The sequence below is a fragment of the Helicobacter hepaticus ATCC 51449 genome (assembly GCF_000007905.1).
GTDB lineage: Bacteria > Campylobacterota > Campylobacteria > Campylobacterales > Helicobacteraceae > Helicobacter_C > Helicobacter_C hepaticus.
Genome location: NC_004917.1, coordinates 1,614,802 through 1,672,472, shown reverse-complemented (window position 1 = coordinate 1,672,472; position 57,671 = coordinate 1,614,802). Strand labels below are relative to the sequence as shown.

Genomic DNA, 57,671 nt, shown 5'->3' with positions numbered 1-57,671 from the left:
ACATTGAGTGAATCAAAATGGTGCTCCATTTTTATGGAGAGGATTGTATCAAGTTTGTGCTTCAATCGCGCTGATAAACCTTCAGATTCACTCCCTAAAAATAAAGCCCATTTCTTTTTTACGTTACAGCTCTCCTGCCCTTGCATATCTGCACCTATGAGCATAAAATCTGCATTTTTTAATTCATTTATTATATCAAAGATATGCGGAAAAACACCATAAGGCATATGTAAAAAAGCACCGCTTGAAAGACGAGCTATACTTTCTATGGCTTTTTGGCTAAGGTTTGATAAACAAATAACCACCCCTCCCACGCCTAAAGCATAAGCAGTGCGAAAAATTGAACCGATATTCCCTACATCAGTAACATTATAAAGCACAAGTAAAGAATCTTTGCTTTTGAGATCATTCAAGCTAAGCGGACTTGGTGGTATAATAGAAGCCAAAATGCCTTGATGATTCCCTCCGTGAGCAAGAGCTTGTGCTTTTTTCATATCTACACGTTTTATAGGCTTATCTAATTGCGCAAGTTGTTTAAATATGTCCTTTGGTAACTCTTTAGCAAGATATATTTCTTCAATGCACGAAGCATTTGTGTGTAAAATATACAAAATGGGTTGTTTTCCATAAACTATCACTGATTCACCTTAGTATTTCTTCATAACATTGCTTAATGCTATGTCCGCTTATTTTGCTTAAGATTTTAGCTTTAATCTTTGGTGGAATATCAAGTATAAAAATATCCTCATAACTTAAAGTTTTCTCTTGTTTTATGTGAGAAGAGCTAAAATCAAATATAATCACCCATTCGCCCCGAATCGTAACATCTTTGAGTATGGCAATCACTTCTTGTGCACTACCATAATATCTCTGCTGATGGAGCTTAGTGAGTTCTTTTTGCACAATAATTCGTATATGAGGAAGAAGTAAAGCAATATCGTGTAAAGTTTCTAAGATTCTATGAGGGCTTTCATAACAAATAACACTATAAGAATCTCCCATATCTAAATGGGAGAGCTGTATCAGTTTAGAATGCCTATGAGTCTTTTTATGTGGTAAAAATCCTGCAAATACAAAAGGTGTAGATTCTATACCGCTACCACAAAATGCCACATTAAGCGCACAAGCTCCGGGCAACACATCAAAGTCAATATCGTGTGTTATTGCATAAGAGATAAGTTTCGCGCCCGGGTCGCTAATACAAGGTGTGCCAGCATCACTCAAATAAAGCACACAAGATGCAAACATTTCCTTATGTAAAGAATCTATAAATTCCTCTTGATTATGAGAATGAAAAGATTTAAATTGTTTAGATTCTATAAAAGACTGACAATCCATATCAGTAGGTATCTGAAGTAAAGAACGAGAGATAAGAAGTTCTAAGAGTTTTTTTGCAACTCTTGTATCTTCGCATAAAATAATATCGGCTTGTTTAAATGCCTCTAACGCCCGCAGAGTAATATCTTCAAGATTCCCTATGGGAGTTGACACAAGTATTAGCACAGGATTATTTCATATTATATTTTTGTCGGAATTTCTCAACACGTCCTGTAATATCTGTGATTTTATCACTTCCTGTATAAAAAGGATGACAAAAGCTTGAAATATCAATACGAAGCTCGCTTTTAGTGCTCAAAACCTCAAGTTGTTTGCCACTTGTTACGCAAGTTACTTTGCAGGGTATATATTCTGGGTGAATACCTTTTTTCATCAAATGTCCTTCTTAGTTTAAGATTCAATTTTGCAAATAAAAGGTGTGATTTTATCAAACTCTGCTTTAATTCCTGCTTTAATGAGTGAATTTTATAGAAGAATAAATCCATAAAGAGCAAAAGCCCCCTATGGATTCTCAATAGGACTCTAAAATATTTAGAATCCAAATTTTACAAATGCAAGGGCTGAATGCTGCCATTTGTTACCATTAGTACCATTAATAATTAAATTACCAAGTGTGCCATTTGCACTTGCTTTACCTGTCCCAACATAGCCAGCTCCAAGCTTAAGATACATTTTATCGTTTCCTTGCCAAATTTTAATTGAGCCAACTGCAGAAATTTCCTCATAATCACCACCAGCATAAAGCAAATCAATAGCTGCGCGTCGGGATTCTACTCCACCAAATACATAATAAGTATCACCATAGCCAAGGAAATTTCCTACACCTGCACCACTCATACCACCACGATAGCCATAAAATCTTGCTCTATCACCGTAGTTAAGAAGATTATTATTTTTACCTTGATTAATGTAACCAAGACCAACTTTGAAAATATCATTAATTCTCAATTCTTCATCAATCCATAATGTAAGTCCACTTGTGCTTGAAGCACTGCCTACAATATTATCCATACCCCATACTGCACGCAATGTAGTAAATGACCTTAAAGCACCACTGCCAACATCAAGCACTGCTTTTCCACCAGCATTTAAGACATCGTGTGTCCCGGTAGTTGTATTTTTATCTGTCAGATATGAAACAAAAGGAGAAACTTTAAGCGCACCAAAATCAAAATCCAATCCTGCACTCACAAGCTCACCAATTTTTGAGGCATTCTTATAATTTTGATAGGTATCAAAGCTTGAAAGTTCATAACCCATTCTATTATAGGCTTGTCCTGCACCCAGTTGAGAATTTCTCCAATATGCCCACAGGCTCACCGCACCGCCATCAACATTGAGTGCAGCACCTTGCACATTACCATAAATCCAATCTACACCTGTATAATTTTTGCCATCTTTACCAAGATAAAATTCACCCATATCAAAACGTCCAAGGGCAAAACTTAATCGTCCACCATCATAACGCACATACGCATCGGATATATCACCATTTCTAGGGAATGCAATATCACCCACTGCACCATCAATTCCTGTGCTATAAGCTGGATAACCACCCCAAGCACCAATTCCAACACTCAAACTTGAGCCAAGCCCAATATCAAGTCCTGCTCTTGCACTCACATTAGCATAAGCTCTTTGCACTTCATTTCCATTTTTATTTTGTATGCCTAAACCACCAAATCCTTGATGATAAAAAGCGCCTAAATGACCAAAGGGGTTAACTTCTACTGCGTTTGCACTCATTGCTATAGCTGATACTACAGCAAGCGATATATAATATTTTTTCATTATTTTCTCCTTGATAGATTAAAAACTAACTCGTCCAAAAACACGGGTTAGCAGATAATTCTTGCCATCAGCGGCAAAAATTGAATTATCCAGCGTAAAATCGGCATTATTTATCATACCTATAATTTTAGCTCCTATTTTAATATTATTTTGAGGCTCGGAAGTGATGCCTACTTCCCAATTAAAGATATTTTTAGAACCAATAGTTGTATGGCGAATAGCTCCATCAAGCTGCACATACTGCTTTAAATCATACTCTAAAAAGCCATACAAAGTTGTTGCATTATTATAAAATAATCCTTCTCTTCGTTCAAAATAACTGCTCTGCCCAAAAGAATCTATACCTCTTGCACCATTTTGAGATACTGAAATTACACCTCCACCTGTGTTTAAACCAAGCCATTTTGCTCCACCCTCTAGCCACACAAAACCACCATCACCACCTGCAGTTTGGGTATCAATCACTCTATCTTTATTTGCACTCACAAAAGATAAAAAGTGCATTTTCCCATAAAGTATAGCATTACCAGCAGGCACCGCAACAAGCACTTTTAATGCAAATGAAGTAAAATCACCCGGTGCGGCATATACATAAGGAGTAATTTGTAATGGAGATTCTGGTAAAGTAATTGTTGCCCCAAGATACATTGCCCCCATACCACCAAAAGGATTCCTAAACCTGTCCATACGATAGTCTGTAACATAGGCATTTTTCCAAGCCCAAATAAAATCTACTTTAAGATTCTCTACATCTTCATAAGTTACCGCTGCACCTTGTGTATAATGTTTAATCCATTCACTATCAGTTTTAAATCGTCCTGCATACATACTTATACGATTTGGATTGACAAAGCTTGCATACGCTTCTGTAAGAATATAATTCTCTTTCACTTTTGAGAAATCCCCATTATGCACTTGAAAAAGCTTTGTTGCAGCCCACATAGAACCACCAAATGCCAATCCCCGAAGTCTTTGTGTTTGATAAGCAAGCGAAACATTTGCATCAAGAAAACCAGGAGCCGCACTTGTCATATATTGGTAATATATACCCATATGTCCACTTGGGTGTCCTGCAAGAAGATAACGCGCTAAATTATTTGCATTTGCAATTTCGCTTAAGCTAAGCACACACACAACAATCACAATTAGTTTTCTCATAAAATCCCTTTAGTGACTCTTCTAATTCCTTTTAGAATCTAGCTTTCAAGGACTTCTAGCAAAAATAATTCCATTTTCAATTATAATTATTGCAAAATTAATCTATATCCACATTTTTGGCACAATTCGCAAGGTATATTGCCTTGTCTCAAATTTAGACTAAATGCTATAAATGCTTTAGAATCTAGTATATCTGCCAAATTCTGCTCTTTTAAATTTCCAAAACTTGCCTGTGCATTATAATCTATGCAACAAGGCACAAGTTCTCCATTACTCAAAATCCCAATTTGCTTTTGTGCGCCATAACATAATGGCTTTATAGATGATTTATTATTGATATTATATGGCTGTGCAAATGTATCTTTTTGAATCTCCCAATCAAAAGAATGTGTGGGATTAAGAAATACTTTTTTTCCAAGCTTTAAACGCTCTTGCTTCAAATCAATATTAGAAAAACCAAAATATGCTCCAATTTCATTAAGCATTCGCACAAAATAGTTTTCTCGGCGCAAAATATCATTACTATGAAATCGTAAATTCACAAAAATAGGTGATTGAGAATGTATATTAAAGGCACAAAAATCTAAAATACGCTTTAAATGTGCCTTTTTGAATTGATGAGGATTTGCTAAAAATGCACTTAGAGAAAATGAAACTTGCACAAATGGTTCATTTAAAAGTAATTCAAAATGCTTTTTGCGTAAAAATAATCCTGTAGTTACCAAATCTACTTTTAAATGATACTTTCTAAGTATTTTTACATACATTTCAAAATGTTGCACGCTTAAAGGATCGCCTAACAAATGCAAATGCACTCTTCGTGTTTTGCCTTGAATCTGCGCGCATATAGATTCAAAAAGTTTTAAATCCATTGTGCCACGCCTTTTAGAGAGCGTATGGCTTGGGCAGAATCCACAAGAGAGAGCGCAATAATCACTTAGCTCTATATAAACTTTTTCAAATAACTTCATTAATAATATGCCTTTATAGCAAAATAACATTAATATTATTTTCTTAAACTCATTTTATAAAATAATACTATATTAAACTATATAAGCAGAATATTACAGATAAAATCATAATTTTTTTTATATATATACACTCATTAAAGTTTATTCTACTTATATCAACTTTATAAATTTTTAATCTTTTTTTGTTATGATTGCTTTTTTAATTTATATGTTAGGAGACATTATGGCAACAAAACATCAATTTCAAACCGAAATCACGCAGCTTTTAGATTTAATGATACATTCTTTGTATTCTCATAAAGAAATTTTTTTACGAGAGCTTATCAGTAACGCATCTGACGCACTTGATAAGCTCTCATATCTCACGCTCACACAAGAGAATCTTAAAACTCTTTCTTTTGAGCCACGCATTGATATTTCTTTTGATGAAGAGAAAAAAACCATTACCATAGAAGACAATGGTATAGGTATGAATGAAAATGATATGAAAGAACATCTGGGTATTATTGCCAAATCTGGCACAAAAAGCTTTCTTTCACAATTAAGCGGAGATAAAAAGAAAGATTCTGCACTTATTGGGCAATTTGGTGTGGGTTTTTATTCAGCCTTTATGGTCGCTCATCGTGTTGTAGTGCAAAGCAAAAAAGCAGGAGAGGAAAAAGCCTATGCTTGGGTGAGTGAAGGCAAAGGTGAGTATGAGATTGGCGAATGTGTTAAAGAATCTCAAGGGACACAAATCACGCTTTATCTACGAGAAGAAGATGCTCATTTTGCTTCACGATGGGAAATTGAAGGCATTATTCATAAATATTCTGAACACATTGCTTTTCCTATTTATCTTGCATTTGTGGAATCAAAATTTGAAGGTGAAGGTGAAAATAAAAAGGAAATAAAAGAAAATAAGCAATCTCAAATCAATACTGCTAAAGCTCTGTGGAAAATCCCTAAAGCAGAGCTAAAGGACACAGATTATAAGGAATTTTACGCCACACTCTCTCACGATAATAATGAGCCTATGCGGTGGATTCATACCAAAGTTGAGGGTAATTTAGAATACACTACGCTTTTTTATATCCCACAAAAAGCCCCATTTGACCTTTTCCGCGTGGATTATCAATCAGGTGTGAAACTCTATGTAAAACGTGTATTTATTACCGATGATGATAAAGAGCTTTTGCCTCCATATTTGCGATTTGTGCGAGGTGTCATTGATAGTGAAGATTTACCACTTAATGTCAGCCGTGAAATCCTCCAACAAAATAAAATTCTCGCCAATATCAAATCTGCTTCAACAAAGAAAATCTTAAGTGAAATTACCAATATTGCAAAAAATGAGGCAGATTATAAGACCTTTTATGAACAATTTGGCAAAGTGCTTAAAGAGGGATTGTATGGAGATTATGAAAATAAAGAAAAGATTCTAGAATTATTGAGATTTGATAGCTTTAAATCAGAATATATTTCGCTCAAAGCGTATAAAGAGTCTATGGGAAATGAGCAAAAAAGTATTTATTATATGCTTGGTGAAAATAAAGACGCACTTAAAAATGCTCCTTTACTTGAAAAATTTGCACAAAAAGGCTTTGATGTGCTACTTTTAAGTGATGAAATTGATGCAATAGTAATGCCAATGGTAGGTGAATATGATAAAGTGCCGCTTAAGAGTATTAATTCCAAAGAAGCTCTTGCAGAATTAGGAGAAGAATCTATTGATGAAGCAACACAAAATGCTTATGAGCCTCTTATCAAAGGCTTTAAAGACGCACTAGGAGAGCAAATTGCTGAAGTGAAGCTTTCAAGTCTTGGTGATGCACCACTTACACTTATTAAAGAAGATAATAATCCTATGATGGCAAATCTTATGGCACAAATGGGGCAAAAAGTGCCAGAAACTAAACCTATACTTCAACTTAATATCACACACCCTCTTTTTGAAAAACTTAAAACCGCACAAGAGGATAAAATCAAACAAAGTGCTTTGTTACTTTTTGGGGCTGCCCTCATTCTTGAAGGTAGCACATTAAAAAATGCTAAAGACTTTAATACAGAACTTAATAGCCTTTTACTCCAAAGCCTGTAGGCTTTGGGTTTATAGCCATTCTTTTATATGCACTACTTGAGAAGTAGGGAAAGCCAAAAAAAGGCTTAACTTATAGAATCTAAAATGAGCCTCTTAATATTTTCACACAAGTCTTAATTGCATCAATGAGATATTCTATATCCTTTATCGTGTGGGTATAATGGATACTTACTCGTAGCCACATTGGCTTTTTCTCATAGCTACCATCAGGTATAAGATAATGTCCATAAGGACCCGCACAACTACACCCTGCACGAGTTTGTATGCCAAATTTTTTACTCAAAAGCGCACATAAATCAAGTGGTGAAATTGAACCAATATTAAAGCTCACTATACCTAATCTTTCTTTTGATAAATCTCCATAAATACTTACAGCTGGGATTTTTTGTAATTCATATAAAAAGGCTTGAGTGAGAATATTCTCTCTTCGTTTAATCCATTCTAACCCTATTTCATTGCGTAATTGATAGGCTAATGCTGCATAGAGTAAGCCTAAAATAGGTGGAGTACCCGCTTCTTCACGCAAAGCTATATCATCAATGAAGCAATGTGTCGTATCATTGGCATATTTAATCACACCTCCACCAGCAAAACTTGGAGGAATCTGTGCATCAAGTAAAGATTTTCTTATTGCCAAGATTCCACACGCGCCTACACCACCCAAAAGCTTATGCGGTGCAAGAAATGCCACATCAAAATCAGCACAATCTACTTGCATATAAGCCGATGAGCTTGCCATATCAAGCGCAATAATAGCTCCATAGCGTCTAAGTAATGCTATACAAGATTCTAATGGTGTGAGAATCCCTGTAACATTAGACGCTGCGCTTAAAGAAGCAATAATCGTGCTGTGCTTATTTTCTTTTTTTATCTTTTGCAAAATCTCTTCTAAATGCTTTATATCAGGTAATCCTTCTATATCAAAAGCAATTTTATGAATATGACAAAGCCCTTGTCGGTAACTTATTTCATTAGAATGATGTTCAAACCCACTTATAATAATTTGAGGGAAATTTAATGTATGCGTGTGTGCATCATAATCTTTAAGTTGTTGAAGCAAAGTAAGTTTTGGCGTGGAAGAAAGATTTTTATTTAAATGTTGTAAATGTGATAAACTGCGTGGAGGCGCATAAATCCCCATAATCTCTTGAAATTTTTTAATACTAAAACTCGCTCCACTACCCCCAGCGATGAGTATAAAATCTTTATTAAGCCCGATTGAATAGGAAATACTCTCCTTTGCCTCTGCATAAAGTCCGCTCATTAGAGCAGCATTAGAGGCTATATAAGAATGTGTATTAGCATAATAGGGTAAAATAGATTCTATACGTTTGTTGATTATCTTATAAGCAAGACCGGAAGCTGTGAAGTCAAAATAATAATGTTTAGAATCCAAAATAGTATTTGAACGAAGTTGCGAAAGCTTATCATAGCGACTATCAAGTAAAGGTGTAAAAAAATGACGAATGAGTTTAACAACCTTTGAATGCGTATGCAAAAGAGCCATTACTTTCCTTCTAAAGAAATTGTATGAAATTTTATTTTTGCCTTTTTATGCAATCTTCTACAAGCTGTTACTTTATGTATCTTTTTGCACATATGTGTATAATGATATATACAATCTCTTACCTGTGCTTGCAAAAACATTGTTATAAAACTATTGTAGGTATAAATATAAAGAATTTTAAAAATAAAAAATATATAAATGGGAAGTTTTGAGGTAATCTTTTGGATAACTTTCACTTTACTTTCCTTCTTATTTAGGATTTTTATTATACAATATTTAAGAGCAAACCATTATACAGGGTTTTGGTTTCTATAACAAAATTTTAAGTAGCAAGGAGAACACAATGAGGGAAGAGTTTGAACAATTCATTAAAGACTACAAAGCACACGTAAGTGAGCGTGATGCACAGGGTATCCCACCCCTACCTCTTAACACAACACAAACACAAAGTGCAATTGATATGTGCAAGGATACAAGCATAAGCTCTGAGCAAAAAACATTTGCCAAAGAATTACTTATACATAGAGTAAGTCCGGGCGTAGATGCTTCTGCTAAATTAAAGGCAGCATTTTTAGGAGAAATACTCTTAAAAAACAAACAGGATTGGGGATTTACTCCCAACGAGGCTGTAACTTATCTAGGCACGATGCTTGGAGGCTATAATGTAGCACCACTTATTGAGGGACTTTCTCTTAATGACAATGCGCTTGCAAAAGCTTGTGCTAATGCTCTCAAACATACACTTTTAATCTATGATAATTTTGAAAAAATCGCTGCACTTAATACACCTCTTGCTCAAGAAATTATCCATTCTTGGGCTGAAGCAGAATGGTTTAAAAATAAAGAAGGCTTAAAAGAAAAAATTAAAGTATGCGTATTTAAAGTAGATGGCGAAACAAATACGGACGATTTAAGCCCAGCTGGTGATGCTTTCACACGAAGTGATATTCCTCTGCACGCTAAGGCTATGCTTAAGAGCCGAATTGAAAATTTTGAGCAACGTATAGAATCTGCAAAACAAAAAGCAGCTCAAAATAATGCTGTTGTAGCGTATGTAGGTGATGTCGTTGGCACAGGAAGTAGCCGTAAATCTGCTTGTAACTCTATTATGTGGCATTTTGGAAAAGAGATACCATTTATACCTAATAAAAAAAGTGGTGGTATCGTTATTGGAAGCGTCATTGCTCCTATATTCTTTAATACTTGTGAAGATAGTGGTGCGCTTCCCATTGTTGCTGATGTGAGCGAGCTTAAAGATGGCGATATTATTGAGATTGACACACTCAAAGGGGAAATTATTAAAGAAGGAAAAATTGTAGCAACTTTCAAGTTAAATCCTATAACTTTGGCTGATGAGATTCGCTCCGGGGGTAGAATTCCCCTTATTATTGGTAGAGGATTAAGTGCTAGAGCAAGAGAATATCTTAAACTCGGTAAAAGTGATGTCTTCAAGGAAGCCAAACAGCCTGCTCAAAGCACAAAAGGCTATACTCTAGCACAAAAAATGGTAGGACGCGCTTGTGGAGTAGAAGGTGTGCGTCCGGGAAGCTATTGTGAGCCAAAAACGACAACTGTTGGTAGCCAAGATACTACAGGTGCAATGACACGTGATGAAATTAAAGAACTCGCCGCACTAAGTTTTGGCGCAGATTTTGTGCTTCAAAGTTTCTGTCATACCGCAGCTTATCCAAAATCAGCGGATGTAAGTTTGCACGCGACTTTACCAAACTTTATCTCTGAACGCGGCGGTGTAGCATTACGACCAAAAGATGGCGTTATTCATTCGTGGCTTAATCGTATGTGTTTGCCTGATACAGTTGGTACAGGTGGGGATTCTCATACAAGATTCCCTATTGGTATTAGCTTTCCTGCAGGAAGTGGCTTAATTGCTTTTGCGGCAGTTACAGGTTCTATGCCTCTTGATATGCCAGAATCTGTACTTGTGAGATTTAAAGGTAAGCTTAATCCGGGTATAACCTTGCGGGATTTAGTTAATGCAATTCCTTATTATGCAATTAAACAAGGGCTTTTAACCGTTGAAAAAAAGGGTAAAAAAAATATCTTTAGTGGGCGGATTCTTGAAATTGAAGGTTTGGGAGACTTAAAAGTAGAGCAAGCCTTTGAGCTTAGTGATGCAAGTGCCGAAAGAAGCGCAGCTGCGTGTAGTGTGCGTCTTAATAAAGAACCCATTATCGAATACTTAAGCTCAAATATCAAGCTTATAGAATCTATGATTGTTCAAGGTTATCAAGATGCAAAAACATTGCAACGCAGAGCTGATAAGATGAAAGAATGGATTGCAAACCCTGTGCTTTTAGAGCCAGATAGCGATGCTGAATATGCTGCTATTATTGAGATTGACCTTGCTGAGATTAAAGAGCCAATTTTGGCTTGTCCTAACGACCCCGATGATGTAGCAACTTTGAGTGAGATTCACGCTGATTCTAAACGTCCAAAAAACATTGACGAAGTATTTATTGGAAGCTGTATGACAAATATTGGACACTTTAGAGCATTTGGAGAAATTGTTAAAAATGAAGGACAGAGCAAGACGCAAATTTGGATAGCACCTCCCACAAAAATGGACGAAAAACAGCTTACCAAAGAAGGATATTTCTCGCTTTTTGGTGCAGCAGGAGCAAGATTAGAAGCACCAGGTTGTAGCTTGTGTATGGGTAATCAAGCTCGTGTCCGTGATAATGCGGTAGTATTCTCCACCTCAACTCGTAATTTTGATAATCGTATGGGTAAAGGAGCACAAGTTTATCTAGGAAGTGCTGAACTTGGCGGTGTATGTGCAATGCTTGGAAGACTTCCAAGCGCACAAGAGTATCTTGAAATTGCTCCTAAAAAGATTGATGATAAGAAAAACAATATCTATACTTATCTCAACTTCCACCTTATGCAAGACTTCGCCCTCTAGGCAGGGCTTGCTACATTTATTTTCAAAAAACAAGGCATCAATAAGTGAATCTAAAGCTTTTAAAGGGACTTTAATTCGTAAAAATATATTATTTCATTTTTTAGGGATTTGTAAAATCCAATTTGATAGAATCTTTGATTAATGATGATTCTATAATAAAGGCTTACTTTAAGGATTCACGAATGAACAACACTATACAAATTGATGTGCGAGATTTACCCTGTCCAGAGCCAGTTTTAAAAGCAAAAAAAGCACTTTTGGGCATTAATGAACATACTCTAAAGCTTCATAACTATGAAATAATTGGCAATTCACCCTCTTCTAAAGAAAATCTTATGCGTTTTTTAAATACTGAAGGTTTTGAGTTTGAAGTAGGTTTTGGACGCGATGAGCAATTTATGATTATCCTCAAAGGTAAAGCAAGTAAGCAAAATGCACATAAGGACAAAATAATCCCTAAAATGATGCTTATTAAAAATGATCGCGTAGGTGAAGGGGAACTTGGAGGTATGCTTATTAATGGCTTTATTAAATCTCTTCTTCAAACCGATATACTCCCACAAAAGATTTTTTTTGTTAATCGTGGGGTTTTACTCACTACTGATAACAAAGAAGTGGATAATACTGAAATTGTGGAAGTGCTCAAAGAGCTTGAAAAACAAGGAGTTGAAGTTTATTCGTGTGGTTCGTGTTTAAGTTATTTTTCGCTTACAGAACGACTCAAGGTTGGTATGATAGGCAATGCTATTCAAGGTGTGCAAAATATGCTTCTTGCCGATAGCCTCATTTCACTTTAGGATAATTATATGGCAGATTACCAGCTTACAAAGCATATTCAATGCGCAGGTTGAGCAGCTAAAGTAGGTCTGTCAGACCTCGCACAAATCTCTAGCCAGCTTACCCAAAAACCAAACTCTTTGCTCATTGCAGGATTTGAAAGCAATGAAGATTGCGGTGCAATGCTCTATGCACCAAATGATGAATACGCTATGCTTTCAAGTGTGGATTTTATCACACCTGTGGTTGATGACCCATATCTTTATGGACAAATCGCTGCAGCTAATGCTCTAAGTGATATTTTTGCAATGGGAGGTGAGGTCAAGAGTGCGCTTAACTTGCTTATGTGGGATAATACACATTTTGATAGTGCGGTAGCAAATGCTATTTTAAAAGGTGGGTTAAACAAAATTACAGAATCTAACGCATTACTTCTTGGCGGACATACTATTAAAGATAAAGAACAAAAATATGGCTTAGCTGTCAATGGCATAGCACACAAGAATCGTTTGTGGCGCAATCACACTGGATACATCGGCGATATGCTTGTATTAACAAAGCCTCTTGGTAGCGGGATTCTTACCACTGCTATAAAAGCTCAAATGTTCTCCCAAACAACTGAAGTAACTCAATCAATGGCTATGCTCAATCTCTATGCTGCGCGTATCGCACAAAACTACGAGATTCACGCTTGCACAGATATTACAGGATTTGGGCTTATTGGACACGCTTTTGAAATGTGTGGAGGTATAAAAAATCAAAATGAAAAAAGCATACTTTTTTATACCAAACAAATCCCACTTTTTGACAAGACAGAATCATTTTCTCAAATGGGTATCGTGCCCGGTGGCTCTTATGAAAATAAAAAAGCTTTACAATCTCAAGTGCAGATACAATGCACACTTGAAGATGATATTTTTTATTATGATGCACAAACTTCTGGTGGTCTCCTCTTTGCACTTCCTTTTAATCAAGCAAAATTATTTGTTGATGAATTACACAAAGCAGGTATCATACACGCAAATGTTATCGGTGAAATCATACCTAAAACAGAAACATCTATTGTTTTAGGATAAGATTCTTTGATTTGAAAAAAATATGTTTCCACCGATTTTAGAATCTAAGATTCTCAAACACTTTGGGAGGGCATTATGCAGTTTAATACCATAGATACTCTAGTGCGTAAGTTTTATGTGTTAAAAGAAAAGGGATTTGTAGCAAACCCAAACTACAAAGAAGATTTACAGCATATGCTCCCTCAAGAAGAATTTGCAATGTTTAATATAATGTTTGAGCAAGAAGCATTGAATAAAGCTATTGATAATATTAAACGCTCCTACACAGCTGGATTTGCTAAAAAACAATGTGTTATTAATATTTTATCAGAACCCAAAATTACCCAAATTGCTTCAGTTTTGCTCAAAGGTTCTCAAGCAAACACTCTTGAAAAAGCCATTCGCTTAAGAGAGCAAACTGATAAAGCAAGCATAATATTTTTAGAACTTATGCGCAGCATTGAAGACAAGCTTTTAACTTTCCTTACCTCACGCATAAATAATTTTCCTAGCAATACTTCACCTGATAACTTTACACAAACCCTTGCCCGAAAAGAAATTAGTCTTAGCAATGCAGCACGATATTTTGGTGGAGATTTTGAAAAAGCATATCTTGATGATAAAGGTGCAGGCAAAACATATTTTGATTTTCTTACCTGCCAAGTGCTCGCTAAACATAAATTTATGCACACTGAAGATGTTCAACGTCTTTTGCTTGTTTTTATTTGGAACTCAATTCCAGCCTTTTTAAGCAAAACGCGTTTTACTTCAGTAGGAAGTGTGCATTAATAAAAGTTTTAATTCATTGCAAACGCTTTGCTAAAATAGAATGTGTCATATCACTTAAATAAAATTCTTCATTTATATCAATATCACTTAATCTACAAGGTTTCCCTTCTTTACTTATTTGTGCATACCCACGAGTGGAAAGTGAGTGTGGATTCAAAGCATTAAACACCTCCAACATACGCTCATATTCATATTGACATTGCTGCAGTTTCTCCTCACACCGAGCATTAAGAGATAAAAATATATGTTCATATTTTAGCATTTTATCCTCAAGTACTGCATTCATAGAATCTCGCATCATTTGTTGAAAAATATTGATTTGCTCAACCTTAGCGCAATAGCGCTGCTCAAAATTATAAAGCTTAAAATATTCTCGCATTCGCTCTAATGCTTGACTTTTAAGCACAAATTGCTGCTTAAGGGCATAAAAATAACTATTCATTATTTCATCAAGCACACGCAAATATTCGTTTTTGTCAGGCAAAAGTATTTCCATAGCCGCTGAAGGCGTAGGAGCTCGCACATCAGCGACAAAATCACTTATAAATACATCAACCTCGTGTCCTACAGCAGAAATAATAGGTGTGCGTGCAGAATAAATGGCATCTGCTACGCATTCTTCATTAAATGCCCACATATCCTCCATACTTCCTCCACCTCTCCCTAAGACAATAACATCAAAGCTTTCAGATGTGCCAAAAAAACTATCAGCTCGTTTTAGATTCTCTACTATAGAATCTTTTGCTCCTTCACCTTGCACAAGTGTATTAAAAAGCGTAATATGCACAAGATTCCAACGCTTATGAGCTACTTTGAGCATATCCTCTTTTGCCGCACCTGTGGCAGAAGTGAGCAAAGCAATACGTTTGGGGAAGCGTGGTAAAGGCTTTTTATGAGCAGATTCAAAATAACCCTTTGCGCCAAGCTTTGTCTTAAGGGCTTCATACGCTTGAGAGAGTTCGCCTAAACCTGCAAGTGTGATACTTTTACAAAGAATCTGATATTCTCCTTTGGGCACATAGACACTAAGTGAGCCCATTATAAGCACACTTTGTCCTACTTCAAGCTTTATTTTCAAGTTACGCGCATTGCCTTTAAACATCACACAACGCACGCTTGAGCTTTCATCTTTAAGAGTGAGATAAATATGTCCACTTGTATGAATTGTTACATTACTTATTTCGCCACGCACACAAATATCCATAAAAGTAGATTCTAAAATACTTTTAATTTGTGCGTTAATCTCACTTACTTCTAAAGCTCTCACTCCATCTCCTCAAAACAATTAAATCATTCTATCACATTAGAACTTTTAAAGACTTTTTGCTACAATAGCATTATCCCAACACAATAAGGTAAGTTATGCAAAAAATAAGTAATGAAATATTCCTATGCAGTATTTGCAATGTTAGCTCTGGAGATTGTCCAGAAGATTGCAAATACTGCACCCAAAGTGCGCATTATGGCACACAGATTCAAAGATACAAAAACAAAAGCATTGATAAAATTGTGCAAGAAGCAAAAACATTGCGCGAATATGGTGCATTAGGATTTTGCCTTGTAACCGCAGGACGCAGTTTAGAATCCCAAAAATGTGAATATATTGCTAAAGCTGCAAGTGCAATTAAAAAAGCGGATTTAGGCTTACATATTATCGCGTGCTGTGGTAGTGCAGATGTAGATTCTCTTAAATACCTTAAAACCAATGGCGTGGATAGTTATAATCACAATTTGGAAACTTCTAAAGAGTTTTTTCCACACATTTGCACTACACACACTTGGAAAGAGCGATTTGAAACCTGCGAAAATACTCTTAAAGCAGAGCTAGGACTATTATCTGGAGGCATTTTCGGCTTAGGTGAAAGTTGGGGAGATAGAATAGAACTGCTTAAGCATTTACAGATCCTCTCCCCTCATACATCTCCCCTTAATTTTTATATCGCTAATGAATCTCTACCTTTACCTATGCAAACTCTTAGCCCACAAGAAGCACTAGAATGCGTAACTCTTGCGCGTGAATATCTCCCAAATACACGCTTAATGATTGCGGGAGGGCGAGAGGCAGTCTTTGGTGATAACCAAAAGCCACTTTTTGAAGCAGGAATTAATGGCGTGGTGCTAGGCGATTACCTCACCACTGATGGCAAAGCACCTAAAGATGATGTAGCAATGATAGAATCTTATGGCTATGTCGCTGCGACAAACTGCCACTAAGGAGATTCTCTATGCCATCTATCCAAAAAGAACAGCTTGTTGCCAATCTTTGGTGCAAATCACGTAGCCTTTTTGATATATTATGGAATAAGATAAAAAGTATTTGGGATTTTGTCGCCGACAAAGAATTAAGCTTTTATGCAGCTTCGCTTAGTTTTTACACAGTTTTTGCAATTATTCCACTTTTAATGATTGTTTTTTCTATTGTAATGAATCTACCTAATTTTCAATCTCAAATTGAGCAAATCCGCACACTCATACTTTCTAATATTCTACCCACGCATACTGATGTGATTTCTAGCTATCTTGATACTTTTATGAAAAATAGCTCGGCACTAGGTATGATGGGGCTTGGATATACGCTTGTAGCATCTATAATGTTTTTTCGCAATTATGAATACATCGCAGCAAAAATGTTTAATTCAACACCTCGCAAGTTTTTTGATTCTCTTCTAATGTATTGGACGATGATTACGCTTTTCCCAATAGTGCTTGCTTTTTCAATTTATTTTAGCGGCGAAGTGCAAAAAACACTCAAAGGCACAGCAGATTTAAGCCTTTTATTTGACTTGATACCTTATTTGCTTACGTGGGCTATGTTTTTCTTGCTCTTTAAGCTCTCTGCAAACAAACCTCTTAAGCTTCTTGCACTCTTTAGTTCAAGCCTATTAACCACAAGTGTATGGCTACTCACAAAATGGGCTTTTGTATATTATGTATTTTACAATCAAACCTATAAAAGCGTATATGGGCCTATTGCTATTTTTCTTTTTATGATGTTATGGATTTATGTATCGTGGTTTGTATTACTCTATGGAATGCGCTTTTGCGAAGGCTTTGGCACAAATTTTGGCAAAAAGCTTGAAGAAAAATATGGTATCAGCACCACAGAAGTATAACTCTATTAAAAGGGTGGAGGCATTTGCCCCCATTAAAGAATCTAAGCAACTCTTAGAAGCTTAAAATATAACGCGCACCAACATTATAAATATGTGAGCCTGTTTGTTTAGCGCCTGTTATTCTATCATTTTCTAATGTCGTATCTATAAAAGGCACACGAGCTACAACTTCTATGCCGTGATGTTTGCCAAATTGACTTCTTAAACCAGCATTAAGTGCGACATTAAAACCTGTTTTTGCCTTAAAATCTTCATTATTTTTTGCAGCCCAAGTATTTGCACCAACGCCTACACCCACAAATGCACCTAGATTCACACTTTCACTCGCCACTACATTATAAAGCATATCTGCATTTAGTCCATAATTCATTATAATTTTTGGTTTTAAGTCATTCTTTTGTTCTGCATTTGAATAAGCAAAGTTTATATAATAACGCATACCAAAAGCAGGAGTAAGAAATGATTTATACCCAACGATAGTCTCAAAGCTCAAGCCATCAAGCTTTGTTTTCGTGTTATTAGATTTGATTTCGCTTTGCCCATAACCTGTGCCAACACCAATGAATAATCCACTTTCTTCTGCTATTCCATTAGAAGCTATAAAAGTCAAAGATAAAGCTAAACTTGCTGCGCATTTTTTCATCTATTGTACCACCTTTTATTGATATTTTGCATTAAATGCATACCTGATTTTACCCCCCTGCCCACCGATTTTTGCTTAAAAGCAAAAAATTTTGAACAGAAAAGCTAAGTTATATTTAAAATTGTAACATTACACTATTTTTGGGATTTTGGTTTTAATTTTTATGCAAATGCTATTTTTGCTGCTCGCTCAAGAAGTTCTTTTGCACCTTTATCAATAAATTTTTGTGCAAATGCTATACCTAGATTCTCGCTTGCATTTATATCATCTATATTTATAGAATCCTCGACACTATCTTGTAATACTTCACTTCCATCAGGCAATCCTACTATAGCTTGAAGTGTGAGTTTATTATTGCTAAATTGTGCATACACGCCTATTGGCACTTGACACCCACCCTCTAATGTCCTCACAAAAGCCCTTTCTGCACTCACACAAAGCGCACTCTGCTTATCATTAAGCACAGCAATTCTATCAAAAAATATAGAATCCTTACGCATTTCTATTCCAAGCGCACCCTGCCCCATCGCAGGTATCATAAAATCTAAGGGCACGATATAACGCACATCTTGTGTATTGATTTTAAGCCTATTCACTCCTGCTTGAGCGAGGATAATTGCATCAAATGCACCATTATGGAGTTTCTCTAGTCGTGTTTGCACATTGCCACGCAAACTTAATGTATCTAAATCAGAGCGATATTTTTTAATCTGCATTGAGCGGCGTAGGGAAGTTGTCCCTACTTTTGCTCCTTGTGGTAAAGCATTAAGATTGGGATAATTTACACTCAAAAAACAATCATTTGCACTCTCACGTTGAGTAATAGCTGCTAAATCGAGTTCAGGCACAAATTCTACAGGCACATCTTTGAGGCTATGCACAGCCAAATCAATATCTTTGCTTAAAAGCATTTCTTCTAACTCTTTAGTAAAAAGCCCCTTTCCACCTATTTTTGCCAAAGGCACATCAAGAATTTTATCACCACGAGTTTTAATAATTTGTATGCGAGATTGCAAACCACATTGAGCTTTAAGGCAAGACTTGATATATTCAGCTTGCCATAAAGCCAATATACTTCCACGTGAGCCAATAACTAGCTCTCTATCTGCTCCGCTCTGCTTTGCCATATCCACTCCTTATGCTATGATTTTGAGAATCTCTTCAAGCAATATTTCTTTATCAGTGGCACAAAGCTCATATTTTTTTAAGCCTTCGCGTTTAATCAACTCTACTTTGCCCTCATTTAAACCCTTACCTACAATCAAAGCAGAATGAAAACCAAGCAATTCAAAATCTTTCATCTTCACACCAAATCGCTCATCTCGCTCATCTAACAAAACATCAATGCCACACGCACTCAATATCTCATATAAAGCACTACCAAAATCATTTTGCACAGAATCTTTAGTGTTTGAAATAATAATGGCTATATCAAAAACACTCACTTCTTTGCTCCATATACAGCCTAAATCATCGCTTTTTTGCTCTAATATCGCAGGCAAAATACGCGAGATTCCAAAGCCATAGCAGCCCATAATAAGCGGTTGTGTCTTGCCATCGTTATCCAAAAATTGCGCATTCATTGCACGCGAATATTTATCACCTAATTTAAAAATATGTCCAACTTCTATACCTTTAGTATAATAAAGCTCTTGGGCACACTTAGGACATAAATCTCCCTCTTTACTTTGAGCTATATCGGCATATTCTAAGCCTTCAAATGTGCTTAAATCTACACCCACGAAATGATAATCCTTCTCATTTGCTCCGCAGATGAGATTTGAGGCGTCCCTTAAACTCTCATCAAAATAGATATGTGTAGCTTGAGTAATATGACGCAACCCATAAGCCCCAATAAATCCTACTTCCAATCCAGCTGCTTGAATCTCCTCTACACTCGCATCTTCTAAGGCAAGATAACAATTTGTATGTTTATTTATGGCATTGAGCATTTTTGTTTCTTCACCCTCATCATCACCACGCACAAAAAAATACACCAATTCACTTTCATTATTTGCTTTGATTGCTTTTTTTACTATTGCTTTGATTGTCCAAAACTTATCAACCTTAAAAAATGCGCTTAAAGATTCTATATTCTTTATATCAGGAGTAAAAAATCGTGCAAAAGCTGCCTGGGGTGCATTGCTATCATATTTTATTTCATTTGGACGCGGAGCAGTGCGTGGCGCTCTTTTACTTGCTTCAATATTTGCACCATATTCACAACCCTTACATACGACAATAGTATCCTCTCCGCAAGGCGCTAATACCATAAATTCTTTACTTCCGCTTCCACCAATTGCTCCAGAATCTGCCTCTACAACTTTAAACTCTAAGCCCATTCTTTGCAAAATCCTTTTATATGTCGCCTCCATAACATCAAACTCTCTATTCAAATCTGCATAATTACTATGAAAACTATATCCATCTTTCATAATAAACTCACGCCCACGCATAAGTCCAAATCGCGGACGCAGTTCATCACGAAATTTACTATGAATCTGATAAAGATGAAGCGGGAGTTGCTTATAGCTTTTAATCGTATTTTTTGCAATATGCGTTATGACTTCCTCGTGCGTAGGTCCAAGCACAAATTCATTCTCTTTTCTATCTACAAAACGCAAAAGCTCCCTGCCATATTGTTCATAACGCCCAGATTCTCTCCATAGCTCTGCAGGAGTAACAAATCCCATAAGAATCTCTTGTGCACCACTCTTGTCCATTTCTTCTTTAACAATAAAGCGCACTTTATCAAGGAGTTTTTTGCCAAGGGGTAAAAAATTATAAATACCACTGCCGATTTGCTGTATAAAGCCCCCACGAATAAGATATTGATGACTTTTAAGCACTGCATCTTTAGGAGATTCTTTAAGAGTATTTACAAAAAGTTGTGAAAACCTCATAGTATTCCTTTAAAAAATGGTGTCTTTCTCACATTTATAGCCATTAAGCATAACAACATCATCACTAATATCAAACACATTTTTCATTGCTTCAATAATAGGGTCGCCTTGAGGATTCTCACTTGCTTGCTTGAGCCGTATTGTTGGTTGATGCAAAAAGGTATTAAAAGCTCCGTGCAAAATCTTCTCTACATTTTGTTGATACGAAGCAGGTAAAAATCCTTTTTTTACCGCTCTATCAAGCTCTTTGAGGGCAGATTGTTTGGCAAGATAACGAATATGTTTAATGATAGGGTCAATCCCCAAAGTTTGAAGCCATTTAAAAAATTCTACACTATAACGTTCAAGAATCTTTTGTGCTTTTTTTGCACTATCTTCACGCGCATTTTTATGCTCTTGCACAATTTCTTCCAAATCATCAACACAAAAAATATGTAAATTTTCCATTTGTATATTTTCTATATCACGCGGCAAAGCCAAATCAAACCACCATCTTTGCTTTTGGCTCACTTGCACCATCTTTGATTGAATAATACAATTTGGAGCACTCGTAGCGCTAAAAAGCACTTCATATTGCCCTAAAAGTTGCTCTAAATGCTCCCAAGATTCTATATTTATACTAGAGTCAAGTTCTAAGGCAAGTTTGCGTGCATTTTCTTTTGTGCGACTAACAAGTGTAATTTGAGCGTTAGCATTTTGGAGATGCTTACACGCAAGACGCCCCATTTCGCCACTGCCGATAACTAAAACAGGCAGATTCTCTAAAGTTTTATCACACAAAGCAAGTTTTTGTTCTGCCATACGCACTGCCGTAGAAGCTACCGATACACTATGAGCTGAAATATCTGTCTCTTTTCGCACGCTTGCAGCACACTTAAAGGCAAAGTGCATAAGACGAGTCATATCTTTGGCACAAAGCGCATTCTCAAAGGCAAGTTTATAAGCAAGCTTAAGTTGTCCTGTAATCTGTGTCTCACCTATAACCAAACTATCAAGGCTTGAAGCCACACTAAAAATATGATAAATCGCATATTGGTTTAAACGCATAAGTGCAATATTTTTTATATCCTCTAATGCTATATTCTTATGTGTGCAAAAACATTCATAGATATGTTCTCTTGCTCTTTTTTTATCAATCATACTTACATAAAGCTCCACACGATTACAAGTGCAAAGTAAAATACTCTCCCTAATACTATCGCATACATTAATCTCTTGCAAAAATGGCACAATCTCTTCTTGGCTAAAACTCAGTTTCTCACGCGTAGCAATATCTACATTTTTGTGTGAAAAACTTACCACCATATATTGCACTTCCATTTTTTCTTGCATTCTATCCTCCCTAAAATGTCCTCTCAATCATTTGTGTAACAATATCTTTAAGCTTCTCATTGCCCTCATTTACAATAGATTGAATGGCTTTATTAGCATAATATTGAGCATCTGCGACACTTTGAGCGATGATATTATATTTTTGCAATTGCATTCTTATCCACGCTTGTTTTTCCTCATTAAGATGCACACCATAGCACTCAAGCAATTTTGAACGCTCATCTGCATTTAAATGTTCATATAAATACATATAAGGAAGAGTCGTTTTACCTTCTTTAAAATCACTCATTGAAGGCTTACCAAGTGTTTGGGAATCTTGAGTGATATCTAAAATATCATCAATTATTTGAAAAGCAATGCCTAAATTTTCACCATAGATTCTATAAATATTTTTATTTAAACCCTTTAAAATCGCACCACATTCCGCAGCAGCCACAATAAGTGCGGCTGTTTTATCTGCACACATACGAATATATCGCTCCTTATCTGTATGAAAAGAAAGTGAAAGTTTTACATCTTCAATTTCACCCACAGAAAGCCGAACAACAGCTGAAGAAACACTTTGAGCTAATCTGACATCAAGACAGCTTAGCTCATAAAATGCCTTAGAATAAAGCACATCGCCCAGCATTATGGCATTTTTATTACCAAAAGTAGCATTAATAGATGGAATACCGCGTCTTGTAAGAGATTCATCAATCACATCATCGTGCAAAAGTGAGGCACTTTGTATCATTTCAATTAAGGCACACACTCTTAAAGCATCTTCGTTCATATCACTAATAGAAAGCAAAAGTTTGCTACGAAGCATTTTCCCATAACTTAAATGTCCATATAAAGCATTTACTTCTTCATTTTTACACTCTTGGACGTAAGTATGAATATATGCCTTAATGCGTTCAAGTGCAAATTGTATATTCACGATGCTTGTCCTTGAGTAGTATCTTCTTCTGCCTCTTCGTCTTCTTTTTTATCTTTACTTGGCGAAATGCTCTCATCAAGCACTGCTGCACCTTGCCCCTCAATATAGAGCTTTAAATGTGCTTTTTTATCCTTATCAGCAAATTCCTTAAAATACATAATTAAATGTGGGTCATCTTTTTGTGAGCTATTGCCTCTTCCAAGTGATATTTTATAAGCATTGCGTTGATAATCTGTATAGAGAAGCACTTGATGATTAAATTTATCATAACGAATATGAAGTATAAGCCCATAATTTTTATAAAGTGTCCAACGAAACTCAAGTTCTTTTTGCACTGCACCTACACTAAAGTTAGCCTTATAAACTTGCTCTTTTTCAAGTGATAAGTCTTTTTCCCACGCCCAAATAGGAGCTAGGGCATACGCCGCACAAGAAAGCAAAAAAGGAGTAAAAAATAAAAAGATTTTATTCATAATTGCCCAATATTTTTGCCATTGATTCTATGGCAAGATTATCTTTTGCCACACGCAATGCTTCCTTATGAGTCTCATCAAAACGATAATTGACAAATGCAGATTCTATATCTATACCTTGATGTTCTAAAAGTGCTTCATATACAGCTATACGTTCTAACAAAGCCTCAAGCTCCAATCCTACTAAAGTAGGCGAAGCATTAAGGATAATCTCTTGCCACTTTTGCAATGGCGTGCCCTCAAAAAATGCGTCCATAAACTACTCCCTCTTTGATTTAATAGAATCTAATCTTGTTAAAACCGCTTGAGCGTGAGCAGATAAAGATTCACTTTGAGCCAAAAGTGCGCAAGATTCCCCAACTTCTTCTAATGCAGTAGCTGAAAAAGCAATAATTGAACTTTTTTTCATAAAATGCTCCACTCCAAGCGGTGAAAAGAAACGCGCACTTCCGCCTGTGGGAAGCGTATGATTAGGACCCGCAAGATAGTCTCCAATGGGCTCACTTGAATGCTCTCCTAAGAAAATGGCTCCTGCGTGTTTAATATAAGGAAGCGTATCAAATGGAGTGGTTGTAAGAACTTCTAAATGTTCGGGAGCAATGGCATTAGCAATCTCTATACTTTCTTGTAAATTGCGCGTATATATCATAACTGCACGATTTTTAATACTCGCTCCTGCAATCTCTGCTCTAGGCATTGAGGGTAAAATCTGTTCAATATGTTTTTGCACAGATTCTATAAGTGGGGCACTATCGCTTATGAGTATGGAACTTGCCATTTCATCGTGTTCAGCTTGGGAAAGCAAATCATAGGCAATGTAAAGCGGATTAGCTTGAGAATCTGCAATAATTGCTATCTCGCTTGGACCTGCAACCATATCAATATTTACCTCGCCAAAAACAAGTTTTTTGGCACAAGCAACAAAAATATTGCCCGGACCAGTAATAACATCAACTTTAGGAATCTCTTTGCACCCATAAGCCATAAGCCCTATGGCACTCGCACCACCAACCTTATATACTTCAGTAATACCACACAAATGTAATGCTGCAAGCACAAGGGGATTAGCTTGATTATGCGGTGTAGGAGAACACACAACAATCTCTTTAACTCCTGCAACAATCGCAGGAATAGCATTCATCAAAAGTGAGCTTGGGTAAGCTGCTTTACCACCGGGAATGTATAATCCTGCACGCTCCATTGGAGTAAATTTTGAGCCAAGTATGTTTCCATTTTCCTCACAATCAATCCAACTTTGCATTTTTTGTTTGCGATGAAAAGCATAGATTCTATCATAAGCAAGATGAAGTGCAGATTTTAATTCTGAAGAAAGCTGATTATAGGCATTAAGACACTCTTTTGGCGAGATACGCAAATCTTCAAAACTTTTTACCTCCCATTTATCAAAACGAGCAATATGCTTCTTTAGAGCATCTAAGCCCTCTGTGCGAATCTCATCAAGCAATTCTTGCACAAGAGATGAAACTTCTTTCATATCCATTTTTCCACGAGATAAGACTTGTTGAAATTCATTTGCAAACTCTGGCAAACGCACATCAAGATATTTCATTATTTTCCCCATAATCAAAAATAAATGAGAATTATATACATTAACTCTAAACAAACAAATTACATTTATAATACCCTTTTAGGGTTTTTTAAGCTTCTAAAAAGCTACTGTGTTTTAGATTCAAATTTCATCAAAAGGCAAATGAAGCGTTTGGGCTGTTTTTAAACGACATTCATTAAAATGAGTGATATTTTCCTCAAGAGAACGATTATAAGAAGGCACCATTTCAGCAAGCTTATCTTGCCAAGCGCTTGTTTTCATTTCATCACCAAAGCAACGTTTAAGCACTTCTAACATAATATCTACCACCGTTGAAGCTCCCGGTGAAGCTCCAAGTAATGCTGCAAGAGAGCCATCGCTAGAAGTAATCACTTCCGTGCCAAATTGCAAACTTCCTCTACCATTTTTATCTTTTTTAATTACTTGCACCCTTTGCCCTGCAAACTGCGCATTCCAATCTGGAAACTGCGCCGCAGGGAAAAATACTTCAAGCTTACGCATACGCATTCTATCAGTTGAGAGAATCTGCTTAATAAGGTAAATTGTCAATGGCACATTGTCAATACCTGCTTGAATCATAGGAATAAAATTATTTAAACGGATTGATGAGGGAAAATCAAAAAAACTTCCTTTTTTAAGAAATTTCGTATTAAATCCTGCATAAGGCCCAAAAAGCAATTCTTTTTTGCCCCTGATAATACGCGTATCTAAATGTGGCACAGACATAGGCGGGTCGCCAATAGATGCTTTACCATAAATCTTAGCATTATGTTTTTCAATAATTTCGCGATTATTACATATAAGCCATAAACCACCCACAGGGAATCCACCATAGCCACGCCCTTCGGGTATGCCACTTTTTTGCAAGAGCGGAAAAGAACCTCCCCCCGCACCTAAAAATACAAATTTTGCCTTTACTTGTTTTCTCTCATAGCTTTTAGTATCAATAACATCTAATAACCATATATTGCCCTCTTTGGTTAAATCACGCACTTTATGATGAGTATAAACATCAAAACCCTCTTTTTGGCTTAATTTTTCTCCAAACTGCCGTGCAATTTCACCAAAATCAACATCACTTCCACCAGCCATATAAGTAACTGCCATCTTTTGTGTCTCGCCTCGTCCCTCAAGTAAAAGTGGTGCCCATTCTTTAATCTGCTCTCTATCTTCAGTATAAATCATATTTTTAAAAAGCGGAGAATCTTTAAGTGTTTCATAACGTTTTTTCAAATAAGGCACAATATCATCAACGACAAAGCTCAAATGCGGCACAGGATTCAAAAAAGTATGAGCACCTTTGAGAATCTGCTTTCTAATACAATATGCCCAAAATTCTTTACTTAATTCAAATTGCTGATTAATCTTTAATGCTTTTGAAACATCAATACTGCCATCTTCTTTTTGTGGCGTATAGTTAAGCTCACAAAGTGCTTGATGTCCTGTTCCTGCATTGTTCCATACCGAACTACTTTCAGTAGCTAAATCCTCAAACATTTCATACACGCTGATATGTAAAGAAGGTTTGAGCTCCCTTAGCATTGCTGCCAAAGTCAAACTCATTATGCCTCCACCTACTAAGACTACTTCAGAATCCTCACTCATTCCCTCACTCCTTCTTAATACCCACGCTCTGGGCTAGGTTTTAAAAACCTTAAATATGCTTGCGCTATTGGGGATTATGCTTTTTGCTCTCATTTAGCCTTTCTTATGGTAAGATATTTTTGTAAATAACCCCTTAAAAAGTAAAGCAAAAGAATAACTTTGTTACTAAAATAAATTTTTTAAATCACTTTTACGCATTTATACCTTCACTCCTACATAGAGTGTAGAAATATTAGCACTATATCCTTTAATAAAATAACTTTTCACTCCCCTCTGTAAGAGTTTATTTGCAAGTTCTTCGCTGCTTACAAAACCCTCAATAGAATTTGGTAAATACTTATAGGCTCCATAATTACGAGAAATAATCCCCCCCACTACAGGAAGAATCTTGCGCGTATAAAAGCGCATAAATATATCAAGTAACCCTCTAGGCTTGTTGTTCATAAATTCTAAAATTACAAGAACACCCCCACTTTTAAGCACACGCACAAATTCATCAAGTGCTTTATCAAGCTCTACGACATTGCGTAATCCATAAGCAATTGAGAGAATATCTACACTTTGGGATTCTACACATAATGCCTTTGCTTCGCCAATATCAAGCATTAAAGTATCAGATGTAAAAAATGGTGTAAGTTTCTTTCTAGCTACATCAAGCATACCACTAGAAGGGTCAATTCCACGCATTTGTGTGATATGTTTATGTGCCTTTTGTGCCTCATTATGCCAATGCAATAACATATCACCTGTGCCACACGCCACATCAAGCACACACTGAATTTCATCTTTGCCCAAAGCCTCATAAGCTTTCTTGCAAGCCTCTTTACGCCAACTCACATCAATACCCAAACTCATCACGCGATTTGCCCTATCATAGCTCGGAGCAATATCATTAAACATATTTACAATTTGTTCTTGTTTTTCACTCATTTTTACTCCTTCCTACTTGCAAACACGCCATTTGCTCACGCACAAAAGATTCAAGCACCTCAATTTGATGACAAGTTTGTGTTACTGCTGTGCCACCAAGAGTATTACGTGCATTCATAGAATACTCTAAACACAGCACAGCTTTTACACCTTGTTTAATCCGAGAATCTACACCCATAATCTCTTTTTCGGATAAATCGCTTATATCTACACCTTTGCTCTCTGCATACGCTACGACTTGCCCGGTGATATGATGTGCATCACGGAATGCCACACCACACTCACGCACTAAAAAATCTGCCAAATCAGTAGCACTCAAATGTCCAATTTTCGCCATTTTATACATATTTTCAGGGTGAATACTCATAGTTTTAAGACATTCTTTGAGGATTCTAAGGCAAAGCCCCACATTTTTAAGTGCATCAAACACGCCCTCTTTATCCTCTTGCGTATCTTTATTATAAGCAAAGGGTAATCCTTTCATTACACAAAGCAGTCCCATAAGCTCCCCATACACGCGCCCACTCTTTCCGCGCAAAAGTTCAGGCACATCAGGATTCTTTTTTTGTGGCATTATAGAGCTTCCCGTAGCATATTCATCACTTAAAGAGATAAATTTAAATTCCGAGCTACTCCACAGCACAAGCTCCTCTGCCACACGAGAAATGTGCATCATTATCATAGAAAGGGAATAAAGCATATCAAGGGCAAAATCTCTATCACTTACTGAATCCATTGCATTAAGCGTAGGTTCGTCAAACCCTAACTCTTGGGTAAGGAAGATTCTATCATTGCCATAAGGTGTGCCTGCTAATGCACCACTACCAAGCGGACATTTATTATTGCGCGTATAATCACTCAATAATCGTTCCACATCTCGTTTAAAATTACACGCCCACGCTACAAGAGCAAAACCAAAATTAATCGGTTGTGCGTGTTGTAAATGCGTCATACCCGGCATAATCGTGCTAGTATGCACTTTTGCTATTGCAAGGATAGATGCCATAAGCTCTAAAAGCAAATTAACAATCTCCTTATTGCTTTTTAACACATATAACCTAAAATCAAGTGCCACTTGGTCATTACGGCTACGCGCAGTATGAAGCTTTTTACCTACATCACCAATAAGTGCAGTAAGAGCAGATTCTATTGCCATATGTATATCTTCATCACTTGCATTAAATACAAACTCACCTCTACTAATGCGCTGTGCAATAATTTCAAGTCCATTGATAATTTCTTGTGTTTCTTCCTCACTCAAAACGCCAATTTTATGAAGCATTTTTGCGTGAGCTTTTGAACCTTTTATATCTTCTTGCCATAGCTGCTTATCAAAGAAAATTGAAGCGTTAAATTCCTCTAAAAGCGCGCTTGAATCTAATTCAAAGCGTCCTCCCCATAATTTTGCCATTTATCATCTCCTAAAATGGCTTACACACTGCCAAAAAGACAATCACAATAACTAAAAGTGTGGGAATCTCATTAAAGATTCTAAAAAATGTATGGCTTTTGGTGCAAGTGCCTTTATCTAAAGTCTTAATAAAATATCCACATACAAAATGATAAATCACAAATAAAAGCACAAATATAAGCTTAATATGAAGCCACAAGCCAGAATCAGCCACTTTAAATAATGCAGGATTAAGTGCTATCATCACTCCTCCGCTAAGCAGAGTAAGCACTAATGCGGGCAAACCAATATATTTATACAGCCGCATTTCTTGGAGCTTGACAATTTCTACAAACTCCAATTTATCCGCATATTGCGCGTGATAAACAAATAATCGTGGGAGATAAAAAAACATTGCCATCCACGAAATGAGCGCTACAATATGCAACACTTTAATATACAAATACTCCATTGCCTTGCTCCTTTAATTTATTTGGGATTTGCTATGAAAACAAAGTTGTTATTATACATTGTTTTAAACATTTCAAGGTATTTCTTTTCTCCTTGAACCCTCACTTGCACGCCAAAGGGCAAAAAAGCCTCTTTTTCAAAACATAATCCTAACTTTTTAGCCTCATATTCGCATACAGAAAGTGCAGAATAAGCAATTTGTAACTCAAAAGTCTCCGCGTGTATGTAATCAACGAGTAATCCCTGCATTTTAGCAGATTCTATTGCATTTTGCACTGCATTTGTATAAGCTCTCACCAAACCGCCAACACCTAATAATGTGCCACCAAAATATCGCACTATTACCACGCCTACTTCAACAAGCTCCTCTCCACGCAATACATTTAGACTTGGCGTGCCACTACTTCCCCTTGGTTCTTTATCATCATCAAAAGATTCTAGAATCTGCCCATATTCATTATAATGCCTACTCGCACTCACAAAATGCACAGCCTTTGGGTGCTGCTCTTTTAAACTTGATAAGCTTTCATTAAATTGCGCAAAAGGAAAAAGAAAGCTTAGAAACTTTGAACCTTTGCTTTCAAAACTGCCTATTGCTTGTATTGGCATTTGTTTTGTTGCTTGTGAGGCAAGAGTTTTCATCTGCGCAAATAATAAGTTGCGTGCTCACCTTTTAAACGCATTTCTTTACCCTCTTTTTCTATGACAAATTCCCCCTCCAAAGAGCGCACAAACCAAAATTCATATCTACTACTTTCGCTTGGGTGGCAAAGTCGGCGAGACGCTCCGCTAGCACTTACTTTAAGTTTTTTACCCCTTAGTGCAAATGTAGCAAAATAATTATTGCACACACTCACACCAAAAATACGATTTTCTTCAGTATCAAAGCTCATAGTTGATTGAGCCTCTTTCCAAATAGGTTCAAACTCCTGCCCGTCTTTAAGTGTAAATTTATACACATACCATTGTTTCTCATCTTCTAAAAGTGAATCTTTATATTCTTGTGTGATAAGATTCACAAAACATCCACTCATAGTTAATGCCACAAGCACAACTAAAGCTCCTTTTATGAAAGATTTGTATGTCATTTTCACCCCATTTATATTGATTGAGCATTATTATAAGCCATTTATAAGCGTGCCATTATAGAATCTCAATGCAAACAAATGCACATTATAAAAACATAAGGAGAGCAAATGCGCATTGATTTACACAATCACACAAGCCTTTGTCATCACGCTACAGGCACGATGAGAGAATATGTGCAAAAAGCACTTGCGCAAAATATTAATGTATTTGGATTTTCTTGTCATTCCCCTATGGCATTTGATGAAGCCTATCGTATGAGCGTGCAAGAACTGCCTTTATACTGCGAGGAAGTGCGTGCCTTGCAAGAGGAATTTAAAGATAAAATTGAGATTCTTTGTGCGCTAGAGGTGGATTATATCCTCCATAGAGAGGATTTATTAGAATCTTGCATATTAGAATATCCCTTTGATTATCTCATTGGTTCAGTGCATTTTTTAGGCACTTGGGGATTTGACAACCCCGCATTTATTGGCGAATATGCTAAGGTGGATATGAAAGAGTGCTGGAAGCAATATCTTAAATCTATTGAGAGTATGGCACAAAGTGGATTGTTTCAAATTGTGGGGCATTTTGATTTACTTAAACTTTTTGGACATAATATTCCGCCCTCTTGTGAAATAGAGCTTACTTTAGCTTTAGAATCTATTGCTGATAATCATCTTGCACTAGAGCTAAACCCTGCAGGGTGGCGCAAACCTATTAATGAAGCCTATCCAAGCAAATCTATTTTACACAAAGCACATAAGAAAGGTATTCCTATTACATTCGGTTCAGATGCACATAGCATAGAACATATCGGATTTAAATATGAGGATTTATGCGCCTTAGCCAAAAGTGTGGGGTATAACTCTGCGTTGTATTTTAGACAAAAACAACCTCAAAGTATTAGATTCTAAAGATTTGATAAAGTATAAAGAACAAGTAAAATCTAAGAAAAACTAAATACTTTCAATCAAATACACAACGTATAATAAAGCAAAAAAAGAAAGAGTGAACTTCTAAGAGAAAGTCTCCAAAGCCTAAGGCTTATGCCCTAAGCTTTGATTATTAAAGGAGAGGGGATTAAAGAATTAGAAATCCCATTTAAATCGTGTAGCAGCAACCACACCTGTTCGTTTATATTGTGCATTTGCTACTCTTTCACTACCTGAAAGCCCATAATAAGCTATTTGAGGAGCAAAAGTGAAGTTTGCATTGACTTTATAAGGGAGATTGATAAACGCAGAATATCCGTGTAGTTTTCCATAACTACTAACTGATGTTCCACCTGTTGTTGCTTGACCATCACCATTAAATGTTGCTTGATATCCTGCACCAATTGCAAGAGATAAATCACTGCTTAATTTTGTGCCAAACTCTACAAGCCCACCTGTTCTTATTGCATTAAGCCCAATATCAGTGTCAAGAGGGTTAAGTAAATAGCCACCTCCATTATATGTAGTGTTTTGCTCACCATAAAGATGTCCATTTTTACCATAATGTGCGAGCACAGAGATATATGCGTTACCAAAAGTAGGTTTTAACCCAGCCCATACGTGCCACGCATTAGCTCCAGCCAATGGGCTGGGAGTAGTTAGATTATTAAGCCCATTAAAGTATTTATATGTCCCTGCGATTTTTAATAATGGCTGTCCATTCGCACCTTTGATTGTATAAGCTGCAGCAATACGAGGGGATTCTTGATTTAAATCTCCCCTACCATTACCAGCAGTTACTTCAATAAGTGCAAGACTCAATCCTGCTACATTATATTGAAGTTGGATTTGACGATTACCTGTAGCGACACCACCAACCCCTTGATAGCCATTATCGTTATTTAACCAGTTGCTTGTGAAAGCATTATCAATCGTTGGAGACATTGCTTTACCAAAAAGGATTTGTCCTATATTTGTATCATAAGCTCCCCAATATTCGCGATAAGGTGTGCCATCACCGCTTATACCTGTTTCTTTTGCACCAAGTTCTACTTTTGCACTAAATTTACCAGATTTTACCTTCACACCAAATTGTGAGTTATTTTGCACCCCAATTAGGTATCCTGCATTTGCTCCACCATTACCAGTTTCACCATAACCCATATAACCACGAATAGAACCATATAAATCAACTTTAGTATCATCAGCATTATATACTTCAAAAGCTGCTGCTGGTAAAACAAGAAGAGCTGATAAAGCACTACTTACAACAATTTTTTTCATTAGAAAACCTCCAAAAAGTTAATAATCCGATAACGGATGGGGCATTTTTGCAAAAAAAAAGCACTTTGTCAATAAAAAAGTAAAATTTAGCTTGAAAAATACTCTTATGAGGGTTTTAATCTTTGAGAATCTGCATAAATTCTGCTCTTGTTCTAGAATCTTTTTTAAAAAGTCCGCGTAAAGCAGAAGTAATAATATGAGATTGTGGCACATTAGAGCGCATTTCAAGGCAAAGATGTCGTGCTTGGCAAACTATCATTGCCCCTTTGGGTTTAAGCTCAGCAATCAGCGCATCTGCAATCTGGGCAGTCAAACGCTCTTGAATCTGTAATCTATGTGTAAAAACCTCTGTCAATCTTGCTAAGCCACTAATACCTACAAGCTTTTTATCAGGGATATATCCAATAGAAATATGCCCAAAAAATGGCAAAAGATGATGCTCGCATATAGAGTAAAAATGTAGCTTTTTAAGCACTATCATTTCATCACATACGCCATCTTCAAAGACACTACCAAGCGCTTGTTTCGGGCTTTTGGCATAGCCATTTAGCATATCGGAAAATGCACTAGCAATGCGCTTTGGTGTATGAAGTAATCCCTCACGCGTAGGATTTTCGCCGACATTTTGACATAAAGATTCAAAAAATGCTTGCGCATTGCACTCTAAGATAGAATCGTGGCTAGATTTTTGCATATTTTCTCGCTTTTTAAAAATTGCGCGTTTTGCATTGTGCAAATTGTATAATATTTTTGCTTATGCTTTAATTTCAATGTTTATATCTCACCTTATTCGTGCGATTTTATCCATTGCTTAAAAATGTTGTCCAAGTAATGCTTTTATACGATTTTGTATGCTTGGATGTGTGCTTAGAATCTCACCTATGCCGAAAAGATAGGCATTTGCTCGTGTGGGATTTGGCTCTTGATAATTATTTTGCGCATAATCTTGGCTAATTTTTTGTAATGCCCGAACCATTGGCTCACTTTCTTTCATTAAATATGCTGCTCCAGAATCCGCCATATATTCACGATTACGAGAGATAAAAAGGCTTAGCACAAGTGTAAGAAGTGGGAGGACAAATTGTAAAATGAGCAAAATACTTCGTGCTGCCCTTGCTCCTTGAGATTGAGCAGAGCTAAAATAAAAGGCAAAAATATTCACACCTAAAAGCATAATGTTGCTTAAAATCCCTACACACATCGTTAATCGCACATCTCCGTGCCGAATATGGCTTAACTCGTGCGCTACTACCGCTTTTAGCTCACTCTCATCTAATCGCTCTAACAACGCTGAAGTAACAGCAATCATAGAATTTTTTTCATTCCACCCACTCGCAAAAGCATTCATATAAGGGGCTTCCATAATATAAAGTGCGGGTTCAAAAGAACAATTTGCACTTCTAAGTAAATCTTGAAATACACCATACAGGCGAGATTCTTGACGAGAGAGCACATTATTAGGATTAATGCGTTTATATTCATTGCCACTTAGCATAATGCGTGAGAAACGCTGCACGCTAAAAAGAATAATGCCCACTGCCACCACTGCCATTCCAAAGGTAATAAGAGGAAATTCATAAAAACTAAGAAGCATTATAAACCCCTCTTGTAAGCTAGGAGCGTCAATGCGAATAATATCTGCAAGCAAACCAATAAGTATAAAAATGATGATATATATAGCCAAAACCGCATAAGTTTTAAGCTTATTTTGAGCAATAATTCGTTCAAAATGGGAGTTCATTCTCTCCTCCTTAATATTTAACTTACTATTTAATAAGTGATATTATGGCAAAGTTTTGCAAATTTTTGAAAAAGGAAAGATATGTCTAAAAAAGCACATTTTACACAGAATTTAACCCACATATATGCAATGAGCAAGGATATAAATGCGCATTTATATGAATTTTTTGAAGCGATAAAATCACACGATAAGCCTCACTCACCCGCAATACAAGAAAAATATCAAATCCTTTGCACACTTGCCAAACAATGCTCACTCAAACCCACAACACCTACTCTTATGGCTTTAGCAGAGCGTATCATTAGTTTGCGTGAGGAAAAAATCGTGCAGATTCTAAAAAACCAGCCCACATCTCAACATACATCTAAATCTGCACCCTCTTTGGAAATGCAAGAAAAGCATATAGACGCTTGCAGGACGATGCTACTTGATTTTGTAATGAATTATTATGAGAAAATTCAAAGCGAGTTTATAGAATCTATCCATAAAGAAAAGTTTTTAAGCGCATTTTACCGAGAAGTTTTGGATAGCACACATCGTATAGGTAAGGCGATGAATGGGTTTTTTAAGGTGTGGCAAAAACATCTTATTGATGGAATCAATCGTGATTTAGAACATTCATATCGCTTTGAGGAAGCTCTTGCTTTGCTTGAGCCGACTTTGGAGCGCGATAAAGAAGGAAAAATAGCTGGGCGGTGCTATTCTGTGCCACAATTTTTGCCTCATACCCACTCTTTTACCTCTTGTGCCTATAACAAAGCCTTTCCTAAAGAAGTAAAACACATACTTGAATCTTTGCAATTAAGCATTGAGCGTCTAAATGGTTTAAAAGATGAAATATACAATCGCAAAGAAGCTTATATTGCGTATTTTAAAGCACTTTATGCTGCGTGGGCTGAATGTGAGAGTGCTTATCTCATAGAGCGGTGGCAAGAGGTGGATTCAAAATGGCTAGATATTGATACGCCTTTACAAATAGCGCACCCTTTTGAATATTACGAGGATATTTATCGTCATAGTGTCGCACCTGAATGGGATTTGCGCCTGCAAAGTCCTCAAAATATGCTGCCCTCACATACAAAGGCAAATATAAATGCAATGTTTGAAATGATGAGTGAGGAATTAAATGCAAGCGAGATGTTAAAAGCTAGTGTGCGAGGTGCATTAGAGCAAACTAAACTTTATAATGCGCTTCCTGTGCTCATCTATGGTGCTGAAAATAATGGCTTATTCTCTGCCCAAGTTGTGCCAAATGATGAGCATATCTCACATTTAAAGGGTAAGAAAATTTTTGCATTCCCTGATAGAATCATTGCACAAGAAAGAGCCAAACCGCAAATGAAAATAAATGCAGAGTTTTTCCCTGCTGCATTTTTGCAAGATATGCGTGATGTGTTATTTGATAATGAATCTTTATGGCATTATATTTACGATATAAGCACAAATGGGCACGAATTTGGACATATTTTGTGGATTGAGGGAGAGAGCGAGAGATGTATGAATATTGATGGGGAGTTTAAAAATATTGAGGAGTTTAAAGCCACTTGTGGTGGGCTTGTAGCATATTTTCTGCATTATGAGAGCAAAATTAATAATGCACAACAAACACACAAAGATATAGCACTCTATGAAGCACAACTTGGCGGTAAAGAGCATATCCTCACTTGTTTGCTTAATGACACAATCACTCGTGCAATAAAACTTATGGCGTGGCGAGAGAGCATTGAGGTGCGTGCATATTATTGTGAGGGATTAATCCACTTAAGCGGTATGTTTGAAAGCGGTGTGCTTAGATTCAATCAATCTCTAAGCCCTAAGTTACAAATTGATACATCACGATACAAAGCATTAATGCAATGGTATCAACGCACTTATATTTCACTTGCAAAACATTATCTACAAAAATCCCCTGCAAAGGAATGGCTTAAAGATTTTGTGCAAACAGATGGCTATTATCCTACAAATGCGCAAGTAAAAGCTTTTTCAGAGCATTATTGGGAGCGATATAAGCTTATTGGTGGGGAGATTCTATAAAGAATCTTAAATGTATGTATTAAATCTCACTCTTTTTTGGTTTGTAAAAACGCTTGTGCTTTTGATAATAATGCTTCTTTTGTATTGCTCACTCGCTCGTGCAACACTTCTTGATGTAAAAAATGGAGAATCTCCCCTATTCTCTTACCCTTTGGCACTCCGATATAGATTAAATCTCTGCCATTAAGACATAATTCTTTTAATTCTAAAGGCACAGAGGAAGCAAGAACACACTCTAAAAGAGAATGGATAGAATCTAGCATTTGAAGTTTTTGCGCTTTATCCGCTGTATCTTGCGCATTTATTACCGCAACCTTGAGTTTAAGCATATCTTTAAACATTGCTTCACCTTTTTTGCGCCCTCCCATATCTACAAGCATCGTCTTAAGCGTGGTGAGATTATTGTTTAAAGGCTTTTTAACATAGACAAGCAGGGAGCAAATATAGTCCTTGTTATATGTGTCAAATTTAAGCGATTGCAAAATATCTCGTGCTTTTAATTCATCTGTGTGATACAAAAACGCTACCCACGCTAGAGTGTGGCTACGAGGAGTAAGATTGTCTAGTATAGAAAGTGTATGTTGCCATAAAGTATTATTTGCAATTATTTCACGCATTTGTGAGAGAATTTCACTTATCACAAATCTAAACTCATCAAGCACTACCTTTACCCACGCTCCACACAAAAGCTTTGTAAATTCCACTCTTATACGCTCTTTGGCGATAAGACACACTTTAGAGGAAAGTGAAAAAATCGCTTCTTTTGTATGAAAATCTATCTCAAAACCAAGTGTAGAACTAAAGCGCAAAGCGCGTAGAATCCTCAAAATATCTTCATTCAAACGAGCAAACGCATCACCTACACACACAATACGCTTGTGTTGCAAATCTGCTAAACCTCCCACCTCATCAATAAGCCCACTACAAGGCGCATAAGCAAGAGCATTAATTGTAAAATCTCTTCTTTGTAAATCCTGTGCAAGGGAGCGCGTGAAAGTAACATTTTTGGGGGAACGCGCATTTATATATGAGCCATCAATACGAAAGGTTGTAACCTCATAACTTTGAGATTCTATCAAAACGCTTATAGTGCCATATTTTAACCCTGTGTGAATTGTGTGTGCAAAAAGCTTCATCACTTCTTGTGGCAGGGCGGAAGTCGTAATATCATAATCATTTATAACATAAGGTATATGGGAGTTTTGAGCAAGAAGCATATCTCGCACACAACCGCCCACAATATAAGCCTCATATCCTGCACTCTGCAAACTTTCAAGGATATATAAAACCTCTTTTGGGAGAGTAGGCGTAAAAATATGTGTTTTCATCTTAGACAATATGCTTATTCTTAAGCCCACATCGCACACGCAATATGCCAAATCGTAAAATAAAACGTCTAAACAATGGAATAAACATAAAAGGATAACGCACATAATGCCTCAAAAGTGTTTTGCATACAAGGAATCTTGTGCGTTTTGTATAAGTGCGATGAAGCAACTTATACCACAATGCTATATCTTTGTTGCGGGAGAGAGCATTAAATTCTTCATTGTTGAGAATCTCACTTAGAATCCTTGAGCTATTCATCGCTCCACTAATACCCTCCAGAGTGCTTGCATTAATAAATCCTGCCGCCTCGCCAACAAGAAATACACCGCTATGTCCTTGCACAAAATCACGCCACCTCGTAGGAGTAAGCACAAGACAGGCTTCACGCTTAAAGGGTTGTCCAAAAATAAATCCTAAGTTTTTTAACCGCTCTTTTTGTGTAGCAAATGCCCTTTTGCATTGCTTATGAGGATATGCTCCGCCAAAAATAAAATACTCATCTTTAGACATACTCCAGCTATAACTTGGACTTAGCTCTTTATCAAATATACAAGAAAGCATTGAATTAGTAGATTCTTTAAACCACTCTTGGATACATACAAGCGAGGGTATTTTAAGCTGTGGATAAAGCCAGCGGCGAATATGACTTTTTGCACCATCTGCACCTATGACAAGTCGCGCATTGCAATGATAAGATATATGTTGAGAATCTTGCTCTTGTGTGAAATAAATGGTATAAAATCCTTGCTTTTGCTCTATGCGTTTAAAGTATGCCTTATGAAAAGTATGAATATGAGGAGGAATAAGCGATTTTAGCCATAAATCAAAGCGATGTCGCTCCATATTAATATAAGCTTTTTGAATATATGAAGCATAGGGATAATGCCAATCAATAGTATTAATCGCAAAAATTTGCGGATTTGCTAAAAGTGTATTTGGGAGATTTAAACCCTGCATCGCAAAAGCCTTTTGTGCACCTTGAGAGAGTAGCCCACCGCAAGGCTTATGAAAATGCTCATCATTGCAATGCCCTTGTATGTCTTTTTTATCAACTGCGATAACTTTAAGATGAAGGTTTAAAAGTGCAGCAAGATTACTCCCTGCCACACCTAGCCCGATGATAGCTATATCATACTCTCCTAAATCCACACTCATTTTTGCCCTTATATTTAATAAATCAAGGTGCGATTTTAGCTGATTTTTGTAATATGGGGCTTAATTAAGAATCTTTAAATACAATCTTATAAATAAAATATAAGGAGCTATGATGAATCTTTTTAAAACTTTTCGTGTGCTTGATGCGCTTTATATTCTTTTACTTGGCGCAGGTGTAGGCTGTATTATAGCTTGTGTTTTTGCTGCAGCGACAATTTTTAAAGCTGGAGAGTTTCTTCCACAGCTTTCTATAAGCGATAGTGGCTTACTTATGGGAAAAATTTTCCTCAAAAGCAATGTGTTTTTTAATATACTTGCAGGCGTGATTATTGTGTATGAATTGCTTACATTTTGGAGTGCGCAACTCTTTAACTTTAGCAATCAAAGGCGTTTTTGGGCGCTTATTGGTGGTATTAATGTAATTATGATTTTTCTCTTCACACTGTATTATACACCTTATATTATGGAAGCTCAAGCGCTTGGTAATATTGCCACACCCGAATTTGATTCTATGCACAAGCAAAGTGAGCTGGTATTTAAGATTCTATTGGTAGGTTTAAGTGTATCGGCACTTTGGAGAGGATTCATCGGCAGCACTCCTGCCACTTTTAATACTAAAGCCTAGAATCTTAATTTTTTAGCTTTTATCAAAAATTATAGCCTAACCCACTCATTATGTATTGAAAATCCTCATTATAAAAGCTGATATTGTTTTTGCGCTTTTCTTTTTTATAACTTGCAAAAAATAAAACACGAGGATGAAAAAAGTTGAGTTTATACATTGTAAAACTTGCTTGAGCCACAAAACCAGTTCTAAGTTTGTTAAAAATAGGATTGATTGCTAGAGTTTCATACTCAAAATATCCAAAACTCGGTTTGAAAACAAGTGTTCCTTTCATCAAAGGAATGTTAATATCTATTTTGCCACCAATATTTGAATAACTCTCTGCCTCACCATCTGCAACTATATAATCATAATGCGCTAAAATTTTAACAATATACAATGAATAACCAATTTCACCTTGATGCAAAAATTTATTGCGCCTAAGAGATGGATAAGGTATGCTTTCGCCTTTATAATCGTGATGTTGCAACACATAATTCACAAATAAGTAATGATAGGGAGAGAACATATAAGATTGTGTGATACCAAAACCAATTTTACTTAGATGCCTTTCTTTACGTGCTCCTTCAATATAAGGATTAGCATAGGCTCTTTCATATATAGAGCTAATAAGCGCAAATTCGCTTTTAAGTCTTTTTTTTATCAAAGTGCTATATCCAAGCTTTAATCCTCCTAACTCTCTGCCACTAAAGCCTTTTAAAAAAATCTTATCTTCTCCCCAAATACCATTATAAGAAACATCTAAGCCGATTAGAGGGATAGGCTGATAATAATTGTTTGGTTTAGCTTGAAGGCTACTTAAATAATCCTTTGGTTGGGGAAATAAATGACTATTGATGATTCTCACTCCAGCTCCAAGTATGATTGTGCCATGAAAGCCATTTTTTGTATTTTCTTGAGAAAAGCAAATAGTTAAACAAATTCCTAAGAAAAAAACTTTTTTATGCATAAAGTATCCCTCCTATTTGATAAAACAGCCAGGCATACTATCAAAAAAAAAAAAAACACAAGAAAAATATAAAACAAGAAAGTGTTAAAAGCTAAGTAGGGGAAGAAATGTTACAAAAATGTTAAAAAGATTGAGTAGGTTATTTCTAAGCCTACTCAATTAACCTCAATTATTGTTTGAGATTAAGTAAAGTATTAAGAATCTGGTCTGAAGTTGTTACTGCTTTTGAGTTTGCTTGGAATCCTCTTTGCACAACAATAAGCTGTGTCAAAGAGCGACTTAAATCCACATTACTCATCTCAAGTTTTGAACCAGACACACCGCCTCTGCGCCCTGTATTTGCTGCGCCCACCATTGGTTCCCCAGAGTTTCCTGTTTGGGAATATACATTTCCTCCCTCTGCTTGCAAACCGGCATTATTTGCAAAGTTTGCAAGTGCCACTTGAGCAAGGGCAATGGAGCGTCCATTACTAAATGCACCAAGCAAAGAACCATTGGAGTCAAAGCGAATATCCATTAAATCCCCTGCTTGGTAGCCATTTTGGTTAATTGAATAAGTTTCTGAAATCTTATCTACGCTCGTTAGCCCACCAAAAGTTTCGTTTGCTCCAAATTTAAGTTCCAATCTTTGTGGTCCTTTTGAACCATTTTTTGGGTCAAATTGTAAAACAGGTGGATTCATACCTGAAAGCGAACCATCACTATTAAAACTTGCTCTTCCACCTTCAAAAACATTTGGCTTAGTGATAGAACCTCCAATAAATTGTGCAGGTTCAGGCACAATCGCACGGAAACTCCATACTGCATCACCTGTTTTCCAAAACTCAAAGCGAACATTATGCTTACTTCCCAAACTATCAACAATATCTACACTTGTAGCGTGTGTGGCTTTGACAATTTTGCCCGTATTTACTGCTGCACCACCTTCAATCAAAGAAGCTGTATTTAAAGCTTTCATTGTTTCTTTAAAAAGCACATTATTTGTTACATTATCGGAAAAATGGCTTGTAACATATAAACTAAGATTACGTTGTTCATCATCGGCATCATCGTGATTAGCAATCTCAAACATACCCCAACGATTAATTGTTACTCCTACCGTAGCTGTGCTTTCATAATAAGTTTTTTCAGGATTTTTAATCATATTCGCATCATATTGTATGAGGGCGCGCAAGTCTTCTGTTGTTCTAAATTGCCCGGTGGTAGAATCTGCATCTTCAGATTTAGTATAGCGGTATCTAAAAGCAGTAATATCTTCTTCGCCTTGAACAAAATTTTGCAACACGCCTGTGCCACCAGAAGTAATACGAATATTTTTTACCTTTTCCCCGCCGTCCATTTGATTGCGATTCTCAATTCTTAGCTGTCCTGCATCTACATAAGCATTTACACCTGTTTTATCACGCAATGAATTAATAGCATTTTGTGCGGCTACGATTGAGCTTACACCCGTAATCGCAGAGTTATTTGAAAAGCTGACTTTTTCACCATTGATACCTATTGTGCTCACTTCATTTGTTACAACGGTTTCGTGGCGAATAGCAGCTGTTTTATAACTTAACCAAATACCTTGATTTTCATTTAAAGCAAATGCATCACCATCATCATTAAATAACACACCCAAATCCTCACCTACTTGTGTAAGCACTCCACGCGAATCGTAGATAGCCACTACGCCATCTGCTGCTGTTTGTGCCGTAGAATCTAAAGCTGCAACATCTTGCATTTGGTCAATATGTCTTCCTGCATTCAAATTAGCGCGTAAAGTAATAGTTTTGGTTGCGCGCGCTGGCATAACCATACCGGGGTCAATTTGAATATTGCGCACAGGTCCCGTATTATCTACCCTAAAAAAATCAAAATCACTCATTGTGCCAGATTCTGCTGCTTCTAATGGCGGACGCACCCAACCTTGCACAACATACCCACCTGTGGTTACAAGATTCCCATTCGCATCAAAAAGAAATTCGCCATTACGAGTATAATTATGTGTTGTGCCTCTATCAGGAGAAATAATAAAAAAACCATCGCCCTCAATGGCAACATCTGTTTTTACATCTGTATTTTGTGTGTTTCCCTGTGAAAATACTTTTGTTGTCGCATCAATCCCAACACCTAGTCCTACCGAAAAATCATTTTGCCCTCCTAATCCATTCTTATAAGGCGAAGTTGCAATAAGCTTAATTTGTGAAAGCATATCCACAAAAGATGCTCTTGAGTATTTAAAACCAACGGTATTGACATTAGCAATATTGTTACTTTCCACATCAAGCGCAATTTGGTGCGCCTGCATACCACTAACCCCTGACCATAAAGACCTTAACATATTACATCCTTTCTGATAGAATCTACGATATTTATAACGCACTTACAAGCAATAGATATTCCAATTTTGATAAATTTTATGTATAAATACTAAAAATTTTGTTTTTTTCAGACTAATTTCACTTTGCTTTAAAAAATATTTTATGCTAGTATTGTGCCTATTTATAGCATCTAATAAAGGTAGAGTATGAAAGAAAACTTACATTCGCTTATTTATCTTGCCCAATGTGATACAACTACGGGATTTTTAAGCCATAATGCGGAGATTCTTAATCTTTGCAAATCACGCCCTAAAGAACAGCCTCTCCTTATAGAATCTAGCTCTCTTCATACTCTCAAAACACTTGTTCGCGTGCCAAAAAAACATAAAAATAGGATTCGTAAAGCCAAATATGCAACTTTTATCTATCCAAATAAAAAAGCTCTAAGGCTTGTGCGTGAAGGGCTACATTCATACTTTCTTAAGGAGTTTAAAACTCTTTATTCCACCTCTGCAAATCCCACCAAGGAAGATTTTAATGAAATATGGGCACGGGAAAAATGTGATGTAATTGTATTAGATAAGCGAGGTTTTAGTCAAAAAACACCCTCGCGTATTTATAAAATCAACCAACATACAATCCAAAGGAGACGATAATGCGCATTGATAAGTTTCTAAGCAGTGTTAATATCCTTAAACGGCGCAAATTGGCGCAAGATATGTGTGAAAATGGTGTGATAACAATCAATAATATCATAGCAAAACCAAGCAAAGAGGTGCGCATAGGCGATATTATACACCTGCGATATCTTGAATATACCAAAATTTATAAAGTCCTTGCAATTCCTACGACAAAGACAATACCCAAATCACAAAGCAATGAGTATTTTAAAGAAATTTTTGAGTAAATTACACTTTAAGATTCTAAAAGCCATTCACAAGTAGCAATACGTTTTACTTTACCTTTAAATAAAATATGAGAATCTTCATTCATATATAAGTGCAAAAGTTCCTTACTTGGGGGAATAAGAATAGCAGATTTCTCACATAACCCAAGTTTTAAAGCTAAAGCAAATACTGCAATCGCACCTGTGCCACACGCTTGAGTAATATCCTCAACACCGCGTTCATAGGTGCTATAACTTATCGCACCCTCTCCTATAAAGCCAAGACTTACATTTGCGTTATATTTATGTCTTAAATCTTCAAGCAATCTATCTTTTTGTGTAGGCAAAGCATTCTCTTGTGAAACAAATCCCACCAAATGTGGCACACCAGAATCTAGCAAGTTCCACGATTTCACACCATAAGGATTAGATTCTATAATATCTTCTTGCAATAAAGCACACTCACCTAAATCACTCTGTACTAAAGAAATGTCGTTATCATCTAGTGTAATGCCAATAAGTCCAACTTTACTTAAAAAAAAGTGTCGTTTTTGAGCAATACCCTCTACATACGCATAATGCCCTACACTCCGACTTGCATTACCACACATTTTTGCAACAGAGCCATCAGCATTATAGAATTCCCATTCATAGGCATAATCTTTATTTATAGCAGGAATAACTGCCACCATACCATCAGCACCAATGCCATTATGTCGCTCACAAACACTTTTTGCTAAAGCAGTGCGAGAGCCATCATCATAGGTATGAGTAGTGAAAATAAGAAAATCATTGCCATTGCTACTATATTTTACAAAACGCATACAATCCTCCATTTTAAGAACTTTGCACACAATCTACACAAGGTAAAGATTGTATATAAGTTTCTGCATTATGTTGCAAAGTGCGCAAATCACCCTCATTATTAATTATATCATCAGCTAAACGACATTTATTCTCAATGGGCATCTGTGCATCTATACGCGCTTTGGCTTCTTCAAAAGTAAAATTATTTCGTTTCATAATGCGCTCAATCGCTTTTGCTTTAGGCGTATAGATGACAAGTGAGCGAGCCACAGGATAGGCTTCCTTACCCCCAACTTCAAAAAATAAAGGAATATCTATAAAATACCATACTTTCTTTTCTTCAAGCTGCTGTGCTTGAGTAAGAATTGCCTTTTGGATATGTGGATGAAGTATAGCTTGTAACTCCTCACGTTTAGATGATGAAGCAAAAATAATATTGCCAAGCACTTTGCGATTAATTGTATTATCACTTTGCAAAATCTCATTACCAAAATATGCAATTACCTCCGCACTATGTTCTTCAAGCACTTTATGTGCTATGGAATCTGCACAAATACTTTGGTATCCATAAAGCGAGAGTAAACTTACAAATGTGCTTTTGCCGCTCCCTATTGAACCAGTGAGGGCAATTGCATATCTTAGTTGCTTATCCATAATTAGAACTTTGCAATATCCTGTATTTTCTCAAATATAAAATTTGGCAAGGTAAAAGCATTTTCGTGAATCTTAGCATTGTAATAGTGCAAATGAGGTAGCAAATCTATTTTTTGGAGCAGCATATCTGCACAAGGATGGAAATGTTTAGAAGCAAAAATATAGCTTTTATCGCCTAAAATGCTCAAATAAGGAAAAAAAGGCATAATAATCTTAAAAAATGGTGCATATTCTCTTATCTTTTGCATAAATACTTCCTCTTCAAGGAGTGGGTGATGACTTCGCACTATAAGTATACCCTCATTTGTAAGCATACGTGATAAACCATCAATCTGATGTTTATCTAATAAAGAATCTGCAATAATGACATCATATTTTTTAATATCCAAATCCATAGCTTGAGTAAAAAGCGCAAAATCATTATGCGTTATCGTTTGCTGAAAATGCGGCAAAAAACTCACAAGAGAATCTAAACTCTTCTTGTCTGCTTGCACACAATCTACTTTTACATTGTGTTTGAAACATTCATAAGCAATTTCAATATTAAAACTATTAAAAAGTAGGGCATTCTTTGGAGCAGGTATAGAACAAAGCGGAATATGAGCGAGCAATTCAGATTCTATAAAAATATATTTTTTTAATAAAAGGTGCTTTTTATCAATCATCGCCACTTCTTCAAAATCAACACTTTTAAAAATTTCTATGGTATGGGTGCTACGCGCGTCTAAAATTTTAGTATCAACAATATATTCTTGTCTGAAGTTTGATGTAAGTTCCCGAGTAATCCACATATTAAAACCTTATATTTATCTATGCTCAAAAAATCTAAAAGAATCTATGAAGTAAATCTAACTCCCTTACAGGTGCTTATGGCACACAAATTTATGAGATGCTCTGCTGTGTTCCCACCCTGAAGCGTTGTCTCACAAACCTATTGCATAAGTCTATAAGGAAGCAGGAGATTATATCGTTTGAGGACTTAAAAGTGATTGAAATAAATCAACCCTCACTTGGTTTTTTAGGATAACAAAAACGATAGCCTCTACGACGAACCGTTTCAATTGTGCCAATATTGAGAGGTTTATCCATTTTTTGACGAATTTGATTTATTGCCACTTCAATGACATTAGGTGTTACAAGCTCCGGTTCTTCCCAAATTGCATCAAGAAGCTGTTCCTTTGAAACAATTTGGTCACGATGACGCGCAAGATGCGTAAGCACCTCAAAAGGTTTACCCTTAACCTCAATTTCTTGCCCTCTATAAGTAATTTTTTCTTCATCGGGATTAATCACTAAATCTTCAATCTCAATTACACTTGAACCCCAAAAACGCAATCGCGCTTGGATTCTAATCAAAAGCACTTCAAGGCTAAAAGGCTTAGACACAAAATCATCTGCACCCTCTTTAAATGCGCGTATTTCATTCTCTGCTGAAGTTTGAGCAGATATTATAATGACTGGTGTTCGGGGAGATTTTTCTTTTACCTGTGCAATTATATCAATCCCGCAACCATCGGACAAATCCCAATCAGCCAACACTAAATCGTAATTTCTAATGCTAATAAAATATTCACCATCCTTAAGATTCTCTGCGATATCAGTCTGATAACTACGCTCATTAAGCATTTCTGCAATATTTTTACATAAGGTAGGATCATCTTCTATGACTAAGATTCTCATTTTCTCTTCCTCTCAATACTTAAATTTAGCTTGAATTATAGCACAGATTATAAAAATATTTTGCCAATTCTAAAATTTCTTGTATTTGAAGTGGCAAATAACACCCTTTTTAACCAAAAAAGACTATCTTTGGCGCTATAACGTTTAAGTGCATCATTATTTTCTGTAGCTTGGTTTAAGCCTTCCTCCATTGTATAAAATGCCTCATAGCCCATACTCTTTGCTGTGCGAAGTAATCCTTGATTATAATTCCCATCAGGCCACGCAAGATGCTTTGTCTGCACACCAAGTTGCTCTTGAATCAATCTCTTTGATAATTCAAAATCCTCGTGCCACGAAAGTGAAATAATATTTGAAAATTGATAAGTGTGCGTCATTGACCCTATGCTAAAGACATCTTGCATTGTGCGGATTTCTTCCCAATTACACATCACACTGCGTGCGTTGTTTAATATGGCATTTTTACATTGTTCGTGAGGCAAAGAAACATATTCACTTGTTAGCTTTGAAGCCTCATCAACCCATTCTGTTACCACAAATAGTCCAGCTTTTACCCAATAATGCTTCATAATCTCATAAGCGTTTTGATACACATCACGCCACGCTCCATCAAAGCTTAGTAACACACATCTGCGCGGAATAAGGCTATTATCTTTTTTAAAAGCAATAATATCATCAAGGCTTAAAAAACTAAAAGACTTTTTATGCAAATACTGAATTTGTTTTTCAAAAGTCCCCAAAGATACGCTATGAGAATCTTGCATATCACGAATATGAGTATATCGGAGTATAGGAATACATATCATAGATAATTTACCAACGACATTTGATTAATTCTGCTTGTTGAAGCGAGCACTGCATTATAATTTGTAGTAAGATTGGAAAAATGATTATAAGTTTGAGCAATATCTGTGCCAATTACATCACTCTTAATAGATTCTATTTGCACACGTAACACTTCATTACGTCTAATTGTATTCTCAAAACTGCGACTATGTGCTCCATTTAATGCTATCATTTTCTCAATATGATCGCTCAAATGCCCAAAAAGCTCAATACCATTTTGGATTCCCTTATTACGCATTTCACTTGTGTATTCTTCCCCATAAGCATCAGGACGATATACTCCTGCTCGGACTGCTTCAATAATACCATCAAGTGAGCGGAAAAAATCTACATCTGGCTGGTCAATTACAAGAGCGTTATTAGCATTGAAAGTAAGTGAAGCACGATGATTGTGGATACTTTGTTCACTAAAATCGCTGCTTGAAGCATTATACATCATAAATTTCATACGTGAAACAGAGCGCATTTCATCACTAATTTCAATACGTCCATCATAACTCAAATATACGCTCACATTGCCCTTTGTTTGTTTTAAAAGTGCCTCATAAGCACTTTTTCCTGCTTGAGTTGGCAAGCCATTTTGTGTTTGCAAGGCAAGGTAGTGCTCCATAGGCTGATTACTATAATTAAGTGCAATGCCGATTGTGTCAAGAATCTGACGATAAGTAACATCATCGGCTTTGGTAACGCTAACCGCTGGTGGCTCATCGTGCGGATTATACAACGGAATAAAAAATTCTTGTTGAGATTTTGGGTCATTTATATTAAAGTCTGCATTTGGCAACACTAAATATGAACCCTTATTGCTTAATTCAATCCTTGCATTTACAGGTATCCCATTATGATCATCAAGAACTAAATGATAAGTTTGCCCATCAAGACTACCTCCTGCCACTTCAGAAAGTTTTGTTTCATCATTTGCATAACCCATACCATTTGCAAGTATCTGTGATACATTAGAAATAAGTTTAGAACCTTGATTATCAAAACTTACTTGATCATATTCAGTGCGATAATCACGCCTTATACCTTTTGTCTCCACTCCCATATCATTAAGTGTAGTAAGTGAAAGACTAAAACCACTTGGTCCATTAAATGGTAAATCCATCATATCCTTATCTTTATGAGTTACATTCATATCTCGTAATACAATCTCTCCGCGTATAATCTCACCTTCAATCTTACCACCAAAATGTTTTTTAATCATTTCAAGCAAATCTTGCACTTCTAAATCATCATCAACATTAATATTTAATGCCTCAATAGGCTCTTCATTAATTGTTCCATCATCGTGATTTGGACGCGTTCCTCCAATCACAAGTGTTTTAACATCTTCGGCAATCACATCTTTAATCTTTGTCCTAAGGGTAGCTGGAAAATTGTCTTTTGTAAGAAATGTAGAGGGAAATTTCAAATCGCGATGGTCATAATTATCTTTGATGGCTTTAATATGACTTTGAGAAAATTGTCCCATAAAAGGACTTTTTTGATAACTTGTAACCCTCGCTCCAAGTGCTGGTAAATCATCAAGATTCTCTACATCTGCATCACTTGAGATAAGATGAAAATCTAAGTTTGCATTCCCGGGCTGCAAGTTTTTAATTTCAATTTCTCCCCAAAAATTTAAATTCACATCAACTACTTTATTTTTACTTGTATTGCCAAACTCTTTACCAATTTTATCAAGCAAATCTTGCACTTTTGTAGCATTTTTAACATTTTTGTAACCCACATCAAAATCAAACTTACTCTTAAAACTTGTGCCATCTGGACGAACACCACGCAAATAGAAGTATTCTTTGCCATTGTTGCTCGTATCATCGTCATTGTCTCCAAGCAAATCCCGTAAGGTATCTCCAACTTTAATATACACTTCTTCTGGAATATCACCACGTTTGATTCTATCCATAATGTCGTTATTAAGCTTAGTTTGGTTAAATTTGCGAATATTAGTTGTGATACTTTTATGATGGTCAGAATCTCGCCCAAAAAATAACTCTTCTCCTGTAATATTATAAGGTATGGGATTATTATTGCTTACCAATGCCTCTAGTGTTTCATTATTACCTTTATATGTGCCATCAGGGTCAAAAGGACGAATCTTCACATTACTTCCAGCAAAAAGAAATTCACCACCAATAGAAGTATTAGCAATATTAATCATATGCTCTTTGAGCTTTTCTAAATCTCTAGCAATGGCTTCGCGAGAAGTTGGGGAGTGTATATCATTTGCAGCTTGAATAAGTTTCGTATTGAATTGCTCGGCAGTTTGAGAAAGTTCTGAAAGTGCTTTATCGGTATTAAGCGTAGAAGTATAAGCATCATTTCCCACATCAATACCTTGGTCAAGATTGATTTTTTCATATTCAAGTTTTAGATTCTGGTTAAATACACTACTATCTTGGTAGCCATATTGAATCTTTAAGCCAGAAGCAATTTTAGTATTCATATCCATAAGCTTACTTTGCATCGTGCCTTGATAATAATTCATTTGGTTATATTTTGTGCCAAATGTAACCCTCATTAGTTATTCCTTACTTTGATTTGTATATTAATCATCTCTCTACATCGGCATTTTAAGCAAAAATAATACCTTTTTTGCAAAATCTTGTTTCTTCTTTAAAAATTTAGCGTAAAATATCAAGAGTTTGCTCCTGTTGTTCGTAAATAATTTTGCTCTTATCCCACTCTACATTTCCCTCACGTTTCTTTGTGCCCTTTTTGAGGTCTTCCACCCCTTTTTCATTACCACTTGGTATTTTTGCCTTACCTTTAATGCTTTTGTGATAAAATGTCGTAGGAGAACCACCAAAATGACTTGTTTTTTTATCATAATTTGACTTTGCTTCACCCATTACCTCAGCCTCGCTTTTACCAAGCAATTCGGGTGGAACTGGTAATCGTTTAACTGCTCCGTTAGGACTAATTTCCATAATACCTAGCAATACACCTCTTTTATGGTCAATCATCAGTGTTTGATTGGGTTTAAGGTTTAATTCTATGCGCGAGATTGTCTCAAAATCAAGAATCATATTATCTGCCCACATTACTGCTACGCTTGCAGTTATAGCTATTAATATACCCTTTATACGCATTTTTACCCCCTATGATTTAGACTTTAATGATAGAATTATAACCTATTTTTTACTCTTTAAAGGATTTTTATGCAAACAATCTCATCAGTTAGCACCCTAAAAGCTCCACAAGCCATCGGTCCCTACTCTCAAGCTCAAATTTATAATGGCATTATTTACACTTCAGGGCAAATAGCCCTTAATGCACAAGGTGATTTTGTGAATGGCGATATAACTGCTCAAAGCACACAGGTGCTTGAAAATCTTAAAGCTATTTTAGAATCTGCCGGAAGTAGTTTGCAAAAAGTCATCAAAACAAGCGTTTTTTTAAGCGATATAAATCACTTCAATGCACTCAATGAAGTCTATGCAAAGTATTTTGGCTCACACAAACCTGCACGAAGCACAATTGCTGTTAAAAGTCTTCCAAAAAATGCACTTGTAGAAATTGAATGTATAGCTATACTCTAATCTTTTAAGGTAAGGATTCGCAATGAATGATTTGCAAAATATTGCTCGCATTTTTACAGCTCCACTTGATTTTATCAATAAATATTTTAAAGTAATAGTATTTTTGTTTATTGCATTTCTCATTCTCGCACCTGATATTGATAAAAGCGATTCTGTTTCTCCAAATCTTGCTAAACTTTATCTCACTACGCCAATTTATGAGAGTGAAAGTTTTGCAGCTCAAATTGAAAAAATTACAAAAAATAAAAATATCAAAGGTGTGCTCCTTATCATTGATTCACCCGGTGGCACAGTAGGTGCAAGTATTGAAATTGCTGATATGATAAAATCACTTGCTCAAAAAATGCCTGTAATTGCATATACACAAGGTTCAATGGCAAGCGGCAGTTATTATGCAGGTATGTATGCTAATGAAATTTATGCCAATCGTGGCGCACTTATTGGCTCTATTGGTGTGATTTTTAATGGATTAAACATTAAAGAAATGCTTGATAAAATAGGTATCAAAGAACAAGGCATCAAAGCAGGATCTTATAAAGAAGTGGGCACTTCAATGCGACAATGGAGTGAAGAAGAAAAACTATTTCTTGAAAATCTCTTACAAGAACAATATGAGCTTTTTAGAAAAGATGTAATTAAAGCTCGTGGCTCAAGGCTTAAGGTGGTAGATTATAGAGAATTTGCAGAAGGCAAGGTATTTTCAGCACACAAGGCTTTACAACTTGGCTTAATCGATAAGGTTGGTTCTATGCAAGAAGCTGTTGCTACCTTACAACAACACACAGGCGTAAAAGAGGCTATATGGCTCAAAAAAGATAAATTTGAAGTCTATATGGACAAATTTTTAGATTCGGCAAGCTCAAAGATTCTCTCATTGAGTGCACCTAAACTCAAAACATCTTTATGAATACTTTAAATGCTCCTCACACACAGCGTATTATCCTCATTAGCGCACCTGATAAAAAAGGGCTCATTTATCATATTTCATCAGTGCTCTATGATCTTGGACTCAATATTGAACGCAATGATGAGTATGTTGATAGAGAAAACGAACGTTTTTTTATGCGCACACATATATGTGGTGAGACAGATGATGATCTCCTCAATACTAAACTTCAAACAATCTTACCCCCTGATAGCACCCTTAAAATCCAACCTGTTTGCAAAAAAAATATTATTATTCTTTGCACAAAAGAAAATCATTGCGTTGGTGATTTACTCTTAAAATATGATAGTGGTGAACTTAATGCTCATATTCAAGCAATCATTAGTAATTATGAAACTCTAAAGCCACTTGCAGATAAATTTTATATACCCTTTTTCTATATCCCAGCAGAAAATCAAAGTCGTAAAGCTCACGAAACACAGCTTTTAAAAGTTATCTCTCATTTTGATAGCGCTTATCTTGTGCTCGCCAAATATATGCGGATTCTCACTAGTGATTTTACACAACATTTTGAAAATAAAATTATTAATATTCATCACAGCTTTCTCCCCGCATTTATTGGAGCAAACCCATACAAACAAGCGTATGAACGTGGCGTAAAACTCATCGGTGCGACTGCACATTTTGTCAATGAGAATCTTGACGAGGGACCTATTATCACACAAGATATTATTCATATTAACCATAGTCATTCTTGGCAGGATATGCAAAAAGCGGGACGCGATATTGAAAAAGTTGTTCTCTCTCGCGCTCTCAATCTTGCCCTAGAAGATAGAATCTTTGTCTATGGCAACAAAACTATCATATTTTAAGGAATACAATGTTGATACAACCTGAAACTTTCTCTGTATTGGTTGATGTGCTTCTTGGGATTTTCTATGCACTACAATGGATTACTTATCTCTTTTTTGGTTTAACACCTCCAGCACATACTAATCCCACATTTAAAAGATACTTTTACACCCTGCGACTTGCACTACCCTTGCGTCTTTTAGCATTATTTGCACTTTATAAAATCATTCAAGCGCTTCTCTAATGCCTACTTCTCAACATTCACACAATCCTAAAACACCTAAATCAATAAAACAATTATTTGCAGAACGTAAAAAAGCACTTTTCAAAAAACCTAGAAAAACAAAACCCAAGCCATCAAGATTCGCACGTATTATTGATACATTATATAATGTCATTTTCACATTTACCACTTTTATCTCGTGGAGCATATCGTGGCTACTTTCCTTACTTTTGTGGTATTGGCTCTTCTTTTTGCTTTATAGGGAATTTGGGATCTATCTTATAGACAAGATTCCGCAAAAATGGCTAGAAATTCTTAATAAATTTTTCTAAACTCGCCTTTTGCATACGATTATAGATTCAGCACTTTTTAGATATAATTACACGCATTTAAGCGCAAATAAAGGATTTTTATGCCCAAACGCACCGACATTCATACAATTTTACTTATTGGTTCAGGACCTATTATTATAGGACAGGCTTGTGAATTTGACTATTCAGGCACACAAGCAGTAAAAACACTTAAAAATCTTGGTTATCGCGTAGTGCTTATTAATTCTAATCCAGCTACTATTATGACTGACCCTGATTTTGCAGACCGCACCTATATAGAGCCTATCACAGAAGAAATTATTGCAAATATTATCACTAAAGAAAAAGTTGATGCGATATTACCCACAATGGGAGGACAAACCGCACTTAATGTTGCAATGAAAATGTTTGAAAAAGGTATGCTAGAAAATATAACATTTTTAGGAGCAAATCCAGAGGCAATAAAAAAAGGTGAAGATAGACAAGCTTTTAAGGAAGCAATGTTAAAAATTGGTATGGATTTGCCCAAATCTCGCTATGCTTATACAGAAAAAGAAGCTCTAGAGGCAGCAAAAGAAATTGGATTCCCTCTAATTATCCGTGCAAGCTATACTCTTGCTGGTGGTGGAAGCGGTGTGGCATATAATATTGATGAATTTAAAGTAGTGGCAAAAAATGGTTTAGAGACAAGCCCGATTAATGAAATTTTAATTGAGGAATCCTTACTTGGTTGGAAAGAGTATGAAATGGAAGTCATACGTGATAAAAATGATAACTGCATTATTGTTTGTAGCATTGAGAATCTTGACCCTATGGGCGTTCATACAGGAGATTCTATTACAATTGCTCCAGCCCTTACGCTTACAGATAAAGAATATCAACGAATGCGTGATGCAAGCTTTAAAATTTTACGAGAAATTGGTGTGGATACAGGTGGAAGCAATGTGCAATTTGCTATAAATCCCCAAAATGGCAGAATGACTGTTATTGAAATGAATCCACGTGTATCTCGCTCCTCTGCTCTTGCAAGCAAAGCCACAGGTTATCCTATTGCCAAAGTCGCTACAATGCTTGCAGTTGGATTCTCACTTGATGAGATTAAAAATGACATTACAGGCACACCAGCAAGCTTTGAGCCAAGTATTGATTATATCGTTACAAAAATCCCTCGCTTTACTTTTGAGAAATTTCCAAAAGCAGATTCTACACTCACCACAAGTATGAAATCTATCGGAGAAGTTATGGCGATTGGTGGGACATTTAAAGAATCATTACAAAAAGCATTATGTAGCCTTGAAACAGGTATCTTTGGCTTTAATCATATTTCTACTGATATAGACCTCATCAAAAAAGAAATTCGCCGCCCTAATGCTAACCGACTGCTTTATATTGCAGAAGGTTTTAGAAAAGATATGAACATTGATGAAGTATATGAGTTATGCAAGATTGATAAATGGTTTTTAAATCAAATTTATGAAATTATAGTAGCCGAAAAATATATCAGTGCAGAGATTCTAAACGATAATTCCCTTATGAAACGCATTAAAAGCTATGGCTTTAGCGATAAAATGATTGCTCATTGGCTTAAGGTTAATGAAAATTTAGAACTTAGCGAATCTGAAGTATATCAAGCAAGGGAGCATTTGGGAATTACGCCTCGTTATAATGAAGTAGATACTTGTGCAGCAGAGTTTCCTAGCCTCACACCTTATCTTTACTCAAGTATAGGGAATTTTGAATACATAAATAACTCCAGCTCCTCATTAGATTCTCATCAAAGTAATCCTCGCAAAAAAGTAATGATCATTGGTGGGGGACCAAATCGCATTGGACAAGGCATTGAGTTTGATTATTGCTGTGTGCATTCAAGCTTTGCTTTAGCTGATTTGAATGTGCAAAGCATTATGTATAATTGCAATCCAGAAACCGTAAGTACAGATTATGACACAAGTGATGTGCTTTATTTTGAACCTATAGACTTTGAACACGTAAGAGCAGTAATCAGCAAAGAAAAACCTGATGGCATTATCGTGCATTTAGGAGGACAAACACCGCTCAAACTTGCACATTCTCTTACCAAAATCAATGCCCATATTATTGGCACAAGCGCAAAAGTCATTGATATAGCAGAAGATAGAGAGAAGTTTGCACAATTTGTCAATGATTTAGGATTGAAACAACCTCAAAATGGTATTGCTTTTGAAAAAGAACAAGCTTATTTGGTTGCTCATAAAATTGGTTTTCCTGTATTGGTTCGTCCTAGCTATGTGCTTGGTGGGAGAGCAATGCGCATCGTATATGATGATGATGAGCTTAAAAATTATATGGACGAAGTGATTGCAGTGAGTGATAGTTCGCCTGTGCTTATTGATAAATTCCTTGAATACGCTATTGAGCTTGATGTAGATTGCATCAGTGATGGGAAAAGTGTGTATATTGGTGGGATTATGGAACATATTGAGGAAGCAGGGATTCATAGTGGCGATAGTGCAAGCTCGCTACCATCTATTAATATTAGCAAAATATTAATAGATGAGATTGAACAAACAACGGCAAAAATAGCTCTCAAACTTGGTGTAGTAGGACTTATGAATGTGCAATATGCTATTTATAATGAAAATCTCTATCTTATTGAAGTAAATCCGCGCGCAAGTCGCACTGTTCCATTTGTGAGCAAGGCAACAGGTATCCCTTTGGCAAAAGTTGCTACAAGGGTTATGTGGAATCACTTTGTATATCATACATCGCACAATGCAGATTCTGTACAAAATTCAAGCATACCTACTCAAAATGCACAACAAGACATTCTCTATGAAGCTCTATGCTTTTATGATAAATACAATAAAATTGATTTTACATCTCATATCTTTAAGCCCAAAGCTCTGCATTATGTCTGCCTTAAAGAATCTGTTTTTCCATTTAATAAGCTTGTGGGTGCAGAACTCTCGCTTGGACCAGAGATGAAAAGCACAGGAGAAGTTATGGGGATTGGCAAAAGTTTTGGCTTGAGTTTTGCAAAAAGTCAATTAGCTTGCAAAAATACACTGCCTACACAAGGGGAAATTTTCTTATCGCTTGCAAATATTGACAAAAAAGAAGGCATTATTCTTGCGCGTGGATTTATTGAGCTTGGATTCTCAATTTGTGCGACAGAAGGAACATATCGTATTTTGCGTGAAAATAACATTGAAGCCACGCATATTCTTAAAGTGAGTGAGGGGCGTCCAAATATCATTGATAGTATGACAAATAACCAAATCAGCCTCGCTATCAACACAAGTGACCATCATTCTCACAAAGAAGATACTCATCTTATCCGAACACAAATCATTAAAAACTCTATCCCCTATTTTACTACGCTATCAGCAGCGCGTGTAGCCATTGAAGCCATTAAAGAAATGCAAAATAGCAATATGAATGAAGCTTATGCCTTGCAAGATTATCTACAAAACTAAGTCCTAGCAATGATTTTAATCGCTTCTAAAGTGTGCTCGATCTCTTCAGTTGTATTAAATACCCCAGCACTTAAACGAATGCTTCCTCCACAAGAAAAGCTTCCTATGCTTTTATGAGTAAGTGGTGAGCAATGTAATCCCACGCGTGTGAGAATCCCAAATTCCCTATCAAGTCTCAATCCTACTTTTGAGGGATACATACCCTCAATATTAAAGGCAAGATTCCCAACACACCACTTACTTTCTATCTCATAAATCTTTGCACGCTGGATTGATTTAAGCCCATCATAGAGATATTGGCGCAATTTCATCTTGTGGGTATGGATTTGCTCTATATCCTGCTCCTTTATCCATTCAAG

55 protein-coding genes and 1 other RNA gene (2 of these 56 only partly in view) are annotated in these 57,671 nt (G+C 36.2%); 18 read left to right on the top strand and 38 right to left on the bottom strand.

The genetic code is table 11. The features are described from left to right. The 6 genes from rlmB to HH_RS08405 all read right to left on the bottom strand — a co-directional run. A protein-coding gene (gene rlmB, locus HH_RS08430; RefSeq protein WP_011116585.1) for a 23S rRNA (guanosine(2251)-2'-O)-methyltransferase RlmB crosses the window boundary here: on the bottom strand, positions 1-638 show its 5' portion. 52 nt of this gene lie to the left of the window's left edge; the window shows 638 of its 690 coding nt (coding positions 1-638); the start codon lies at positions 636-638; the stop codon falls past the left edge of the window. A gap of 4 nt (positions 639-642) precedes the next feature. Further along, on the bottom strand, positions 643-1,491 hold the full coding sequence (gene rsmI / locus HH_RS08425) for a 16S rRNA (cytidine(1402)-2'-O)-methyltransferase (RefSeq protein ID WP_226989491.1): 849 nt from the start codon (positions 1,489-1,491) through the stop codon (positions 643-645). Positions 1,492-1,507: 16 nt separating this feature from the next. After that, a complete protein-coding gene (gene rpmE, locus HH_RS08420; RefSeq protein WP_011116583.1) occupies positions 1,508-1,711 on the bottom strand; it encodes a 50S ribosomal protein L31 in 204 nt (67 codons plus the stop codon). A 158-nt stretch (positions 1,712-1,869) separates the two neighbouring features. Continuing rightward, positions 1,870-3,129, bottom strand: a complete 1,260-nt coding sequence (locus HH_RS08415; protein ID WP_011116582.1) for a hypothetical protein — start codon at positions 3,127-3,129, stop codon at positions 1,870-1,872. Positions 3,130-3,147: 18 nt separating this feature from the next. Continuing rightward, positions 3,148-4,287, bottom strand: coding sequence for an Opr family porin (locus HH_RS08410; protein WP_011116581.1), 1,140 nt, complete (start codon positions 4,285-4,287; stop codon positions 3,148-3,150). Between the two features lie 86 nt (positions 4,288-4,373). Next, entirely contained in the window at positions 4,374-5,258 is an 885-nt protein-coding gene (locus HH_RS08405; RefSeq protein ID WP_158295437.1) for a radical SAM/SPASM domain-containing protein, read from the bottom strand. A gap of 220 nt (positions 5,259-5,478) precedes the next feature. On the opposite strand from HH_RS08405, the gene htpG reads away from it, so the two are divergent. After that, positions 5,479-7,338 carry a molecular chaperone HtpG gene (gene htpG / locus HH_RS08400; protein ID WP_193328823.1) on the top strand — a complete coding sequence of 620 codons (1,860 nt, stop codon included), beginning with the start codon at positions 5,479-5,481 and terminating at the stop codon, positions 7,336-7,338. A gap of 79 nt (positions 7,339-7,417) precedes the next feature. Here the strand turns inward: htpG and HH_RS08395 are convergent, their stop codons facing one another. Next, positions 7,418-8,845, bottom strand: coding sequence for an aminotransferase class V-fold PLP-dependent enzyme (locus tag HH_RS08395; protein ID WP_011116578.1), 1,428 nt, complete (start codon positions 8,843-8,845; stop codon positions 7,418-7,420). Positions 8,846-9,188: 343 nt separating this feature from the next. Here HH_RS08395 and acnB point away from each other — a divergent pair, with 343 nt between their 5' ends. From acnB to HH_RS08370, 4 genes are all read left to right on the top strand, one after another. Then, positions 9,189-11,768, top strand: coding sequence for a bifunctional aconitate hydratase 2/2-methylisocitrate dehydratase (gene acnB, locus HH_RS08385; RefSeq protein WP_011116576.1), 2,580 nt, complete (start codon positions 9,189-9,191; stop codon positions 11,766-11,768). 182 nt (positions 11,769-11,950) lie between these two features. Next, positions 11,951-12,565: a sulfurtransferase-like selenium metabolism protein YedF gene (yedF, locus tag HH_RS08380; protein WP_011116575.1), complete on the top strand. Its 615-nt coding sequence runs from the start codon at positions 11,951-11,953 to the stop codon at positions 12,563-12,565. A gap of 69 nt (positions 12,566-12,634) precedes the next feature. Continuing rightward, complete coding sequence (selD, locus tag HH_RS08375) at positions 12,635-13,621, top strand: selenide, water dikinase SelD (protein WP_083750356.1); 987 nt, start codon at positions 12,635-12,637, stop codon at positions 13,619-13,621. Positions 13,622-13,696: 75 nt separating this feature from the next. Beyond that, positions 13,697-14,389 (top strand): hypothetical protein, encoded by a 693-nt coding sequence (locus tag HH_RS08370; protein ID WP_011116572.1) that lies wholly within the window; start codon positions 13,697-13,699, stop codon positions 14,387-14,389. Between the two features lie 13 nt (positions 14,390-14,402). Here the strand turns inward: HH_RS08370 and xseA are convergent, their stop codons facing one another. Beyond that, positions 14,403-15,656, bottom strand: coding sequence for an exodeoxyribonuclease VII large subunit (xseA, locus tag HH_RS08365; protein WP_011116571.1), 1,254 nt, complete (start codon positions 15,654-15,656; stop codon positions 14,403-14,405). A gap of 95 nt (positions 15,657-15,751) precedes the next feature. On the opposite strand from xseA, the gene HH_RS08360 reads away from it, so the two are divergent. Next, complete coding sequence (locus HH_RS08360) at positions 15,752-16,603, top strand: biotin synthase (RefSeq protein ID WP_011116570.1); 852 nt, start codon at positions 15,752-15,754, stop codon at positions 16,601-16,603. 11 nt (positions 16,604-16,614) lie between these two features. Further along, positions 16,615-17,502, top strand: coding sequence for a YihY family inner membrane protein (locus HH_RS08355; RefSeq protein WP_011116569.1), 888 nt, complete (start codon positions 16,615-16,617; stop codon positions 17,500-17,502). Positions 17,503-17,554: 52 nt separating this feature from the next. On the opposite strand, the gene HH_RS08350 is transcribed toward HH_RS08355, so the two are convergent. The 14 genes from HH_RS08350 to HH_RS08285 form a co-directional block, all read right to left on the bottom strand. Beyond that, entirely contained in the window at positions 17,555-18,145 is a 591-nt protein-coding gene (locus HH_RS08350; RefSeq protein WP_041309153.1) for an outer membrane beta-barrel protein, read from the bottom strand. A gap of 161 nt (positions 18,146-18,306) precedes the next feature. Next, the gene (gene hemC / locus HH_RS08345) at positions 18,307-19,272 is read right to left on the bottom strand and encodes a hydroxymethylbilane synthase (RefSeq protein WP_011116566.1); all 966 of its coding nucleotides are present in this window, start codon (positions 19,270-19,272) and stop codon (positions 18,307-18,309) included. A gap of 9 nt (positions 19,273-19,281) precedes the next feature. Beyond that, the gene (locus HH_RS08340; protein WP_011116565.1) at positions 19,282-21,048 is read right to left on the bottom strand and encodes a proline--tRNA ligase; all 1,767 of its coding nucleotides are present in this window, start codon (positions 21,046-21,048) and stop codon (positions 19,282-19,284) included. A 9-nt stretch (positions 21,049-21,057) separates the two neighbouring features. Further along, complete coding sequence (gene hemA / locus HH_RS08335) at positions 21,058-22,380, bottom strand: glutamyl-tRNA reductase (RefSeq protein ID WP_011116564.1); 1,323 nt, start codon at positions 22,378-22,380, stop codon at positions 21,058-21,060. 10 nt (positions 22,381-22,390) lie between these two features. After that, positions 22,391-23,302 (bottom strand): polyprenyl synthetase family protein, encoded by a 912-nt coding sequence (locus HH_RS08330; protein ID WP_011116563.1) that lies wholly within the window; start codon positions 23,300-23,302, stop codon positions 22,391-22,393. Continuing rightward, a complete protein-coding gene (locus tag HH_RS08325; protein ID WP_011116562.1) occupies positions 23,299-23,775 on the bottom strand; it encodes a hypothetical protein in 477 nt (158 codons plus the stop codon). The genes HH_RS08330 and HH_RS08325 overlap by 4 nt, the downstream gene beginning before the upstream one ends. Further along, positions 23,768-24,031, bottom strand: coding sequence for a DUF2018 family protein (locus tag HH_RS08320; RefSeq protein ID WP_011116561.1), 264 nt, complete (start codon positions 24,029-24,031; stop codon positions 23,768-23,770). The genes HH_RS08325 and HH_RS08320 overlap by 8 nt, the downstream gene beginning before the upstream one ends. 3 nt (positions 24,032-24,034) lie before the next feature. Continuing rightward, positions 24,035-25,345, bottom strand: a complete 1,311-nt coding sequence (gene hisD / locus HH_RS08315) for a histidinol dehydrogenase (protein ID WP_011116560.1) — start codon at positions 25,343-25,345, stop codon at positions 24,035-24,037. 120 nt (positions 25,346-25,465) lie between these two features. Continuing rightward, positions 25,466-26,950 carry a malate dehydrogenase (quinone) gene (mqo, locus tag HH_RS08310; protein WP_011116559.1) on the bottom strand — a complete coding sequence of 495 codons (1,485 nt, stop codon included), beginning with the start codon at positions 26,948-26,950 and terminating at the stop codon, positions 25,466-25,468. Between the two features lie 198 nt (positions 26,951-27,148). Beyond that, a complete protein-coding gene (gene ubiE, locus HH_RS08305) occupies positions 27,149-27,880 on the bottom strand; it encodes a bifunctional demethylmenaquinone methyltransferase/2-methoxy-6-polyprenyl-1,4-benzoquinol methylase UbiE (protein WP_011116558.1) in 732 nt (243 codons plus the stop codon). Further along, on the bottom strand, positions 27,873-29,291 hold the full coding sequence (argH, locus tag HH_RS08300) for an argininosuccinate lyase (RefSeq protein WP_011116557.1): 1,419 nt from the start codon (positions 29,289-29,291) through the stop codon (positions 27,873-27,875). The genes ubiE and argH overlap by 8 nt, the downstream gene beginning before the upstream one ends. 10 nt (positions 29,292-29,301) lie before the next feature. Next, positions 29,302-29,742 (bottom strand): protoporphyrinogen oxidase HemJ, encoded by a 441-nt coding sequence (gene hemJ / locus HH_RS08295; RefSeq protein WP_011116556.1) that lies wholly within the window; start codon positions 29,740-29,742, stop codon positions 29,302-29,304. Between the two features lie 17 nt (positions 29,743-29,759). Further along, positions 29,760-30,350 carry a YigZ family protein gene (locus tag HH_RS08290; RefSeq protein ID WP_148141028.1) on the bottom strand — a complete coding sequence of 197 codons (591 nt, stop codon included), beginning with the start codon at positions 30,348-30,350 and terminating at the stop codon, positions 29,760-29,762. Positions 30,351-30,379: 29 nt separating this feature from the next. Beyond that, positions 30,380-30,829: an META domain-containing protein gene (locus HH_RS08285; protein WP_226989490.1), complete on the bottom strand. Its 450-nt coding sequence runs from the start codon at positions 30,827-30,829 to the stop codon at positions 30,380-30,382. A 108-nt stretch (positions 30,830-30,937) separates the two neighbouring features. Here HH_RS08285 and HH_RS08280 point away from each other — a divergent pair, with 108 nt between their 5' ends. Continuing rightward, positions 30,938-31,726, top strand: coding sequence for a histidinol-phosphatase (locus HH_RS08280; protein WP_011116553.1), 789 nt, complete (start codon positions 30,938-30,940; stop codon positions 31,724-31,726). 174 nt (positions 31,727-31,900) lie between these two features. On the opposite strand, the gene HH_RS08275 is transcribed toward HH_RS08280, so the two are convergent. The 3 genes from HH_RS08275 to htpX all read right to left on the bottom strand — a co-directional run bounded on the left by HH_RS08275 (position 31,901) and on the right by htpX (position 34,769). Further along, a complete protein-coding gene (locus HH_RS08275; protein WP_011116552.1) occupies positions 31,901-33,028 on the bottom strand; it encodes a hypothetical protein in 1,128 nt (375 codons plus the stop codon). A 115-nt stretch (positions 33,029-33,143) separates the two neighbouring features. Next, positions 33,144-33,722, bottom strand: coding sequence for a GTP cyclohydrolase I FolE (gene folE, locus HH_RS08270; protein ID WP_034368022.1), 579 nt, complete (start codon positions 33,720-33,722; stop codon positions 33,144-33,146). 117 nt (positions 33,723-33,839) lie between these two features. Beyond that, on the bottom strand, positions 33,840-34,769 hold the full coding sequence (htpX, locus tag HH_RS08265; protein WP_011116550.1) for a zinc metalloprotease HtpX: 930 nt from the start codon (positions 34,767-34,769) through the stop codon (positions 33,840-33,842). 81 nt (positions 34,770-34,850) lie between these two features. Between htpX and ciaB the strand changes: the two genes are divergently transcribed. Further along, a complete protein-coding gene (gene ciaB, locus HH_RS08260; RefSeq protein WP_041309151.1) occupies positions 34,851-36,803 on the top strand; it encodes an invasion protein CiaB in 1,953 nt (650 codons plus the stop codon). A 26-nt stretch (positions 36,804-36,829) separates the two neighbouring features. Here the strand turns inward: ciaB and HH_RS08255 are convergent, their stop codons facing one another. Continuing rightward, positions 36,830-38,131 carry a CCA tRNA nucleotidyltransferase gene (locus HH_RS08255; protein WP_041309149.1) on the bottom strand — a complete coding sequence of 434 codons (1,302 nt, stop codon included), beginning with the start codon at positions 38,129-38,131 and terminating at the stop codon, positions 36,830-36,832. A 1-nt stretch (position 38,132) separates the two neighbouring features. Further along, positions 38,133-39,287, bottom strand: coding sequence for an FAD-binding protein (locus HH_RS08250; RefSeq protein ID WP_011116546.1), 1,155 nt, complete (start codon positions 39,285-39,287; stop codon positions 38,133-38,135). Positions 39,288-39,399: 112 nt separating this feature from the next. On the opposite strand from HH_RS08250, the gene HH_RS08245 reads away from it, so the two are divergent. After that, positions 39,400-39,912, top strand: coding sequence for a DUF4149 domain-containing protein (locus HH_RS08245; RefSeq protein ID WP_011116545.1), 513 nt, complete (start codon positions 39,400-39,402; stop codon positions 39,910-39,912). Positions 39,913-39,934: 22 nt separating this feature from the next. Here HH_RS08245 and HH_RS08240 read toward each other — a convergent pair whose 3' ends face one another. Continuing rightward, positions 39,935-40,861, bottom strand: coding sequence for a DUF2860 domain-containing protein (locus tag HH_RS08240; RefSeq protein ID WP_011116544.1), 927 nt, complete (start codon positions 40,859-40,861; stop codon positions 39,935-39,937). Between the two features lie 169 nt (positions 40,862-41,030). Further along, positions 41,031-43,187, bottom strand: coding sequence for a flagellar hook protein FlgE (gene flgE, locus HH_RS08235; protein WP_011116543.1), 2,157 nt, complete (start codon positions 43,185-43,187; stop codon positions 41,031-41,033). Between the two features lie 186 nt (positions 43,188-43,373). On the opposite strand from flgE, the gene HH_RS08230 reads away from it, so the two are divergent. Continuing rightward, on the top strand, positions 43,374-43,823 hold the full coding sequence (locus HH_RS08230) for a hypothetical protein (RefSeq protein ID WP_011116542.1): 450 nt from the start codon (positions 43,374-43,376) through the stop codon (positions 43,821-43,823). After that, the gene (locus HH_RS08225) at positions 43,823-44,074 is read left to right on the top strand and encodes an RNA-binding S4 domain-containing protein (RefSeq protein ID WP_011116541.1); all 252 of its coding nucleotides are present in this window, start codon (positions 43,823-43,825) and stop codon (positions 44,072-44,074) included. Before HH_RS08230 ends, HH_RS08225 begins: the two co-directional genes overlap by 1 nt. 8 nt (positions 44,075-44,082) lie before the next feature. Here the strand turns inward: HH_RS08225 and dapF are convergent, their stop codons facing one another. The 8 genes from dapF to HH_RS08190 all read right to left on the bottom strand — a co-directional run bounded on the left by dapF (position 44,083) and on the right by HH_RS08190 (position 51,135). Next, a complete protein-coding gene (gene dapF / locus HH_RS08220; protein ID WP_011116540.1) occupies positions 44,083-44,877 on the bottom strand; it encodes a diaminopimelate epimerase in 795 nt (264 codons plus the stop codon). Between the two features lie 13 nt (positions 44,878-44,890). After that, positions 44,891-45,514: a dephospho-CoA kinase gene (gene coaE, locus HH_RS08215; RefSeq protein WP_011116539.1), complete on the bottom strand. Its 624-nt coding sequence runs from the start codon at positions 45,512-45,514 to the stop codon at positions 44,891-44,893. Positions 45,515-45,516: 2 nt separating this feature from the next. Beyond that, the gene (locus HH_RS08210) at positions 45,517-46,305 is read right to left on the bottom strand and encodes a spermidine synthase (protein WP_011116538.1); all 789 of its coding nucleotides are present in this window, start codon (positions 46,303-46,305) and stop codon (positions 45,517-45,519) included. Between the two features lie 62 nt (positions 46,306-46,367). Then, an RNA gene (gene ffs / locus HH_RS09910) (signal recognition particle sRNA small type) lies at positions 46,368-46,465 on the bottom strand. A gap of 48 nt (positions 46,466-46,513) precedes the next feature. Beyond that, positions 46,514-47,194, bottom strand: a complete 681-nt coding sequence (gene hsrA, locus HH_RS08205) for a homeostatic response regulator transcription factor HsrA (protein WP_011116536.1) — start codon at positions 47,192-47,194, stop codon at positions 46,514-46,516. 47 nt (positions 47,195-47,241) lie between these two features. Next, positions 47,242-48,000, bottom strand: a complete 759-nt coding sequence (locus HH_RS08200) for a polysaccharide deacetylase family protein (RefSeq protein ID WP_011116535.1) — start codon at positions 47,998-48,000, stop codon at positions 47,242-47,244. Next, entirely contained in the window at positions 47,997-50,564 is a 2,568-nt protein-coding gene (gene flgL, locus HH_RS08195; protein ID WP_011116534.1) for a flagellar hook-associated protein FlgL, read from the bottom strand. Before flgL ends, HH_RS08200 begins: the two co-directional genes overlap by 4 nt. Positions 50,565-50,667: 103 nt before the next feature. Then, positions 50,668-51,135 (bottom strand): hypothetical protein, encoded by a 468-nt coding sequence (locus HH_RS08190; RefSeq protein ID WP_011116533.1) that lies wholly within the window; start codon positions 51,133-51,135, stop codon positions 50,668-50,670. 69 nt (positions 51,136-51,204) lie between these two features. On the opposite strand from HH_RS08190, the gene HH_RS08185 reads away from it, so the two are divergent. From HH_RS08185 to carB, 6 genes are all read left to right on the top strand, one after another. Continuing rightward, entirely contained in the window at positions 51,205-51,585 is a 381-nt protein-coding gene (locus tag HH_RS08185; protein ID WP_011116532.1) for a RidA family protein, read from the top strand. 22 nt (positions 51,586-51,607) lie between these two features. Further along, positions 51,608-52,492, top strand: coding sequence for a signal peptide peptidase SppA (sppA, locus tag HH_RS08180; protein ID WP_011116531.1), 885 nt, complete (start codon positions 51,608-51,610; stop codon positions 52,490-52,492). Continuing rightward, positions 52,489-53,343: a formyltetrahydrofolate deformylase gene (purU, locus tag HH_RS08175; protein ID WP_011116530.1), complete on the top strand. Its 855-nt coding sequence runs from the start codon at positions 52,489-52,491 to the stop codon at positions 53,341-53,343. The genes sppA and purU overlap by 4 nt, the downstream gene beginning before the upstream one ends. Before the next feature lie 8 nt (positions 53,344-53,351). Further along, positions 53,352-53,567 carry a hypothetical protein gene (locus HH_RS08170; protein ID WP_011116529.1) on the top strand — a complete coding sequence of 72 codons (216 nt, stop codon included), beginning with the start codon at positions 53,352-53,354 and terminating at the stop codon, positions 53,565-53,567. Continuing rightward, the gene (locus HH_RS08165; protein WP_034326010.1) at positions 53,567-53,878 is read left to right on the top strand and encodes a hypothetical protein; all 312 of its coding nucleotides are present in this window, start codon (positions 53,567-53,569) and stop codon (positions 53,876-53,878) included. Before HH_RS08170 ends, HH_RS08165 begins: the two co-directional genes overlap by 1 nt. Positions 53,879-53,958: 80 nt before the next feature. Further along, a complete protein-coding gene (carB, locus tag HH_RS08160) occupies positions 53,959-57,312 on the top strand; it encodes a carbamoyl-phosphate synthase large subunit (protein ID WP_011116527.1) in 3,354 nt (1,117 codons plus the stop codon). Here carB and HH_RS08155 read toward each other — a convergent pair. Then, on the bottom strand, positions 57,309-57,671 hold the final stretch of the coding sequence (locus HH_RS08155; RefSeq protein WP_158295436.1) for an aminotransferase class V-fold PLP-dependent enzyme. The gene runs 789 nt beyond the window's last position; only the last 363 of its 1,152 coding nucleotides appear in the window; its start codon lies beyond the right edge, outside the window; it ends in the stop codon at positions 57,309-57,311. The two genes, carB and HH_RS08155, sit on opposite strands and share 4 nt — an antisense overlap.

What these genes read in the sequence shown, in the direction of transcription:
- rpmE (WP_011116583.1), bottom strand. Translation starts at nt 1,711, where the DNA reads ATGAAAAAAGGTATTCACCCAGAATATATACCCTGCAAAGTAACTTGC.
- HH_RS08415 (WP_011116582.1), bottom strand. Translation starts at nt 3,129, where the DNA reads ATGAAAAAATATTATATATCGCTTGCTGTAGTATCAGCTATAGCAATG.
- HH_RS08410 (WP_011116581.1), bottom strand. Translation starts at nt 4,287, where the DNA reads ATGAGAAAACTAATTGTGATTGTTGTGTGTGTGCTTAGCTTAAGCGAA.
- HH_RS08405 (WP_158295437.1), bottom strand. Translation starts at nt 5,258, where the DNA reads ATGAAGTTATTTGAAAAAGTTTATATAGAGCTAAGTGATTATTGCGCT.
- HH_RS08395 (WP_011116578.1), bottom strand. Translation starts at nt 8,845, where the DNA reads ATGGCTCTTTTGCATACGCATTCAAAGGTTGTTAAACTCATTCGTCAT.
- acnB (WP_011116576.1), top strand. Translation starts at nt 9,189, where the DNA reads ATGAGGGAAGAGTTTGAACAATTCATTAAAGACTACAAAGCACACGTA.
- yedF (WP_011116575.1), top strand. Translation starts at nt 11,951, where the DNA reads ATGAACAACACTATACAAATTGATGTGCGAGATTTACCCTGTCCAGAG.
- HH_RS08370 (WP_011116572.1), top strand. Translation starts at nt 13,697, where the DNA reads ATGCAGTTTAATACCATAGATACTCTAGTGCGTAAGTTTTATGTGTTA.
- HH_RS08360 (WP_011116570.1), top strand. Translation starts at nt 15,752, where the DNA reads ATGCAAAAAATAAGTAATGAAATATTCCTATGCAGTATTTGCAATGTT.
- HH_RS08355 (WP_011116569.1), top strand. Translation starts at nt 16,615, where the DNA reads ATGCCATCTATCCAAAAAGAACAGCTTGTTGCCAATCTTTGGTGCAAA.
- HH_RS08350 (WP_041309153.1), bottom strand. Translation starts at nt 18,145, where the DNA reads ATGAAAAAATGCGCAGCAAGTTTAGCTTTATCTTTGACTTTTATAGCT.
- hemC (WP_011116566.1), bottom strand. Translation starts at nt 19,272, where the DNA reads ATGGCAAAGCAGAGCGGAGCAGATAGAGAGCTAGTTATTGGCTCACGT.
- HH_RS08340 (WP_011116565.1), bottom strand. Translation starts at nt 21,048, where the DNA reads ATGAGGTTTTCACAACTTTTTGTAAATACTCTTAAAGAATCTCCTAAA.
- hemA (WP_011116564.1), bottom strand. Translation starts at nt 22,380, where the DNA reads ATGCAAGAAAAAATGGAAGTGCAATATATGGTGGTAAGTTTTTCACAC.
- HH_RS08325 (WP_011116562.1), bottom strand. Translation starts at nt 23,775, where the DNA reads ATGAATAAAATCTTTTTATTTTTTACTCCTTTTTTGCTTTCTTGTGCG.
- HH_RS08320 (WP_011116561.1), bottom strand. Translation starts at nt 24,031, where the DNA reads ATGGACGCATTTTTTGAGGGCACGCCATTGCAAAAGTGGCAAGAGATT.
- hisD (WP_011116560.1), bottom strand. Translation starts at nt 25,345, where the DNA reads ATGAAATATCTTGATGTGCGTTTGCCAGAGTTTGCAAATGAATTTCAA.
- mqo (WP_011116559.1), bottom strand. Translation starts at nt 26,950, where the DNA reads ATGAGTGAGGATTCTGAAGTAGTCTTAGTAGGTGGAGGCATAATGAGT.
- ubiE (WP_011116558.1), bottom strand. Translation starts at nt 27,880, where the DNA reads ATGAGTGAAAAACAAGAACAAATTGTAAATATGTTTAATGATATTGCT.
- argH (WP_011116557.1), bottom strand. Translation starts at nt 29,291, where the DNA reads ATGGCAAAATTATGGGGAGGACGCTTTGAATTAGATTCAAGCGCGCTT.
- hemJ (WP_011116556.1), bottom strand. Translation starts at nt 29,742, where the DNA reads ATGGAGTATTTGTATATTAAAGTGTTGCATATTGTAGCGCTCATTTCG.
- HH_RS08290 (WP_148141028.1), bottom strand. Translation starts at nt 30,350, where the DNA reads ATGCCAATACAAGCAATAGGCAGTTTTGAAAGCAAAGGTTCAAAGTTT.
- HH_RS08285 (WP_226989490.1), bottom strand. Translation starts at nt 30,829, where the DNA reads ATGACATACAAATCTTTCATAAAAGGAGCTTTAGTTGTGCTTGTGGCA.
- HH_RS08280 (WP_011116553.1), top strand. Translation starts at nt 30,938, where the DNA reads ATGCGCATTGATTTACACAATCACACAAGCCTTTGTCATCACGCTACA.
- HH_RS08275 (WP_011116552.1), bottom strand. Translation starts at nt 33,028, where the DNA reads ATGAAAAAAATTGTTGTAAGTAGTGCTTTATCAGCTCTTCTTGTTTTA.
- folE (WP_034368022.1), bottom strand. Translation starts at nt 33,722, where the DNA reads ATGCAAAAATCTAGCCACGATTCTATCTTAGAGTGCAATGCGCAAGCA.
- htpX (WP_011116550.1), bottom strand. Translation starts at nt 34,769, where the DNA reads ATGAACTCCCATTTTGAACGAATTATTGCTCAAAATAAGCTTAAAACT.
- ciaB (WP_041309151.1), top strand. Translation starts at nt 34,851, where the DNA reads ATGTCTAAAAAAGCACATTTTACACAGAATTTAACCCACATATATGCA.
- HH_RS08255 (WP_041309149.1), bottom strand. Translation starts at nt 38,131, where the DNA reads ATGAAAACACATATTTTTACGCCTACTCTCCCAAAAGAGGTTTTATAT.
- HH_RS08250 (WP_011116546.1), bottom strand. Translation starts at nt 39,287, where the DNA reads ATGAGTGTGGATTTAGGAGAGTATGATATAGCTATCATCGGGCTAGGT.
- HH_RS08245 (WP_011116545.1), top strand. Translation starts at nt 39,400, where the DNA reads ATGAATCTTTTTAAAACTTTTCGTGTGCTTGATGCGCTTTATATTCTT.
- HH_RS08240 (WP_011116544.1), bottom strand. Translation starts at nt 40,861, where the DNA reads ATGCATAAAAAAGTTTTTTTCTTAGGAATTTGTTTAACTATTTGCTTT.
- flgE (WP_011116543.1), bottom strand. Translation starts at nt 43,187, where the DNA reads ATGTTAAGGTCTTTATGGTCAGGGGTTAGTGGTATGCAGGCGCACCAA.
- HH_RS08230 (WP_011116542.1), top strand. Translation starts at nt 43,374, where the DNA reads ATGAAAGAAAACTTACATTCGCTTATTTATCTTGCCCAATGTGATACA.
- HH_RS08225 (WP_011116541.1), top strand. Translation starts at nt 43,823, where the DNA reads ATGCGCATTGATAAGTTTCTAAGCAGTGTTAATATCCTTAAACGGCGC.
- dapF (WP_011116540.1), bottom strand. Translation starts at nt 44,877, where the DNA reads ATGCGTTTTGTAAAATATAGTAGCAATGGCAATGATTTTCTTATTTTC.
- coaE (WP_011116539.1), bottom strand. Translation starts at nt 45,514, where the DNA reads ATGGATAAGCAACTAAGATATGCAATTGCCCTCACTGGTTCAATAGGG.
- HH_RS08210 (WP_011116538.1), bottom strand. Translation starts at nt 46,305, where the DNA reads ATGTGGATTACTCGGGAACTTACATCAAACTTCAGACAAGAATATATT.
- hsrA (WP_011116536.1), bottom strand. Translation starts at nt 47,194, where the DNA reads ATGAGAATCTTAGTCATAGAAGATGATCCTACCTTATGTAAAAATATT.
- HH_RS08200 (WP_011116535.1), bottom strand. Translation starts at nt 48,000, where the DNA reads ATGATATGTATTCCTATACTCCGATATACTCATATTCGTGATATGCAA.
- flgL (WP_011116534.1), bottom strand. Translation starts at nt 50,564, where the DNA reads ATGAGGGTTACATTTGGCACAAAATATAACCAAATGAATTATTATCAA.
- HH_RS08190 (WP_011116533.1), bottom strand. Translation starts at nt 51,135, where the DNA reads ATGCGTATAAAGGGTATATTAATAGCTATAACTGCAAGCGTAGCAGTA.
- HH_RS08185 (WP_011116532.1), top strand. Translation starts at nt 51,205, where the DNA reads ATGCAAACAATCTCATCAGTTAGCACCCTAAAAGCTCCACAAGCCATC.
- sppA (WP_011116531.1), top strand. Translation starts at nt 51,608, where the DNA reads ATGAATGATTTGCAAAATATTGCTCGCATTTTTACAGCTCCACTTGAT.
- purU (WP_011116530.1), top strand. Translation starts at nt 52,489, where the DNA reads ATGAATACTTTAAATGCTCCTCACACACAGCGTATTATCCTCATTAGC.
- HH_RS08170 (WP_011116529.1), top strand. Translation starts at nt 53,352, where the DNA reads ATGTTGATACAACCTGAAACTTTCTCTGTATTGGTTGATGTGCTTCTT.
- HH_RS08165 (WP_034326010.1), top strand. Translation starts at nt 53,567, where the DNA reads ATGCCTACTTCTCAACATTCACACAATCCTAAAACACCTAAATCAATA.
- carB (WP_011116527.1), top strand. Translation starts at nt 53,959, where the DNA reads ATGCCCAAACGCACCGACATTCATACAATTTTACTTATTGGTTCAGGA.